General features: G+C 67.2%; 62 protein-coding genes and 1 pseudogene (2 of these 63 only partly in view). 32 read left to right on the top strand and 31 right to left on the bottom strand.

The features are described 5' to 3' along the window. Positions 1–546 carry the 3' portion of a leucine--tRNA ligase gene (gene leuS / locus AWB89_RS24055; RefSeq protein ID WP_085177162.1) on the top strand. Its footprint begins 2,349 nt before the window's first position, so only the last 546 of its 2,895 coding nucleotides appear in the window; the start codon falls outside the window, past its left edge; its stop codon occupies positions 544–546. Position 547: 1 nt separating this feature from the next. Here the strand turns inward: leuS and AWB89_RS24050 are convergent, their stop codons facing one another. The 14 genes and pseudogenes from AWB89_RS24050 to AWB89_RS27140 form a co-directional block, all read right to left on the bottom strand. Next, a complete protein-coding gene (locus AWB89_RS24050) occupies positions 548–1,219 on the bottom strand; it encodes an SDR family oxidoreductase (protein WP_085104485.1) in 672 nt (223 codons plus the stop codon). 47 nt (positions 1,220–1,266) lie between these two features. Next, positions 1,267–1,764 carry a MarR family winged helix-turn-helix transcriptional regulator gene (locus AWB89_RS24045; protein ID WP_085104483.1) on the bottom strand — a complete coding sequence of 166 codons (498 nt, stop codon included), beginning with the start codon at positions 1,762–1,764 and terminating at the stop codon, positions 1,267–1,269. Between the two features lie 75 nt (positions 1,765–1,839). Beyond that, positions 1,840–2,589, bottom strand: a complete 750-nt coding sequence (locus AWB89_RS24040; RefSeq protein WP_085104481.1) for an amino acid ABC transporter ATP-binding protein — start codon at positions 2,587–2,589, stop codon at positions 1,840–1,842. Further along, positions 2,586–4,388 carry an ABC transporter substrate-binding protein/permease gene (locus tag AWB89_RS24035; protein ID WP_085177160.1) on the bottom strand — a complete coding sequence of 601 codons (1,803 nt, stop codon included), beginning with the start codon at positions 4,386–4,388 and terminating at the stop codon, positions 2,586–2,588. Before AWB89_RS24035 ends, AWB89_RS24040 begins: the two co-directional genes overlap by 4 nt. Positions 4,389–4,437: 49 nt before the next feature. Continuing rightward, positions 4,438–5,169: a GntR family transcriptional regulator gene (locus tag AWB89_RS24030; RefSeq protein ID WP_085104479.1), complete on the bottom strand. Its 732-nt coding sequence runs from the start codon at positions 5,167–5,169 to the stop codon at positions 4,438–4,440. A 139-nt stretch (positions 5,170–5,308) separates the two neighbouring features. Beyond that, positions 5,309–6,094 carry an LLM class F420-dependent oxidoreductase gene (locus tag AWB89_RS24025; protein ID WP_085104477.1) on the bottom strand — a complete coding sequence of 262 codons (786 nt, stop codon included), beginning with the start codon at positions 6,092–6,094 and terminating at the stop codon, positions 5,309–5,311. A 15-nt stretch (positions 6,095–6,109) separates the two neighbouring features. Further along, a complete protein-coding gene (locus tag AWB89_RS24020) occupies positions 6,110–7,015 on the bottom strand; it encodes an alpha/beta fold hydrolase (RefSeq protein WP_372515390.1) in 906 nt (301 codons plus the stop codon). Between the two features lie 27 nt (positions 7,016–7,042). Beyond that, positions 7,043–8,251 carry a DUF1214 domain-containing protein gene (locus tag AWB89_RS24015; protein WP_085177050.1) on the bottom strand — a complete coding sequence of 403 codons (1,209 nt, stop codon included), beginning with the start codon at positions 8,249–8,251 and terminating at the stop codon, positions 7,043–7,045. 2 nt (positions 8,252–8,253) lie between these two features. Beyond that, complete coding sequence (locus AWB89_RS24010; protein WP_085177048.1) at positions 8,254–9,069, bottom strand: sugar phosphate isomerase/epimerase family protein; 816 nt, start codon at positions 9,067–9,069, stop codon at positions 8,254–8,256. A 1-nt stretch (position 9,070) separates the two neighbouring features. After that, positions 9,071–10,240 (bottom strand): sulfotransferase family protein, encoded by a 1,170-nt coding sequence (locus AWB89_RS24005; RefSeq protein ID WP_085177046.1) that lies wholly within the window; start codon positions 10,238–10,240, stop codon positions 9,071–9,073. Continuing rightward, a complete protein-coding gene (locus AWB89_RS24000; protein WP_085104467.1) occupies positions 10,237–11,364 on the bottom strand; it encodes an LLM class flavin-dependent oxidoreductase in 1,128 nt (375 codons plus the stop codon). Before AWB89_RS24000 ends, AWB89_RS24005 begins: the two co-directional genes overlap by 4 nt. Positions 11,365–11,578: 214 nt before the next feature. Then, a complete protein-coding gene (locus AWB89_RS23995; protein WP_085104465.1) occupies positions 11,579–12,685 on the bottom strand; it encodes an inositol-3-phosphate synthase in 1,107 nt (368 codons plus the stop codon). A 58-nt stretch (positions 12,686–12,743) separates the two neighbouring features. Further along, the gene (locus tag AWB89_RS23990; RefSeq protein WP_085177044.1) at positions 12,744–13,286 is read right to left on the bottom strand and encodes a PadR family transcriptional regulator; all 543 of its coding nucleotides are present in this window, start codon (positions 13,284–13,286) and stop codon (positions 12,744–12,746) included. A gap of 231 nt (positions 13,287–13,517) precedes the next feature. Next, a pseudogene (locus tag AWB89_RS27140) lies at positions 13,518–13,697 on the bottom strand (DUF1707 domain-containing protein); the annotation flags it as partial. A 124-nt stretch (positions 13,698–13,821) separates the two neighbouring features. Between AWB89_RS27140 and AWB89_RS23985 the strand changes: the two are divergent. The 11 genes from AWB89_RS23985 to AWB89_RS23930 all read left to right on the top strand — a co-directional run bounded on the left by AWB89_RS23985 (position 13,822) and on the right by AWB89_RS23930 (position 26,390). Next, positions 13,822–14,244 (top strand): DUF5318 domain-containing protein, encoded by a 423-nt coding sequence (locus tag AWB89_RS23985; protein WP_085104460.1) that lies wholly within the window; start codon positions 13,822–13,824, stop codon positions 14,242–14,244. Positions 14,245–14,299: 55 nt separating this feature from the next. Then, complete coding sequence (locus tag AWB89_RS23980) at positions 14,300–16,879, top strand: transglycosylase domain-containing protein (protein WP_085177042.1); 2,580 nt, start codon at positions 14,300–14,302, stop codon at positions 16,877–16,879. Beyond that, a complete protein-coding gene (locus AWB89_RS23975; protein ID WP_085177040.1) occupies positions 16,876–18,525 on the top strand; it encodes a glycosyltransferase family 87 protein in 1,650 nt (549 codons plus the stop codon). The genes AWB89_RS23980 and AWB89_RS23975 overlap by 4 nt, the downstream gene beginning before the upstream one ends. Beyond that, positions 18,522–19,163 carry a DJ-1/PfpI family protein gene (locus AWB89_RS23970; protein ID WP_085177038.1) on the top strand — a complete coding sequence of 214 codons (642 nt, stop codon included), beginning with the start codon at positions 18,522–18,524 and terminating at the stop codon, positions 19,161–19,163. Before AWB89_RS23975 ends, AWB89_RS23970 begins: the two co-directional genes overlap by 4 nt. Positions 19,164–19,280: 117 nt before the next feature. Continuing rightward, the gene (gene rpsF, locus AWB89_RS23965; protein WP_061557737.1) at positions 19,281–19,571 is read left to right on the top strand and encodes a 30S ribosomal protein S6; all 291 of its coding nucleotides are present in this window, start codon (positions 19,281–19,283) and stop codon (positions 19,569–19,571) included. Positions 19,572–19,642: 71 nt separating this feature from the next. Continuing rightward, entirely contained in the window at positions 19,643–20,161 is a 519-nt protein-coding gene (locus AWB89_RS23960) for a single-stranded DNA-binding protein (protein ID WP_085177036.1), read from the top strand. Positions 20,162–20,203: 42 nt separating this feature from the next. Beyond that, positions 20,204–20,458, top strand: a complete 255-nt coding sequence (gene rpsR / locus AWB89_RS23955) for a 30S ribosomal protein S18 (protein ID WP_068236173.1) — start codon at positions 20,204–20,206, stop codon at positions 20,456–20,458. 30 nt (positions 20,459–20,488) lie between these two features. After that, positions 20,489–20,950, top strand: a complete 462-nt coding sequence (gene rplI, locus AWB89_RS23950; protein WP_085103451.1) for a 50S ribosomal protein L9 — start codon at positions 20,489–20,491, stop codon at positions 20,948–20,950. 505 nt (positions 20,951–21,455) lie between these two features. Further along, positions 21,456–24,542, top strand: coding sequence for a replicative DNA helicase (locus AWB89_RS23940; protein ID WP_085177034.1), 3,087 nt, complete (start codon positions 21,456–21,458; stop codon positions 24,540–24,542). Then, positions 24,539–25,396, top strand: a complete 858-nt coding sequence (locus tag AWB89_RS23935) for a serine hydrolase (protein WP_085177032.1) — start codon at positions 24,539–24,541, stop codon at positions 25,394–25,396. The genes AWB89_RS23940 and AWB89_RS23935 overlap by 4 nt, the downstream gene beginning before the upstream one ends. A 511-nt stretch (positions 25,397–25,907) precedes the next feature. Then, positions 25,908–26,390 (top strand): DUF4262 domain-containing protein, encoded by a 483-nt coding sequence (locus tag AWB89_RS23930; RefSeq protein WP_085177030.1) that lies wholly within the window; start codon positions 25,908–25,910, stop codon positions 26,388–26,390. A 154-nt stretch (positions 26,391–26,544) separates the two neighbouring features. Here the strand turns inward: AWB89_RS23930 and AWB89_RS23925 are convergent, their stop codons facing one another. Continuing rightward, a complete protein-coding gene (locus tag AWB89_RS23925; RefSeq protein WP_085177028.1) occupies positions 26,545–27,576 on the bottom strand; it encodes a fused (3R)-hydroxyacyl-ACP dehydratase subunits HadA/HadB in 1,032 nt (343 codons plus the stop codon). A 128-nt stretch (positions 27,577–27,704) separates the two neighbouring features. Between AWB89_RS23925 and AWB89_RS23920 the strand changes: the two genes are divergently transcribed. The 5 genes from AWB89_RS23920 (at position 27,705) to AWB89_RS23900 (ending at position 31,055) form a co-directional block, all read left to right on the top strand. Further along, entirely contained in the window at positions 27,705–28,073 is a 369-nt protein-coding gene (locus AWB89_RS23920) for a hypothetical protein (protein WP_241520587.1), read from the top strand. Between the two features lie 121 nt (positions 28,074–28,194). Continuing rightward, on the top strand, positions 28,195–28,500 hold the full coding sequence (locus AWB89_RS23915) for a hypothetical protein (protein WP_142282619.1): 306 nt from the start codon (positions 28,195–28,197) through the stop codon (positions 28,498–28,500). 46 nt (positions 28,501–28,546) lie between these two features. Continuing rightward, positions 28,547–29,284: a DUF899 domain-containing protein gene (locus AWB89_RS23910; protein ID WP_085177022.1), complete on the top strand. Its 738-nt coding sequence runs from the start codon at positions 28,547–28,549 to the stop codon at positions 29,282–29,284. Beyond that, positions 29,268–30,242, top strand: coding sequence for a sigma-70 family RNA polymerase sigma factor (locus AWB89_RS23905; RefSeq protein ID WP_085177020.1), 975 nt, complete (start codon positions 29,268–29,270; stop codon positions 30,240–30,242). Before AWB89_RS23910 ends, AWB89_RS23905 begins: the two co-directional genes overlap by 17 nt. A gap of 72 nt (positions 30,243–30,314) precedes the next feature. Next, the gene (locus AWB89_RS23900) at positions 30,315–31,055 is read left to right on the top strand and encodes a protealysin inhibitor emfourin (RefSeq protein ID WP_142282618.1); all 741 of its coding nucleotides are present in this window, start codon (positions 30,315–30,317) and stop codon (positions 31,053–31,055) included. Positions 31,056–31,058: 3 nt separating this feature from the next. Here the strand turns inward: AWB89_RS23900 and AWB89_RS23895 are convergent, their stop codons facing one another. Next, on the bottom strand, positions 31,059–31,958 hold the full coding sequence (locus AWB89_RS23895) for a GGDEF domain-containing protein (RefSeq protein ID WP_241520586.1): 900 nt from the start codon (positions 31,956–31,958) through the stop codon (positions 31,059–31,061). A gap of 374 nt (positions 31,959–32,332) precedes the next feature. Between AWB89_RS23895 and AWB89_RS23890 the strand changes: the two genes are divergently transcribed. Beyond that, positions 32,333–32,806: a GtrA family protein gene (locus AWB89_RS23890; RefSeq protein WP_085177015.1), complete on the top strand. Its 474-nt coding sequence runs from the start codon at positions 32,333–32,335 to the stop codon at positions 32,804–32,806. A gap of 14 nt (positions 32,807–32,820) precedes the next feature. Here AWB89_RS23890 and AWB89_RS23885 read toward each other — a convergent pair whose 3' ends face one another. The 7 genes from AWB89_RS23885 to AWB89_RS27595 form a co-directional block, all read right to left on the bottom strand. After that, a complete protein-coding gene (locus AWB89_RS23885) occupies positions 32,821–34,335 on the bottom strand; it encodes a multicopper oxidase family protein (protein ID WP_241520585.1) in 1,515 nt (504 codons plus the stop codon). Between the two features lie 20 nt (positions 34,336–34,355). After that, positions 34,356–34,778, bottom strand: a complete 423-nt coding sequence (locus AWB89_RS23880) for a hypothetical protein (protein WP_174627869.1) — start codon at positions 34,776–34,778, stop codon at positions 34,356–34,358. A gap of 9 nt (positions 34,779–34,787) precedes the next feature. After that, positions 34,788–35,156, bottom strand: coding sequence for a DoxX family protein (locus AWB89_RS23875; protein WP_085177011.1), 369 nt, complete (start codon positions 35,154–35,156; stop codon positions 34,788–34,790). A gap of 136 nt (positions 35,157–35,292) precedes the next feature. Continuing rightward, positions 35,293–35,766, bottom strand: coding sequence for a MarR family winged helix-turn-helix transcriptional regulator (locus tag AWB89_RS23870; RefSeq protein WP_085097833.1), 474 nt, complete (start codon positions 35,764–35,766; stop codon positions 35,293–35,295). A gap of 65 nt (positions 35,767–35,831) precedes the next feature. Continuing rightward, on the bottom strand, positions 35,832–36,470 hold the full coding sequence (locus AWB89_RS23865) for an NAD(P)-dependent oxidoreductase (RefSeq protein WP_085177009.1): 639 nt from the start codon (positions 36,468–36,470) through the stop codon (positions 35,832–35,834). Between the two features lie 104 nt (positions 36,471–36,574). After that, the gene (locus tag AWB89_RS23860) at positions 36,575–38,017 is read right to left on the bottom strand and encodes a phospholipase D-like domain-containing protein (protein WP_085097840.1); all 1,443 of its coding nucleotides are present in this window, start codon (positions 38,015–38,017) and stop codon (positions 36,575–36,577) included. 9 nt (positions 38,018–38,026) lie between these two features. Continuing rightward, positions 38,027–38,194, bottom strand: coding sequence for a hypothetical protein (locus AWB89_RS27595; protein ID WP_169716616.1), 168 nt, complete (start codon positions 38,192–38,194; stop codon positions 38,027–38,029). A 596-nt stretch (positions 38,195–38,790) separates the two neighbouring features. Between AWB89_RS27595 and AWB89_RS23855 the strand changes: the two genes are divergently transcribed. From AWB89_RS23855 to AWB89_RS23845, 3 genes are all read left to right on the top strand, one after another. Continuing rightward, positions 38,791–39,858, top strand: coding sequence for a GGDEF domain-containing protein (locus tag AWB89_RS23855; protein ID WP_085097844.1), 1,068 nt, complete (start codon positions 38,791–38,793; stop codon positions 39,856–39,858). A 69-nt stretch (positions 39,859–39,927) separates the two neighbouring features. Continuing rightward, on the top strand, positions 39,928–40,668 hold the full coding sequence (trhA, locus tag AWB89_RS23850) for a PAQR family membrane homeostasis protein TrhA (protein WP_085097847.1): 741 nt from the start codon (positions 39,928–39,930) through the stop codon (positions 40,666–40,668). Between the two features lie 36 nt (positions 40,669–40,704). After that, a complete protein-coding gene (locus tag AWB89_RS23845; RefSeq protein WP_085177007.1) occupies positions 40,705–41,223 on the top strand; it encodes a phenolic acid decarboxylase in 519 nt (172 codons plus the stop codon). An 11-nt stretch (positions 41,224–41,234) separates the two neighbouring features. Here AWB89_RS23845 and AWB89_RS23840 read toward each other — a convergent pair whose 3' ends face one another. Then, on the bottom strand, positions 41,235–42,092 hold the full coding sequence (locus AWB89_RS23840; RefSeq protein WP_085177005.1) for an LLM class F420-dependent oxidoreductase: 858 nt from the start codon (positions 42,090–42,092) through the stop codon (positions 41,235–41,237). Positions 42,093–42,338: 246 nt separating this feature from the next. Between AWB89_RS23840 and AWB89_RS23835 the strand changes: the two genes are divergently transcribed. From AWB89_RS23835 to AWB89_RS23800, 8 genes are all read left to right on the top strand, one after another. After that, positions 42,339–43,304, top strand: a complete 966-nt coding sequence (locus AWB89_RS23835; protein WP_085177003.1) for a metal-dependent hydrolase — start codon at positions 42,339–42,341, stop codon at positions 43,302–43,304. Next, the gene (locus tag AWB89_RS23830) at positions 43,301–43,489 is read left to right on the top strand and encodes a ferredoxin (protein WP_066935522.1); all 189 of its coding nucleotides are present in this window, start codon (positions 43,301–43,303) and stop codon (positions 43,487–43,489) included. The genes AWB89_RS23835 and AWB89_RS23830 overlap by 4 nt, the downstream gene beginning before the upstream one ends. Before the next feature lie 4 nt (positions 43,490–43,493). Further along, the gene (locus AWB89_RS23825; RefSeq protein WP_085097862.1) at positions 43,494–44,705 is read left to right on the top strand and encodes an NAD(P)/FAD-dependent oxidoreductase; all 1,212 of its coding nucleotides are present in this window, start codon (positions 43,494–43,496) and stop codon (positions 44,703–44,705) included. A gap of 37 nt (positions 44,706–44,742) precedes the next feature. Beyond that, positions 44,743–45,720: a 2-hydroxyacid dehydrogenase gene (locus AWB89_RS23820; protein ID WP_085097866.1), complete on the top strand. Its 978-nt coding sequence runs from the start codon at positions 44,743–44,745 to the stop codon at positions 45,718–45,720. Positions 45,721–45,799: 79 nt separating this feature from the next. Continuing rightward, positions 45,800–46,870 (top strand): GGDEF domain-containing protein, encoded by a 1,071-nt coding sequence (locus AWB89_RS23815; protein ID WP_085097870.1) that lies wholly within the window; start codon positions 45,800–45,802, stop codon positions 46,868–46,870. Between the two features lie 53 nt (positions 46,871–46,923). Beyond that, entirely contained in the window at positions 46,924–47,346 is a 423-nt protein-coding gene (locus tag AWB89_RS23810; RefSeq protein WP_085177001.1) for a nitroreductase family deazaflavin-dependent oxidoreductase, read from the top strand. 95 nt (positions 47,347–47,441) lie between these two features. Further along, the gene (locus AWB89_RS23805) at positions 47,442–48,260 is read left to right on the top strand and encodes a formate/nitrite transporter family protein (protein WP_085097876.1); all 819 of its coding nucleotides are present in this window, start codon (positions 47,442–47,444) and stop codon (positions 48,258–48,260) included. 118 nt (positions 48,261–48,378) lie between these two features. Further along, a complete protein-coding gene (locus AWB89_RS23800; protein WP_241519355.1) occupies positions 48,379–48,834 on the top strand; it encodes an ATP-binding protein in 456 nt (151 codons plus the stop codon). 3 nt (positions 48,835–48,837) lie between these two features. On the opposite strand, the gene AWB89_RS23795 is transcribed toward AWB89_RS23800, so the two are convergent. Together AWB89_RS23795 and AWB89_RS23790 are read right to left on the bottom strand one after the other, a co-directional pair. Beyond that, on the bottom strand, positions 48,838–49,029 hold the full coding sequence (locus AWB89_RS23795; protein ID WP_241520584.1) for a hypothetical protein: 192 nt from the start codon (positions 49,027–49,029) through the stop codon (positions 48,838–48,840). A gap of 148 nt (positions 49,030–49,177) precedes the next feature. Beyond that, positions 49,178–50,536: a WS/DGAT/MGAT family O-acyltransferase gene (locus AWB89_RS23790; protein WP_085176995.1), complete on the bottom strand. Its 1,359-nt coding sequence runs from the start codon at positions 50,534–50,536 to the stop codon at positions 49,178–49,180. A 243-nt stretch (positions 50,537–50,779) separates the two neighbouring features. Between AWB89_RS23790 and AWB89_RS23785 the strand changes: the two genes are divergently transcribed. Together AWB89_RS23785 and AWB89_RS23780 are read left to right on the top strand one after the other, a co-directional pair. Next, positions 50,780–51,703 carry a cyclopropane mycolic acid synthase family methyltransferase gene (locus tag AWB89_RS23785; protein WP_085176993.1) on the top strand — a complete coding sequence of 308 codons (924 nt, stop codon included), beginning with the start codon at positions 50,780–50,782 and terminating at the stop codon, positions 51,701–51,703. A 70-nt stretch (positions 51,704–51,773) separates the two neighbouring features. Next, a complete protein-coding gene (locus AWB89_RS23780) occupies positions 51,774–52,277 on the top strand; it encodes a hypothetical protein (RefSeq protein ID WP_085176991.1) in 504 nt (167 codons plus the stop codon). A gap of 7 nt (positions 52,278–52,284) precedes the next feature. Here the strand turns inward: AWB89_RS23780 and AWB89_RS23775 are convergent, their stop codons facing one another. The 5 genes from AWB89_RS23775 to AWB89_RS23755 form a co-directional block, all read right to left on the bottom strand. Further along, on the bottom strand, positions 52,285–53,178 hold the full coding sequence (locus AWB89_RS23775) for an SCO6745 family protein (RefSeq protein WP_085176989.1): 894 nt from the start codon (positions 53,176–53,178) through the stop codon (positions 52,285–52,287). 8 nt (positions 53,179–53,186) lie between these two features. Continuing rightward, the gene (locus tag AWB89_RS23770) at positions 53,187–53,711 is read right to left on the bottom strand and encodes a nuclear transport factor 2 family protein (RefSeq protein WP_085176987.1); all 525 of its coding nucleotides are present in this window, start codon (positions 53,709–53,711) and stop codon (positions 53,187–53,189) included. Between the two features lie 3 nt (positions 53,712–53,714). Beyond that, complete coding sequence (locus tag AWB89_RS23765) at positions 53,715–54,290, bottom strand: hemerythrin domain-containing protein (RefSeq protein ID WP_085176985.1); 576 nt, start codon at positions 54,288–54,290, stop codon at positions 53,715–53,717. A gap of 101 nt (positions 54,291–54,391) precedes the next feature. Next, entirely contained in the window at positions 54,392–54,643 is a 252-nt protein-coding gene (locus AWB89_RS23760; RefSeq protein ID WP_085097898.1) for a hypothetical protein, read from the bottom strand. Positions 54,644–54,715: 72 nt separating this feature from the next. Further along, on the bottom strand, positions 54,716–54,931 hold the full coding sequence (locus AWB89_RS23755) for an acyl carrier protein (protein WP_085097901.1): 216 nt from the start codon (positions 54,929–54,931) through the stop codon (positions 54,716–54,718). Between the two features lie 232 nt (positions 54,932–55,163). Between AWB89_RS23755 and AWB89_RS23750 the strand changes: the two genes are divergently transcribed. Then, positions 55,164–55,558 carry the beginning of an aminotransferase class I/II-fold pyridoxal phosphate-dependent enzyme gene (locus AWB89_RS23750; RefSeq protein WP_085176983.1) on the top strand. Its footprint extends 2,521 nt past the window's final position, so the window shows 395 of its 2,916 coding nt (coding positions 1–395); the start codon lies at positions 55,164–55,166; its stop codon lies beyond the right edge, outside the window.

The following is a 55,558-nucleotide window of genomic DNA, read 5'->3' as shown; positions in this document are numbered from 1 at the left end:
CTGCAGCGGGTGTGGCGGCTGGTGATCGACGAGCAGACCGGTGCTACGCGGGTCGCCGAGGACGCGGGACCGCTGGACACCGGCACGCTGCGCGCGCTGCACCGCACCATCGCTGGGGTCTCCGAAGACTATGCGGCACTGCGCAATAACACCGCCGCGGCCAAGCTGATCGAGTACACCAACCACCTCACCAAGGAGCACCGCGAGGCGGCGCCGCGCGCGGCGGTCGAGCCGTTGGTGCTCATGCTGGCACCGCTGGCCCCGCACCTCGCCGAGGAGCTGTGGTCGCGGCTGGGCCACAGCACCCCGCTGGCGCACGGGCCATTCCCGGAGGCGGACCCCGCCTACCTCGTCGAGGACACCGTGGAGTACCCCGTGCAGGTGAACGGGAAGGTGCGCAGCCGAGTGGTGGTGGCCGCCAACGCCGATGACGACGCGCTGAAAGCGGCCGCCATGGCCGACGAGAAGGTCCAGGCGTTCCTGGCGGGCGCCACCCCGCGCAAGGTGATCGTGGTCCCCGGCCGGCTGGTCAACCTGGTCGTCTAGCTCATCGCTTGGCCGGCCGAAGCACCACCTCGTGCACGTGGCCGTCGGGCGGCGTCGCGATCGCGTTGGCAACCGTCGCCGCGACCGTCTCCGGCCGCAGGAAGTCGGCCGGATCGTACTGTCCGCCTTCGAACGCGACGAGCTCGCGTTGCATCTCGGTGTCGGTACGGCCGGGGTAGATCGTGGTCACGCGCAGGTCCGGCTCGTCTTCGCGCAACGAGTCCGCGAAGGCCCGCACCGCGAACTTGCTCGCCGAATAGGAGGCCATGCTCGGCGAAACCGCGCGTCCCGCACCGGAATTGATGAACACCACCTGACCCCTGGCCCGTCGCAGCGCCGGCAGCAACGCCAGCGTCAGTTCCACCACCCCGAACACGTTGACCGCAAAGGTGGCGCGCCACTCGTCCACGTTGGATTCGGCGACATGCCCGGGGATGGACACCCCCGCGTTGTGCACCAATACGTCGAGTTCGTCGACGATCTCGCAGCTGGCCTCGATCTCGTCGGTGTTGGTCAAGTCCAGCGGAAAAGTGGTGGCGCCGAGCCGCTCCGCGACGGCGTCAAGCCGATCGGACGGCCTGCTTGCCAGCAGCAGGGTATGCGTTTCCGAGAGTGCGGCCGCGATGGCGGATCCGATACCGCCGCTCGCGCCGGTGATGAGTGCGGTGGGCATGACCTCAGTGTACGGACGCTACCAATTTCCCTGCGGCCCAGGCGGTTTCACGCCTGTTTGCGTGCCGGCGACTCTCCCGCCTGTCCCGATTCCCCGGACGCCAGGCGTTCCAGTGGCGCCAGCGCCTTCATCAGCGTGTTCAGGTCTGACTCGGGGAGCTGACTGAGCATCGCGGCCAGCGCGGCGTGCCGGTTGGCCAGGGATTCGGCGTGCACGGCCCGTCCGCGGGGCGTGATGTCGACCAGCACGGCACGTAGGTCGGACGGATCGCGCGAGCGTTTCACCAGCCCGATCTTCTCCAGCCGGCGGATCGCCACGGTCGTGGTCGGGGTCCGCACCCGTTCGTGCGCGGCCAGGTCGGTCATCCGAATGGGGCCCTGATCGAGCAGGGTGATCAGAATGGACAGCTGCGCCAGGGTCAGCTCGCCGGCGACGACGCCGCTCGGGTCCCCGCGGCGAAGGATCGAAAACAGCTTGGACAGCGCACGGTGCAACCCTTCGGCAAGCTCTTTTACCTCGGGCGCGGTGGATTCGCTGTCCGCCATAAGTCGGCAGTCTAACCCGATATGGGTCGCGGACAAGGTAGCTATACCGGACTAACTCCGACTAGTTGCGAGCCGTCATAGCACTTGGGAAAGGAATCGCTGCAGCCGCTCCGTTTTTGCGGCTTCGAATATCTGCTCCGGCGGCCCGGATTCCACGTCCTTGCCGCGATCCATGAAAACGACGGTGTCGGATGCGGACCGCGCGAAACCCATTTCGTGCGTCACGACCACCATGGTCATGCCGTCGGCGCCGAGGTCGGCGATCAGTTGCAGAATCCCCTTGACCATTTCGGGATCCAGCGCCGAGGTCGCCTCGTCGAAGAACATCACCTGGGGGGCCATCGCCAGCGCGCGGGCGATGGCGACCCGCTGTTGTTGGCCGCCGGACAGCGTGCCGGGGCGGGCATCGGCCTTGTGCTTCAGGCCAACTCGGTCCAGCTGGGTCAGCGCCAGCTCGCGGGCGGTGTCGGCGGGCAGCCGGTGCAGCTTGGAGGGCGCCAACGCAACGTTTTTCAGCACACTGAGATGGGGGAAGAGATTGAAATGCTGGAACACCATGCCGATGCGCTGCCGCAGCTTGTTGGGATCGTCGCGCAACACCGACCGACCGTCCAACAGGATGTCGCCGCTATCCGGCTCGTGGAGACGATTCAGGGTGCGCAGCAGCGTCGATTTGCCGGAGCCGGACGGTCCGATGATGGCGACCGTGCTGCCGGCGGGGGCCTCGATGCTCACGCCGCGCAGCACCTGGTTTCCGCCGAGCGTTTGATGAATGTCCTTGGCCACCAGCGATACTGACGGGCGCCTCAAGGCGTCGGCGCTCACGTGATCTCCTGGCCGAACTTCGTCGCGAGCAAGGCGTGCTCGTCCGGGTCCGCGGCGCCGCGGCCGCGCCGAAGCCGGGTGTCGATGTAGTTGACCAGATGGGTGAGCGGAATCGTCAGAATCAGGTAGAAGAGGCCCGCGGCCACCAACGGCGACAGGCTGCCGGTCTGCGCGTTGAGGTCGCGACCCACCTGAAACAGCTCCCGCTGTTGGGCGACCAGGCCCAGGAAATACACCAGCGCGGAGGCCTTCAACAGCCCGATGGCCTGATTGACGAGCGCCGGCAGCACCCGCCGGATCCCCTGCGGCACCACCACCAGACGCATCGCGGCGGTGTAGCTGAAGCCGAGCGCGCGGGAGGCTTCGAGCTGGCCGGCATCGACGCTCTGGATGCCCGACCGGAGGATCTCGCCGATGTAGGCGGCGGCCATCAGACCGAGGGCGGCGATGCCCAACGGATAGGGATTCTTGTTGGTCAGCCCGCCCACCAACGGCCCGATGCCCATTCCGATGAGCAGGATGATCACCACTTCAGGCAGCCCGCGGAAGACGTCGGTGTACATCCGCGCCGGCCAGCGCAGCCAGCGCGAACGGGATAGCCCGGCCATGGCCAGCACCATGCCCAGCGCCAGGCCGATGACGAGGGCGCTGTTGGTCAGGATCAGCGTGTTGGGCAGCCCCGTCGTGAGCAGGATGGGGATGGCCTGTCGGTAGAGGTCCCAGTCGAAGAAGGACTCGCGCAACTGCGCCAGGGTCGACATCGGCGCGCCGGGGCCCGCCGCCTCACGGTGGTGGCGCGCGGCGATCGCGGCGAAGTCCGGCAGGTGCGGGGTGGGGGCGGCTTTGGATCCGGGTTTCCAGCCGGGCGGCAGGGGCCGCGGCACCCATTGGGAGTAAAGGTTCGCCCAGGTGCCGTCGGCGATGACGGCGTCGAGCCCGGAATTGAGCGCATCGACCAGCGGCTGGTTGTCTTTGGCGACCGCGTAGGCCACGAAATTGCCTGGGCTGAAAGTGTTCGCGACCACCACCGCCGGGTCGCCGGGGCGGATCACGGTCGACGCCAGGGTCCCGGGCGCCACCCAGGCGTCGATCTGTCGCGTCTTGAGGGCGGCGTAAAGCGTGGCGAAGCCGGGATACTTCACCGGCTGCAGGTGCAACGTGTCGACGACGTACGACTCCTCAACGGTGCCCTGGACCACGCCGATGCGCTGGCCGGCGGCGAGATCGCTGAACTTGTGGATCGCCGAGCCGGGGGGCACCACCAGCGAGTAGAAGCCGAAGTCGTAGCCGTTGGTAAACGACACCGTGTGGCGCCGCGCCTCGGTGGCTTTCACCGATGCCGAGCCGACGTCGAAGCGCCGGGACGCCACCTGGGCGAGCAGCGCGGAGAAATCCGTGCTGACGAAGCGGACTTGGAGGCCAAGCTTGCCGGCGATCGCGCGCAAGAGCTGGTTGTCGAAGCCGCTGAATTCCCCCGTCGGGTTGATGCAGATGTTCGGCGGGGCGTCCGACAGGGTGCCGACCGTCAGAACGCCCGGCGTGCCGAGGCCCAATGCGCCGACGTTGATGGAGTCGAGCGGTTCGACGGAGGCCGTGGTGTCCACGTCGTCGTGACCCGCGGTGGGAGTCTCGGTCAGATCCTTGGGCAGGACCCGTGCGCTCTCCAGGCCCGCGGGCGCGCACTGATTCCAGTCGGCGGCCGCGGGGGCAGCCAGTGTGAGGCCGCAGACCATCAACATCGTTGTGGCCAGTGCGAAGAGCTTTCGGCGCTTGGTACGCCGGTCCAGGCGCGAACTCATCACGGCTACCGTATCGGCAGTCCGGCGACCCGGCGCGTCGAAGCGGCTTTTACAGCGCGATCGACGGCTCGCCGACGGGGGTTTCGGCGCCGGTGAAAACCTGCGGAACCACCTGGCCGATGTCGTCGGGCGCGGCGAACACCCTGCGCCGAAACAGTTCGGCCAGCATGGTCTGGGCCATCAGGTAGGAGCGACCGACGCACGCGGCCCGGGCGGCTTCGGGATCGCGCCGGTGCATTGCCGAGGTCTCGTCCTCGTAGAACGGCAGCATGTCCTCGCGGCTGCTTTGGTAGGTCGTCCAGAACGCGCGGGGAATGAGGTTTCGCGAGGCGCGGATCGTGGCGGCCAGCCGGGGTCCGGCGTACTCGTCGTTGACGGTGCGACGGTATTCCGCGGCGATCTCGTAGAACGCCCGGGAGTCCTTGGCGGCGCGCAGCGATCGCATGAGCGCGTCGAGTTGACCCAGGATCCGCGGGGTGGGATTGGTGGCCGCGCGTGCCGACACGATCCCCTTGAGCACGCCGTCGAGCTCATGGTGCTCGAGCACGGTGGCCTCGTCGAAACGCTCGACGAACGCGCCGCGGTGATAGCGGGTGGACACGATTCCGTCGTGTTCGAGTTGCACCAGCGCCTCTTGGATCGGGACGCGGCTGACCCCCAGGGCGAGCGCGATCTCGTTACGGTCGACGCGGTCGCCGCTGCGCAGCTTTCCGGTCAGAAGAAGGTGCAGGATATGCGAGACCACCAGGTCTTTTTCTTTGACCCCGTATTTCTTTGGCATCCGTTTCTTGAGTGCCTTTCAAACCGTCCAACCGCTTCGGCCATCTAGCGCAGAGAGTTTCTCATGTCTTGGCGCATGCGTTCAGGTGTTTGGCGGATGAATTGGGGGCAAACGGGCAATCAAATTGCGTCGGCGGCGCTCAGCGTCCGTCGCGCCACTTGCACAGCGCCTCGGCGGCGGCCAGGTCGTAATCCGGACCATCGCAGCCCACGGTCAGCAGCGTGACGCCGAGGTTCACGAGGTTTTCGGCATTGGCGATCAGACCGCCGCCGTCATTGACCGCGGCCGAGCGCTCGATGTCGGCCGGGTCGCGACCGACGTCGGCGCAGTGCCGCTCCAGGACCTCCGACTTCGCCGGGAACTCGTCGGCGGAGGTGAAGCTGTGCCAGAGATCGGCATGCTCCGCGACCAGCCGCAGGGTCTTGCGTTCGCCCCCGCCGCCGATGAGGACCGGGATGTCGCGGGTCGGAGCCGGGTTCAGCTTGGCCAGCCGCGCCTTGATCCGCGGCATCGCGGCCGCCAGATCGTCCAGCCGGCTGCCGGCCGTCCCGAATTCGTAGCCGTATTCGTCGTAATCCTTTTGCTTCCATCCCGAACCGATCCCGAGGACTAGCCGGCCGCCGGAGATGTGGTCGACGGTGCGCGCCATGTCGGCCAGCAGTTCCGGGTTGCGGTAGGAGTTGCACGTCACCAGCGCACCGATCTGGATGCGCGACGTTTGTTCGGCCCAGGCCCCGAGCATGGTCCAGCATTCGAAATGGGGGCCGTCGGGATCGCCGTACAGCGGAAAGAAGTGATCCCAGTTGAAGGCGATGTCGACGCCCATGTCTTCGCAGCGGCGAACGGCGTCGCGGATCTGGGGATAGTGCGGGGCGTGCTGCGGCTGCAATTGCACGCCGATACGAATGGGGCGGTCAGGACTCATAGGACCACCGTAGGCTCAGCGCGAGTCGAGCACTCCGCGCAGGAGGTCGATCAGCGCGCGCGGCTGGTCGCTTTGCACCGAGTGGCCGGAATTCTCGACGACGTGCGCTGTGCGGAAATTTGTTGCGCGCCTGCCGAGTTCGGCCGCGTCGTCGTCGGTGACGAAGCCCGACGAGCCGCCGCGGATCAGGGTGATGGGCGCGGACAGGTTGTCGACGTCGTCCCACAGGCCGTCGAAGTCGGGGAATTTGCGGATGGCGTCGTAGCGCCACGTCCACTTGCCGTTGTCGAGCCGACGGGAATTGTGGAAGACACCGCGCCGCAGCGCCTTCACCTCGCGGTGCGGTGCGGCCGCGGTGGTCAGGTCGAGCATGGCCTGGAAGCTGTCAAACTCCCGCTCGCCGTGCATCAACGCCACCGTGCCCTGCTGCTCCTTGGTCATCTCGGAGTGCCGTTGCAGCGCCGACGGGGTCACGTCGATGAGGACGAGCTCGTTGACCAGCTCCGGGGCGATCGCCCCCAGCCGGATGGCGGTCAACCCGCCCAGCGACATGCCGACGACGAGGTCGGCGCTCGGGGCGTGCTCACGCAGCGCGGGTAGCAGGGCGTCGGCGTTCAGCTGGGGCGAGTAGTCGCCGTCCTCGCGCCATGCCGAATGTCCGTGCCCGGGAAGGTCGACGGCCAGCGCCGGCTCCCCGAGGCCGACGATGACGGTGTCCCAGGTGTGCGCGTTTTGCCCGCCGCCGTGCAAAAAGACGACACGCGGCGCGGTGGCGCCCCAGCGCAGCGCGCTGATCCTGGTGTCCGCCGGGCCCGACTCGACCCGCTCGACGTGGGGCGGCGGCCCCGCGACGCCGGCTTGTTCGGCGTTCTCGGACAGCAGCGAGAATTCGGACAGCCCGGCCAGTTCGTCTTCGGGGATCGCGCTCACGGGTCTGACACTATCGGCCTACAGGATGTAGCGACGGCGGATGCCGTGGAACCGCTCCCACATGGCGGCGGTGCGCTCCGCCTCGGTGACCGTGGCGGTGTCCGCGGGCAGCGCGCTCATCAGCTGGTCGTATTTGACCGTCCGGGTGTCCAGCACCGCGGGCTCGCCTTCGAGCATGTGCCGGTAGGTGAGGTTGCCGCGTTCGAAGCCTTGGGTGTCGAGCCAGTTGTGCACTTTCGGGTCGCGGTGCGCCATGACCAGTCGAATCCTGCCGTCGCGGTCGACCTTGGTGCGGCTGGGCGTGTAGCTGACCGGGCGGTACAGGTAGTCCATGCTGTTGAAGAACACCCCCATGTTGGTGAGCATCCACAGTCCGTCGTGCGCGTCGAATTCGATGATCAGCGCCTCGTCGGGGGCGAGCTCCCAGTACATGTTGGCGGCGGCGCGGCCGCGCTTGCGGTCGGCGTCCGTCGCTCCGACGTCGGGGAAGGCGTTCGGGTTGTTGGCGTCGACGCCGCCGTAGGTGAAGGGGAAGTCCGGCCACTCCGCCATGAGGCCGGCGACGAAGTCGCCCGCCCAGCCCATCGCCTCGATCATCGCGTCGGGCGCGGGCAAGGGCTTGGGCGATGCCATGTCGATCCGCTCGATGCGCAGTTGCGCCGGCAGCTCATCCCAGCGATCAAACCCCTGGCGGATGAACAGTTTTCGCGAGCCGGGCGTGGTGGGCAGCCAGTTGGGCCCGCGCTCGGGCCCGCCGATGTGGAGCTCGAATTCCCCGCTGTCGGCGACGCTGAGTTGGTGGCCGAACAGGTTGGCCTCCGGTGTGTCGCCGAAGGGCTCGTGCAGCACGCCCGGCCCGGGTACGCGCGGGCCCTGGACGGTGACGTTGAAGAACCGCGACGTGCCGCGGTTTCCGGTGAGCCGGTAGGCCGACCGGCCGTCGATCCAGGCCTGCTGGTAGGTGAAGTCGGCGCAGTCCCCCCCGAGTTTGCGGGTCGGCCCGCAGAAGGTGTGCAGCGCCGGGTAGCGGGTGTCGTGGGTCTCGAGAGCCAAATCGAAGGCCTGGCCCAGGTTCTGGGTCAAAAAGCGGAACGCGTCGACGCGGTGGGCGCCCGAGGCGGGGTTGGCGTCCTTGAAGACCTGTTCGCCCGCGCGCTGCAGGCGCGCGCAGAACTCGTTCCACGCCGATTGCAGTGCCGCGTCGTCGGGGCCGTCGCCGAAGGCCATCCTCACGCACCCAGTCTGTCGAGCATCGCGCCGACGACGTCGCATGCGCGCCGGGCGGATTCCAGGCGGCCCTCCCGGTCGATGCGGGGGCCGATCAGTTCCAGGTCGAAACCGTGCTCGTAGCCGCCGGCGATCGCCTGGCCGACGAATCGTTCGAGGGGAATCGCACCGTCGCCGGGAACCGCACGGCCCGGCAGCGCGCGATCACCGAGCACGTAGTCGCTCAATTGGATGAGCGCCGTCCGGGGCAGCGCCCGCTGCACCATCTCGTCGAAATCGCCCTCGGCCCAACAGTGAAACACATCGATGCACACGCTGAGGTCGGCCATCTCGGCCAGCGCGACGGCGTCGCGCAAGGTGTGGGCGAGATGGATGTCGGCGTACAGGCTGGAGGCGTTTTCGATGGCCAGCGCCACGCCGGCGGCCTTGGCGTGCGCGGCGCACGGGGCGACCATGGCGCAGAACCGTTCGGCGGCCGCGCCCCAGGACAGGCCGGCGCGGCCGCCGGTGAGCAGGTAGACGGTGCGCGCATGCACGCGGGCCGCGGCGTCGATGACGCGGCACAAACCGTCCTGCGCTGCCTGCGCATCGTTGGTCAGACTGCCTCCCGCAAACAGGTGATAGACCGCATCGACCGCATAGCCTTTGCGTTGCAACAGCATTGGAAAGCTCGAGTCGAACAGTTCGGTATCCAGGACGCTCAACCGGGACACGCCCAGCGCCGCCCAACACGTTTCCAGGCCGGCCAGCGGCGTGCCGTAGAAGGTGACGTCGTGCACCGACAGGCGGGGGTGGGCTTGGGTGACGGGATCGTCCATGTCACGCCCGGTTTTCGATCGCGACGCCGAATCGCTCACGGAATGGCCGGAATTCGGCGTGCAGCGCGTCGAGGTCCTCGCCGATGTCGACCAGCAGTTGGGTGGAGTAGCTGAATTTGCCGTGGCGGTCCCCGCGGTTGTCGGCAAGGTACGCGCGCATCGCCGATGCGGCTTCGCTCGTCAGCTCGCGACCGCAGAACGTGTAGTAGCGGCCCACTGCGGCGACGGGGTCGGCGATGAAGTCGGTGTAGCGGAGGTGCAGGATGCGCGGGTCGTCGACCAGGGGGTTGCTCATCGTGTTGGCGATGCTGGCGCGGGTCAGCTCCAGGTGCATCTTCGCCTCGGCGTGCAGGTCGACCGGGCCGACGATGCCTTCGGCGATGTCGGCCATCATCATGGTGCGTGACGCGGCCACCTGGACGGGATCGCGGTGTAGCCAGACCATGCGCGCGTCGGGATAGGTGTCGAAGAGTTCCTTCAGGCGGAACCCGTGAAACCCCTTGAGCACCCAGTACTTACGCGGCCGGCGGTATTGCAGCTGTTGCAGCATGGCCTTGTGCAGCCGATATTGCGCCGCGGCGTCGGTCGCCAGGCCGCCGACCAACGACTGCATCGGCACGCGCCACCACGCCGTCGGGGTCATCACCCGGAAATCGAACGCCCAGGTGCGTTCGTCCTCGGGCAGGCCGTCGCCGAGCATGTCGTTGTAGGGGTGGCTGTGCAGCCACTTGGGCAGCTTGGCGTTGATCTCACGCCAGTCGGCGTCGGCCCGCGTGCGCCGCGCGTCATCGGGACCGGCGAGGCCAGGCGGCGGCGACGGATACATCACTTCCCAGAACCGCAGCGCCCGCGCGCCGGGATCGACGGACATCAACGCGTGCAACAGCGTTGTGCCCGAACGCGGTTCGCCGGTGACGAACATCGGCGCCTCGACGACTTCGTCGCCGATCGGGTAGCGGTTGCGATCCTCGATGAATTCCAGGCGCGAGGTCAGCAGCCATCGACACACCTGCGCCGCTTCCCATTTGCCGTCGGCGTCCATGCCGAGGCTGTTCAAATGGTCGACGGCGATCGCGAATCGCTCCGGCAGCGTGGGGTCACCGTAGTCGCGCAATCCCGTCTCGGCCTCGGCGGCGGCGAGCATCTCGGCCGCGTTCAAGGGTGCGGTCACGACATGTCCCCGCACAGCCGCACGAGTTCGTCCTCGGCCGCCCGCACGTTCGCGGCGGAACTCGCCGCGTAGGTCTGACCGGCCATGGCTCCATAGTCGAGGATCTTGGGCACGCGCAGACCCGCATCCACATAAGACTTGATGATTTTCGCGACCTCTTTCGGCGTTCCGTGCGGTACAACGGCAAGGACCATCTCGGGCCGCACGCCGTCCAGGAATTCGATGATCCGTTCGCGGGTGAGCACGGCCGGGTCGATGTCCTGAAATCCGCGCCAGGTTTCTCCCATGGGGTGCTCGAAGCCGAAGCCGCGCAACGTCGTTGCCGACACCTGCAGCAGAAACGCCTTGACCAGCGGCGCCCGCAATATCTCGGCGAGGGCGTCCTCGTCCCGCCCGATCAGACAGACCTGGATGAAGCAAGGTGTGATCGCGTGCGGGTCGCGGCCGGCCCGGTCGGCGGACGCCCGGACCGCGGACAGCATCTCGGCGTACTGCTCCGGCGTCCAGGCACCGGCGGGCCACCACCCGTCGGCATGGCGGCCGGCGATCTCGAGCATCCGCGGGCCGCTGCCGCCGATCCAGATCGGTGGTAGCCGGCCCTCGTAGGGTTCGGTGTCCAGCCGGGCGTGCCGCAGTGAGTAGAACTGGCCGTGGAAATCGACGGGGCCGTCGCTTTCCCAGAGCAGGCGGATCACCGTCAGCGCCTCCTCGAATCGGCTGACGGGCCGCGCGAAGTCGAAGCCGTAGGGCAACGTGTTCTCGCTCTCGCCGCTGCCCAGGCCGAGGATGAAGCGTCCCTTGGCGAGGTGATCGATGGTCAGCGCGGTCTGGGCCAGCAGGGAAGGGTGCCGGCGCACGGTGTCCACCACGGCGCTGACGAGGGGCACCCGCTCGGTCAGCACCGCGGCCGCGGCGGCCACCGCCAGGCCATCGAGGTGGCGGTGTGGCGACGGAGAGGCGTCGGCCAGGTCGGTGAACTCGGGCGTCCAGATCGAGTCGGGCCAGAAGCTGACCATGTGGTCGGGCAACCAGATCGAGTGGTACCGCCCGCTGTCCAATTCGCTGAGGCGGGACAGATCGAGCGGGAGCGTGGTGCGCAGGAACGCGGCGGGGTGAACTCTCATCGAGCAATGATGCTAAGCACCCGCACAGCGTTGTGTCGACGGATTGGGTGTGCGGTCTCGGCTGCGCGTGTGCGTCCCGGGTGGAGTTTCCGCGGAATCTCAACCCCCCACGCACACGCGAAGCCCGCTACGCACACGCGAATGCCGGGCAAGACGACTGTGGGGTGAGGTCGCCTGACGCGTCCCTCACCCCACAGCCGGTGAAACCGGAGAGTTACCCCTCGATGATGAACTCTTCGAGCTGGGTCCGCGCGACGTCGTCGGGCAGCTGCTGCGGCGGGCTCTTCATCAGATACGCCGAGGCCGGAACCACCGGCCCGCCGATCCCGCGGTCCTTGGCGATCTTGGCGGCACGCACCGCGTCGATGATGACGCCGGCCGAGTTGGGCGAGTCCCACACCTCGAGCTTGTACTCCAGGTTCAGCGGCACGTCACCGAACGCGCGGCCCTCCAGGCGGACGTAGGCCCACTTGCGGTCGTCGAGCCAGCCGACGTGGTCGGACGGGCCGATGTGCACGTCCTTGGTCTTGAACTCGCGCTGCAGGTTGGAGGTGACGGCCTGGGTCTTGGAGATCTTCTTCGACTCCAGCCGCTCACGCTCGAGCATGTTGAGGAAGTCCATGTTGCCGCCCACGTTGAGCTGCATGGTGCGGTCCAGCTGCACGCCGCGGTCCTCGAACAGCTTGGCCATCACGCGGTGGGTGATGGTGGCGCCGACCTGGCTCTTGATGTCGTCGCCGACGATCGGGACGCCGGCGTCGGCGAACTTCTTGGCCCACACCGGGTCCGAGGCGATGAAGACCGGCAGCGCGTTGACGAACGCCACGCCGGCGTCGATCGCGCACTGGGCGTAGAACTTGTCGGCCTCCTCCGAGCCCACCGGCAGGTAGGACACCAGCACGTCGACGTTGTTCTCCTTGAGGACCTTGACCACGTCCACCGGCTCGGCGTCGGACACCTCGATGGTGTCGGCGTAGTACTTGCCGATGCCGTCCAGCGTGGGACCGCGTTGCACCGTCACATTCGTGGGCGGCACGTCGGCGATCTTGATGGTGTTGTTCTCGGACGCGAAGATCGCCTCCGACAGGTCGAACCCGACCTTCTTGGCGTCGACGTCGAACGCGGCGACGAACTTGACGTCGCGCACGTGGTACTGGCCGAACTTCACATGCATCAGTCCGGGCACGGTGCTGTTCTCGTCGGCGTCGAGGTAGTACTGCACGCCCTGAACCAGCGAAGACGCGCAGTTCCCGACGCCGACAATCGCGACTCGTACGTCCGTCTGCGCCTCCGGCGCCCCCAACGGCTTGTGGTCACTCATAGGGCGTTCTCCTCACTCCATAACCTTGTGTCTCAGCTGATCGGATTCGTACAGGGTTTTACGTCTGCTCGGAGAGGCCGGGCATCGCCCGCTCCGCAGCAATGAGCTCGTTGAGCCACTTCACCTCGCGCTCGCTGGACTCGAGGCCCAGTTGGTGAAGCTGGCGGGTGTATCGGTCGAACGAGCTACTGGCCCGCGCCACTGCTTCGCGCAAGCCCTCCCGCCGCTCTTCAACCTGGCGACGGCGACCTTCCAGGATGCGCATGCGCGCCTCTGCGGGCGTCCGGTTGAAGAACGCCAGGTGCACCCCGAAGCCGTCGTCGGTGTAGTTGTGCGGGCCGGTGTCGGCCACCAGCTCGGCGAAGCGCCGACGGCCCTCCTCGGTGAGCTGGTAGACCCGCCGCGCCCGCCGCACCGGGGTGCCGGCCGGGGCCGCGTTCTCGGCGATCAGCCCCTCGGCCTGCATGCGCCGCAGAGCCGGGTACAGCGAACCGTACGAGAACGCCCGAAACGCGCCGAGCAGGCCGGTCAGCCGCTTCCGCAACTCATAGCCGTGCATGGGCGATTCGATCAGAAGGCCCAGGATGGCGAGCTCAAGCATCGATTCACCCCCTTTTGCGATGGCTAGTGACTTGAGGACTTAACGGTCCGACGCCTCGCGTCATCGTATCGCCTCGATATATTCGCCACAACACTACCTGGTGTTAGTGCGCTATTAGTCACAGCGTTGCGTCCGGGACAAGTCCCGGTACCAGGCGCTACGAGGGCGGATTCACGCGCTTGATGGTGCCGGCACCGCCGAAGACGATGTACCCGCCACCGTAGTGACCGCCACACACGCCGACAGCGACCCCGGGGTCGCCGCGCTCACCCGCTCCCGGTGCTCTTGCTCGGAAAGCTCGCCGTCGTTGGGTGCGATGTCGAGAATCGCGCAGGCGCCCTGCCGGCCGCTGTCTTTGGCCCGGGTCGTCGTCGCTTGAGCGGCAAGCGGAGGCCCCGGCAATTTCGCCACGCCGATGATCGTAGAAGCGCGGCCCTGGTTCGGCGCTGGACGCGACGGCCGATCGCCGCGGCTCGGCCCGGCAACGGCCGCGGTTGCGTGTCGGTGCGCCGGGCGGCCACGTACTCTGGTCAGCGTGCGACTGCAGCGACAAGTGGTGGACTTCGCGCTTCGGCGGCGCTCCCTGCTCGCCGAGGTGTACTCGGGCCGCACCGGTGTGTCCGAGGTCTGTGACGCCAACCCATATTTGCTGCGCGCCGCCAAGTTTCACGGCAAACAGAGCCAGGTCATGTGCCCGATCTGCCGGAAGGAACAGCTGACCCTGGTCTCGTGGGTATTCGGCGACCACCTGGGTGCGGTGTCGGGCTCGGCTCGCACCGCCGAGGAGTTGGTGATGTTGGCGACCCGCTTCGAGGAGTTCTCCGTGCATGTGGTCGAGGTGTGCCGGACCTGCAGCTGGAACCATCTGGTGAAGTCGTATGTGATGGGCGCGGTCCGCCCACCCAAGGGCACCCGCACGCGGACGGCGCGCAACGGCGCCCGAACGGCCATTGAGTAACGAAGGGCGCCACGACCAGTCGCCCAGTGACCTGAACGAATCAGCGACTGAGCGCGTGGGCAAGCACGCGAGCACCGACCGGCCCGGCGATCCCGACCGGCCGGGGCCGGATCGACGCGACGCGCCGCAAGGGCCCGGCCGCCGCCGTCCGGTTCCCCCCGACGACCGGTTGACCACGATCCTGCCGCCCGTCGTCGACGACCGCTCACCGCGCCGGCCCGACCCCATCCAGGAGGTCAAGGCGGCACTGGACACTCCCGCGACGGCGCCGCCGCAGCGTGACCCGCTCGACGAGGTCAAGGCCGCGCTGGAGGGGCGGGGCGCGTCGGCTGCGCGACGGGACGCGCCGATGCACGGCCGTCGCCCACCGGAGGGTCCGCCACCGCCGCCGCCACCGCCCGCTGGGTTAGGCGGCCCCGGGGGCCGGGCGCCCCGGCCCGGGATCGACTGGAGCTGGGTCGACCAGATCAACTGGCTCTGGGTGCGCCGCGCGGCCTACCTCACGTTGGCGGCGCTGGTGCTGTTGCCGATCGTCACCTTCGCGATGGCGTATTTCATCGTCGACGTCCCCAAGCCCGGCAACATCCGCACGAACCAGGTATCGACGATCCTGGCCAGCGACGGCTCGGAGATCGCGAAGATTGTTCCGCCCGAAGGCAATCGGGTCGATGTCAACATCAGCCAGGTGCCCGTGCACGTCCGCCAGGCCGTGATCGCCGCGGAGGACCGCAACTTCTATTCGAACCCGGGCATCTCCTTCAGCGGCTTCGCCCGGGCGGTGAACAACGACCTGTTCGGCGGCGGCGACCTGCAGGGCGGCTCGACGATCACCCAGCAGTATGTGAAGAACGCGCTCGTCGGTTCGGCCCAACACGGGTTCAGCGGCCTGATGCGCAAGGCCAAGGAATTGGTGATCGCGACCAAGATGTCGGGGGAGTGGTCGAAAGACGATGTCCTGCAGGCCTATCTGAACATCATCTACTTCGGCCGGGGCGCGTATGGGATTTCGGCCGCATCCAAGGCCTACTTCGACAAGCCGGTCGAGCAACTCACCGTCTCCGAGGGCGCGCTGTTGGCGGCGCTCATCCGGCGGCCGTCCTCGCTCGACCCGGCCGTGGACCCCAAGGGCGCCGCGGAGCGGTGGAACTGGGTGCTCGACGGGATGGTCGAGACCAAGGCGCTGTCGCCGAGTGACCGTGCTGCGCAGGTGTTCCCGACCACCCTGCCGCCCGAGCAGGCTCGCGCGCAATACCAGACAACCGGCCCCAACGGGCTGATCGAGCGCCAGGTGACCAAGGAGCTGATGGAGCTCTTCAACATCGACGAGCAGACGCTGAACACCCAGGGGCTGCAGGTCACCACGACGATCGATCCGAAGGCCCAGCAGGCCGCCGAGAAGTCGGTATCGAAATACCTCGACGGGCAGGACCCCGATATGCGGTCTGCCGTCGTCTCGATCGATCCGCACAACGGCGCGATACGCGCGTACTACGGCGGCTCGGACGCCAACGGTTTCGACTTCGCCCAGGCCGGGCTGCAGACCGGGTCGTCGTTCAAGGTGTTCGCTTTGGTCGCGGCGCTGCAACAGGGCATCGGCCTGGGCTACCAGGTGGACAGCTCACCGCTCACCGTCGACGGCATCAAGATCACCAACGTCGACGGCGAGAGCTGTGGGACGTGCAACATCGCCGAGGCGCTGAAGCTTTCGCTCAACACCGCCTACTACCGGCTGATGCTCAAGCTCAAGGGCGGACCGCAGGCCGTCGCGGACGCCGCGCACCAGGCCGGCGTCGCGAAGAGCTTCCCCGGCGTCGCGCACACGTTGTCCGAGGACGGCAAGGGCGGACCGCCGAACAACGGAATCGTGCTGGGGCAGTATCAAACCCGGCCGATAGACATGGCCTCGGCCTACGCCACGCTGGCCGCATCGGGCGTCTATCACCGGCCGCATCTGGTGCAGAAGGTCGTCAATGCCGAGGGCCAGGTGCTCTTCGACGCCGGCAACTCCGACAACGGCGGCGAGAACCGCATCGACAAGGGCGTCGCGGACAACGTCACCGCCGCGATGCAGCCGATCGCCGCCTACTCACGCGGCCACAGCCTGGCCGGCGGGCGCGCCTCGGCGGCCAAGACGGGGACCGTGCAGTTGGGCGACACCCAGGCCAACAAGGATGCCTGGATGGTCGGATACACGCCGTCGCTGTCGACGGCGGTGTGGGTGGGCACCGTCCAAGACAACGTGCCGCTCGTAACCGCTTCGGGCGCCGAGGTTTACGGCTCCGGACTGCCGTCGGACATTTGGAAGTCGACCATGGATGGCGCCCTGAAGGGCACGTCCAACGAGAGCTTCCCCAAGCCGAGCGAGATCGGTGGCTATGCGGGCGTGCCCGCGGCGCCACCCCCGCCGGCGCCGCCGCAGGTGAGCGTCATCCAGCCGACGATCGAGGTGGCACCGGGCATCACCATCCCGGTCGGCCCACCCACGACGATCACGAACGCGCCGCCGCCGCCCGTCGGCAACCAGCCGGGCGGCAACCAGCCGGGCGGCGAACAGCCGGGCTACCCCCCGCCGGGTGGGCCGCAATTCCCCGGCGTCCCACCGGGCGGCCCGCAAGCGCCCCCGCCGCCGCCGTGACCGGCGCTGGGCAGCAAAGCGCCACCATCTCACCCCAGCCGTTGGCGGGTGATCTGCGCAGCGTCGACAACCGCGACTGCCCAAGCCGCACCGACTTTCTGGGCGCGGCGCTCGCCGAGGCCGCTGGCGGCCCCGTGGGCCGCCACGCGCTGATCGGCCGGTCCCGCCTGATGACCCCGGTGCGGGTGATGTTCCTGATCGCGCTGGTCTTCCTCGCGCTGGGCTGGTCGACCAAGGCCGCCTGCCTGCAGAGCACCGGCACCGGGACGGGTGATCAACGGGTCGCCAACTGGGAGAACCAACGCGCCTACTACGAGCTGTGCTACTCCGACACGGTGCCCCTCTACGGCGCGGAGTTGTTGAGCCAGGGCAAGTTTCCGTACAAGTCGAGTTGGATCGAAACCGACGCCAGTGGCGCCCCCCAGACCCGCTACGACGGGCAGCCCGCGGTGCGGTACATGGAATATCCGGTGCTGACCGGCGTCTACCAGTACGTGTCGATGGCGGTGGCCAAGACCTACACCGCGCTCAGCAAGGTGGCCCCGCTGCCGGTGGTCGCCGAGGTGGTGATGTTCTTCAACATCGCGGCGTTCGGGTTGGCCTTGGCCTGGCTGGGCACCGTCTGGGCGACCGCGGGCTTGTCGGGCCGGCGCATCTGGGACGCCGCCCTGGTGGCCGCCTCGCCGCTGCTGATCTTTCAGATCTTCACCAACTTCGACGCCCTGGCAACGGCTTTCGCGATGGGCGGTCTGCTGGCCTGGGCCCGGCGCAAACCGGTGCTCGCCGGCGTGTTGATCGGGTTGGGCGCCGCCGCCAAGCTGTATCCGCTGCTGTTTTTGGGTCCCATGTTGGTACTCGGCCTCCGCACCGGCCGCCTCGGCGCCTTCGCGCGCACCGCGGGGACGGCCGCCGCGACCTGGGTGGTGGTGAATCTCCCTGTCATGGTGCTCTTTCCACGCGGCTGGTCCGAATTCTTCCGGCTCAACACCCGCCGCGGCGACGACATGGACTCGGTGTACAACGTGGTGAAATCGTTCACGGGCTGGCGGGGTTTCGATCCCAAGCTGGGCTTCTGGCAGCCGCCGACCGTGTTGAACACGGTGGTCGCGGTGACGTTCATCGGGTGCTGCGCGGCGATCGCGTACGTCGCACTGACCGCTCCGCGGCGCCCGCGGCTGACGCAGTTGGCGTTCCTGGTGGTCGCCGCCTTCCTGCTGACGAATAAGGTCTGGAGCCCCCAGTTTTCGCTCTGGCTGGTGCCGCTCGCGGTCCTGGCGTTGCCGCATCGCCGAATCCTGCTGGCCTGGATGACGATTGACGCGCTGGTGTGGGTGCCGAGGATGTACTTCCTGTACGGCAACCCCAACCGCGGCCTGCCGGAGCAGTTCTTCACCACGACGGTGTTGCTGCGCGACATCGCGGTCGTGGCGCTGTGCGCGCTGGTGGTGCGGCAGATCTATCGCCCGGAGGAGGACCTGGTGCGGTGGGGCGGGCGCGTGGACGATCCGGCGGGTGGCCCGTTCGATCGCGCCTCCGACGCACCACCCCGCTGGCTGCCTCGGCGGCCGCGGCCGCCCGGGCGGCGGCGCGCGGACGCGCCGGTGCCCGTGGCCGACCCCGAAGCAGCGGCGGTGGGCCAGCCATGACCCTGGTCGCGATCCCGCTGTTCGATCGGTTCACCGCCCTCGACGCGGTGGGCCCCTACGAAGTGCTGCAACGGATTCCGTCGATCGACGTCGTGTTCGTGGGCCAGCGGCGGGGCGAGGTGCGCACCGAGAACGGGATGCTCGGCGTCGCCTGCGACGCCACCTTCGACGAGGTCAGCGCCCCCGACGTGGTGGTGGTCCCCGGCGGCATCGGAACCCGCCGGCTGATCCACGACGACGTGATCCGCGGGTGGCTGCGCTCGGTGCATCCGAACACCACGTTCACCACATCGGTGTGCACGGGCGCGCTGTTGCTGGCGGCCGCCGGCCTGCTCGATGGGTTGACCGCGGCGACCCACTGGCGGGCCGCGGACCTGCTCAACGAGCTGGGTGCGCGCTATGTCCCGACGCGCGTCGTCGAGCACCTACCCCAGCGCCTCGTCACCGCCGCGGGTGTGTCCAGCGGCATCGACATGGCCCTGCGGCTGGTCGAGCTCCTGGTCGACCGCGAGGCCGCGCTGGCCGCCCAGTTGCTCATCGAATACGACCCGCGGCCGCCGTTCGACGCGGGCTCCCTTGCCAAGGCGGACGAGGCCACCGTGGAGAGGGCGAACGAGTACCTCCGAGCCCGGCAGTAGAGCGGATTTCCTGGGCCGGCCCCGGGTCCGGTACCCTGGTGCGGTTGCCGACGCAGGCGACCCTCCTGCCGCGGATCGACCGTGGCCGCTGAGACCAGAGGAGGTGGTGAGGTTTCCATGCGTCCATACGAAATCATGGTCATTCTTGACCCCACGCTCGACGAACGCACCGTGGCCCCGTCCCTGGAGACGTTCCTCAACGTCGTCCGCAAGGACGGCGGAAGCGTCGACAAGGTCGACATCTGGGGTAAGCGCCGGTTGGCCTACGAGATCGCCAAGCACGCCGAGGGCATCTACGTGGTCGTCGACCTGAAGGCCGAGCCGGCGACGGTATCCGAGCTCGACCGCCAGCTGAGCCTCAACGAGTCGGTGCTGCGCACCAAGGTGATGCGCACCGACAAGCACTGAGTTCCGAGTGTCGTCGGACCTGCGTAGGCTCAGCCGGAACGTATCTGTGAAGGCGGACCGAGGAGGAAATTGTGGCTGGTGACACCACCATCACCGTTGTCGGCAACCTGACTGCGGACCCCGAACTGCGGTTCACTCCCTCGGGTGCCGCCGTGGCGAACTTCACCGTGGCCTCAACGCCGCGGATCTACGACCGGCAGAGCGGTGAATGGAAGGACGGCGAGGCGCTGTTCCTGCGGTGCAACATCTGGCGGGAGGCCGCCGAGAACGTCGCGGAAAGCCTCACTCGCGGCTCCCGGGTGATCGTCACCGGGCGGCTCAAGCAGCGTTCCTTCGAAACGCGTGAGGGCGAGAAGCGCACCGTGGTCGAGGTCGAGGTCGACGAGATCGGCCCCTCGCTTCGGTACGCCACCGCCAAGGTCAACAAGGCCAGCCGCAGCGGCGGCGGGGGTGGCGGCTTCGGCGGGGGCGGGGGCTCTCGCCCGGCGCCGGCCCCGGCGCAGCCGGCCAGCGCACCGGCCGACGACCCGTGGGGCAGCGCCCCGGCATCGGGGTCATTCGGTGGCGGCGACGACGAGCCCCCGTTCTAACCCCAAACTTCAGACCAGTAGTAAACGGAAAGAAAGACAGACATGGCCAAGTCCAACAAGCGGCGCCCGGCTCCGGAAAAGCCGGTCAAGGCGCGCAAGTGCGTCTTCTGCGCGAAGAAAGAGCAAGCCATCGACTACAAGGACACCGCGTTGCTGCGCACTTACATCAGTGAGCGCGGCAAGATCCGGGCGCGTCGCGTCACCGGTAACTGCGTGCAGCACCAGCGTGACATCGCGACCGCGGTGAAGAACGCCCGCGAGGTGGCCCTGCTGCCCTTCACCTCTTCGGCGCGTTAGTCGCCGAAAGACGAACGGAAAGTACTAACGATGAAGCTGATTCTGACGGCCGACGTCGACCACCTCGGCACGGTCGGTGACGCGGTCGAAGTCAAGGACGGGTACGGCCGCAACTTCCTGCTGCCGCGCGGCCTGGCGATCCTCGCCTCCCGCGGCGCGCAGAAGCAGGCGGACGAGATCCGCCGGGCGCGCGAGACCAAGATGGTGCGCGACCTCGAGCACGCCAATGAGATCAAGTCCGCGATCGACGCGCTGGGCCCGGTCACGCTGCCGGTGAACGCGGCGGGGGACTCGGGCAAGCTGTTCGGCTCGGTGACCGCCGGCGACATCGTGGCGGCCATCAAGAAGGCCGGGGGGCCCAACCTCGACAAGCGGACCGTCCGGTTGCCCAAGGCCCACATCAAGGCCGTCGGCCAACATCGCGTCTCGGTGCACCTGCACCCGGAGGTCGACGTCGAGGTTTCCGTCGACGTCGTGGCGTCAGCTAACTAAGTAGCGTTTGCTCTCTCCAGGCGGCGGCCGCAGCTCGGCCGTCGCCTGGTTTTGCGCGCCTGACGCGCGCTTCCTCCTGACTTAGAAGTCAGGCCGGGCCCCTGGCCTGGCGAACTAATTCCAGGCCCTTGCCCCCCGTGGCCATTAACCACCTCGTAACGCGGCGAAAATGTGGCCGAAAGCCAACACGCCCGACGCAGTAACCTGCGCCGACACGCCGTAGAGATTCTTGTCCACACGAAACGGGGCGGGTTGTACGACCCTTATCAGCAGAGATATCAAAGTGCCTCGAATTAATCCACAGGTTCTCCACACCCCGCTCAACACAGGTGTCGAAGGATATGCACACACGATGCACAGCGTTATGAACAACGGCCCCTTTAAGTACTGGCCAGCAACGTTTACCGTCGTCCCGGCGCGGTCAGTGTCGGCGCCTTGACTTAAGCTCAGAACGTCGGTTATCGAATGTATGTTCGGGTACTCGTGATAGGGGAGGTGGGAGTGCATGGCGGTCGTCGATGACGTGACCTCTGGCATGGATTCGACCCCGCCGAGCGAGGAGTTCGGCCGGCAGCCCCCACAGGATCTCGCCGCGGAGCAGTCAGTGCTGGGCGGAATGTTGTTGAGCAAGGACGCCATCGCCGACGTGCTGGAACGGCTGCGGCCCGGCGACTTCTACCGCCCCGCGCACCAGAACATCTACGACGCCATCCTCGATCTCTACGGCCGCGGCGAGCCGGCCGACGCCGTGACCGTGGCCGCCGAACTGGACCGCCGCAGCCTGCTGCGGCGCATCGGCGGCGCGCCGTATCTGCACACCCTGATCTCCACGGTGCCCACGGCCGCCAACGCGGGCTACTACGCGGGCATCGTCGCGGAGAAGGCGCTGCTGCGCCGCCTGGTGGAGGCCGGGACGCGCGTGGTGCAGTACGGCTATGCCGGCGCCGAGGGCGCCGACGTGGCCGAGATCGTCGACCGCGCCCAGGCCGAAATCTACGACGTCGCCGATCGCCGGCTGTCCGAGGACTTCGTCCCCCTCGAGGACCTGCTGCAGCCGACGATGGACGAGATCGACGCCATCGCCTCGAGCGGTGGTATCTCGCGTGGCGTGCCGACCGGCTTCACCGAGCTCGACGAGGTGACCAACGGCCTACATCCCGGGCAGATGATCATCGTCGCGGCCCGACCTGGAGTGGGCAAGGCGCTCGCGCTGGATACTCCGCTGCCCACCCCGGCCGGCTGGACGACGATGGGCGACGTCGCGGTCGGCGACGAGCTGCTCGACGCCGACGGGCGCCCGACCAGAGTGGTGGCCGCGACCGGGGTCATGTTGGGCCACCCGTGCTACGAGATCGAATTCTCGGACGGGACGGTCGTTGTGGCCGACGCCGAGCACCAATGGCCTACCACTCGCGGCATCCGCACGTCGTCTCAATTGCGGTGCGGTTGGGACACCATCGCCGCGGCCGGATCCTCGATGCGTTCGGCCGAGCGGGGGGTCACCACCGCACTGCTTGCCCCGGTCCTGCAGATCGAATCGGTTCGACGCGTGGACAGCGTTGCCGTGCGCTGCGTCGAGGTGGACAATCCAGCGCGTCTGTACCTGGCAGGTCCGGGAATGGTGCCGACCCATAACTCCACGCTGGGGCTGGACTTCATGCGCTCATGCTCGATCAAGCACCGCATGGCCAGCGTCATTTTCTCGCTGGAGATGAGCAAGTCCGAGATCGTGATGCGACTCCTCTCGGCGGAGGCCAAGATCAAGCTCGCCGACATGCGCTCGGGGCGGATGAACGACGACGACTGGACACGGTTGGCGCGGCGGATGAGCGAAATCAGCGAGGCGCCGCTGTATATCGACGACTCGCCCAACCTGACCATGATGGAGATCCGCGCGAAGGCCCGCCGGCTGAAGCAGAAGGCCGACCTCAAGCTCGTCGTGGTCGACTACCTCCAGCTGATGACGTCGGGCAAGAAGCACGAGTCGCGGCAGGTGGAAGTCTCCGAATTCTCAAGGCATCTCAAGCTTTTGGCCAAGGAGCTGGAGGTTCCGGTGGTCGCGATCAGCCAGCTCAACCGGGGCCCCGAGCAGCGCACCGACAAGAAGCCAATGCTGGCCGACCTTCGCGAATCGGGATGCCTCACGGCGGCGACGCGGATCTTGCGCGCCGACACCGGCGCCGAAGTCACGTTCGGTGAGCTCTTGCGTACCGGCGAGCGGCCCATGGTGTGGTCGCTGGACGAGCGGCTGCGGATGGTCGCGCGGCCGATGACCAACGTGTTCCCGAGCGGCCGCAAGGAGGTGTTCCGGCTGCGGCTGGCCTCGGGCCGCGAGGTCGAGGCGACCGGCAACCATCCCTTTATGAAGCTCGACGGCTGGACGCCGTTGGAGGAGCTCAAGATCGGTGATCGCATCGCGGCTCCCCGGCGCGTTCCCGAGCCCGTCGACACGCAGCGGATGGACGAGTCCGAGGTCATTCTGCTCGCCCACATGATCGGCGACGGGTCGTGCGTGAAGCGCCAGCCGGTCCGCTATGCGTCGATCGACGAGGCCAACCTCGCCGCGGTGACGATCTCGGCCGCGCACTTCGGCGTGACCGCGGCGCGCGATGAGTATCCGGCGGCGCGCGTGACCACGCTGCGGTTGCCTGCCCCGGATCGGCTCGCGCGCGGCCGGCGCAACCCGATCGCCGCCTGGCTCGACGGTCTCGGTCTATTCGGCAAGCGCAGCTACGAGAAGTTCGTACCAGAGGCCGTCTTCCGAGCACCCAACGACCAGGTGGCATTGTTCCTGCGTCACCTGTGGGCCACCGACGGATCGGTGCGGTGGGACGCGAAAGCCGGCCAGGGGCGGATCTATTACGCCTCAACCAGCCGGCGCCTCATCGACGATGTGGCCCAATTGCTGCTGCGGATAGGCGTCTTCTCGCGAATCAAGCTCGCGCGGAAGCTTGGCTACCGAGACTCATGGCACCTGTGCATCTATGGTGCGGAGAACCAGCTACGGTTCCTTCGTCATGTCGGCGTACACGGAGTGAAAGCAGTAGCGGCACAAGAGGTCATGTCGCGTCTCGAGGGCGTCGTGCGCAATCCAAACCTGGACACCGTGCCGAAAGAGATCTGGTCGCGGGTCCGAGAGGTTCTCTCCGACAAGGAGATGACTCATCGCCAGTTCGCTTCGGCTATGGGCATCCAGTTCTGTGGCTCGACCCTGTGGAAGCGCTCACCGAGTAGGGCGCGACTGCATCGTGCCGCCGCGCTCCTCGGCGATGCCGAGATTCACGACCTGGCCACCAACCACGTCTACTGGGACACGGTCGTCGAAATCACCAGCCTCGGCGACCAAGACGTTTACGACGGAACGGTTAGCGGCACACACAATTTCGTCGCGAACGGCATCAGCGTTCACAATTCTTTGGAACAAGATGCGGACATGGTCATTTTGCTGAACCGGCCCGATGCGTTCGAGCGTGACGATCCGCGCGGCGGGGAGGCGGATTTCATTCTCGCCAAACACCGTAACGGCCCGACCAAGACGGTGACTGTCGCACACCAGTTGCATCTGTCGCGGTTCGCCAACATGGCACGGTGACGGACGACAACGCGTCTCAAGGGCTAGGGCTGCTCCAGCGATCGGTCGACGATGTCACGGGCACCAGCCCCGGCATCGATTGGTCGGTGTGCATTCGAGACGCCGCAGGCCACGAATTGGCTGGCCGCGATGCCGAGCGTCCGATGAAGACTGCGAGCATCGGCAAGCTGCTGCTGCTCGTCGAGGTGGCACGGCAATGCGGAGCGGGCGATCTTAGTGGCATCACCTTGCTAGGCCGGGATCCAGAGCTCTTGGTCGCCGATTCGGGAATCTGGCAGCACCTCGACGTCGAGAGATTGTCCATCCAGGATCTCTGCGTTCTGATTGCCTGCGTCAGCGACAACCTGGCGACGAATGTCTTGCTGAAGCGCGTGGGCTTGGGCAGGCTTCGTGCTCTTGCCGAATCCCTCGGCTTCGTCCATACGGCGCTGCTCGACTACGTCAGAGATCACCGCGGCCCCGCTGATCCCCCGACACTGTCTACAGGCTCAGCATCCGAGTTGTCGAGTTTTATGGGTCAGCTGGCCCGCAAAGAGCTGATATCGCCAGCGGTTTCAGAACAGGTAAACGCCTGGCTGGCAACATCGGTAGACCTGTCCATGGTCGCGACCGCGTTCGGGCTCGATCCGCTGGCCCACGCGCCTTCGGATCGAAAGTTCTTTGTTCGTAACAAAACTGGCGCCGACGCGGGGGTCCGGGCAGATGTGGGCACGATCGGGCGAAGCGCCGCCCGGTTCGACTACGCGGTGATCGCCAACTGGGATGCGTCAAACCCCGACCTGCGAGACGCGGCGCTGTCGGGAATGCACGCGATCGGCATGACGATGAGGACCATGATCGAAAGTGCTTCGTGAAAATGGTCCGAATGAGGCCGCGTTTCAATGAACGCCCGGGCGGGCGAAGCCGACCTGCGGTCCTACGTCAACTAACCCGAGTGCCGTCCGGTCAGCGCATGCGGATGGTGTGGTATCGGCTGCCTATCGACGCACCGATGGCCAAGGCGCGGTAGGCATTGTGCACGGCACTGACCCGATGACGTTCAGGCACGGTTGGCGCGCCTGCCCTTCGTGCCACACGGGATCATGTCGTTCGATGACGCCGAAGTCGTCCCCATATGGGCCAATCCCGCGGAACTGGACCCCGCTAGGATCCGGCCTTTCTGCTCAAGGTGGTCGACCGTCGGGCATACCCCTTCGGGGGAGCTGACTTGAATCGCCTGCGTGAGCGGAAATCTCGCCTGCCAGGTGCATCCTCACTGCTGCACTCACACCTGAGCCGATGCCCTGGTCTCGGCGGTGCTGCGTCCGAGAACTTGTCGGAGGGTGCGCGCATGCTGGTGCGCAACTACTACGAAAGGGAGCTGCGATGTGCTGGCAATGCGACAATCCCGACGGCACAACCGAGGAATACCTGGACGTGCTGCGTGGAACGATCCTCGACCACGGTTGGGCGGTTCAGTACGTCGAGAGCGAGAACAGGCCGTTCGCTTACACGGTCGGGTTACACGGTCGAGGGCTACCCGAATTGATGGTCACGGGTCTGCGCGCCGACACGGCCTGTCGCGTGCTGAATTCCATTGGCCACATGATCGTCGACGACGGCACGGTGCTAGCACCGGCGATGCATATCGACTACAAAGACAGGTTTCTCATCGAGGTCGTCGAGGTCGAGCACCCCGATGTCCATTTGAAGTTCGCTATCGCGCTCTTCGGCCCTCGGGTTCGTGCCCTGCAGTTGGTGTGGGCTGACGACAAGGGCCGTTGGCCGTGGGATGCGGGGTGGGGGCACGGCCGTCGTCGGCAACCGGTGCTCGGCGTCCGTGCGGAGTGCCCGGGCTCTGCCGCCTAAACCCTTCCGGCTTCCTGCACCGTGCCGTTCTTGGCCACATCTCGACCGGGGAGGTAGCCATCGTCGCCAGCAGGTATGCCCTCTGGAACCGCACCGCACCGACCACGATTCACCGGCGGCACCACGATCGGCCACTTTTTCCATGGCCGTCAGCTCAGCTGAAGCGGATGTTCAACGTGGCCAGGCCGAAGATCTTTCGGCCACCGGCCTTCGCGCCGACAATGAGGACACCGGTGCGGGTGTCCGGGTCCAGCGACTTGATCCGGCCGCTGTACTCGATGTCTGCGCCCTCGGCGGCCGACACGACCGCCGGCTGGGACAGCCGCACCGTGTAGCGGGTGACGGCACCGGGATCGCCCGACCATGCGGAGGCGAATCCGGCGCCCAACCCCATGGTCAGCATTCCGTGGGCGATCACGTCGGGCAGCCCCGCCAGCTTGGCGATGCCCTCGTCCCAGTGGATCGGGTTCGCGTCGCCGGCCACGCCCGCGTAGTTCACCAGGTCGCCTCGGGACAGTCGGGCGTGGCGCACCGGTAGCTCGTCGCCGACCTGAACGTCCTCGAAGGACGGCGTCCCCGGTGTGCGGGTTGCGCCTCCTTCGGCGATCCGAACCTCACCCGCGGGCCGCACCGTCTTCTCATACCCCGCCCCCGATTCGGCGATGGCGACGAGGTCCACGTCGTGCATCATGATTTTCGGCGCGGCGGACTTGATCGCCGGATCGACATCTTCGGCCGTGACGCCGACGACGGTGGTGTGCAGGGTGTGCACCCGCTCGCCGTCGGTATCGGTGAAGGTGTTGGTGACGGTGATGAAATCCCTGCCGGCGGTCCTTCGCACCGACGACAGCTCGACGTCGATGTGCAGTTCGTCGCCCGCCACGATCGGACGGTGCTGCTCGAAGACTTCCTCCGTCTGCAGGTAGGTGTCGTAGCCGACGACCACCGACTCGAACATCCGGCGATTGCACATCATCCCCGGGACCGACGTGAACGTCAGCGGCGCCACCAGGCCCGAGTAGCCCAGCTCAGCGGCCGCATCGACGTCCCAGTGCGCGGGGTGATAGTCCTGCACCGCGCGGGCGTATTCGCGCACCTTCTCGCGTCCGACGACGTAGGTGCCGTCCATCCGGTAGTAGTGGCCGACCCGCGATTCGAGCGCCGACGCTTCTGTAGCTGCGGTCATCAGTTTGCTCAACTTTTCTATCGGCTTGTTTCGATGTGGCCGACCCAAGCACACTAACGTGCGCAAACCGGGGGGAAACACGCCGTGTCGGACCGCCGGCGTCGGTGCTGCTCTTTACACTTCGGCTTGTGCCGAGCTGGGAGCAACCATCGACGATCGCGCCGTGCGGTCATTGTGGTGAAGAAACGGTGTGGCTGAAGACGGCCTACGGCGGGTGGGGCTTGTTCGATGCGGAAATGGCGCCGACGACGGAAAGCCATGAGGGCAATCGCTTCGCGATCGATCGTCGGACGCGCCTTGTCGTCGACCTCGATTGCACCCGCGAAAAGCGCTGGCCCTCAAGTTGTTTACGGCTGCATAAATTTTCCTGCCCCGAGACCTACGACGAGGCCCGGTTTTACCCGCGTAGGCCTCGTCAGCAAGCCCAGGTCGAGCTGGACGATTTCTGGGATCGTCTGATGCGCGTGGGAACAGCACCGCAACGAAAGACGAGCTGACAGGCCCAGGGCCCCACGCCGCCGTGGGCGGCTGAAACTCACCGCTGACGCCGCGGCCGGGGCAGACTGCGCGATGAATTTGGCCCGGCTTGGACCTCTGTAGTGGTTGGAGGTGATCGCTGTGCGGAGAGCTGCTGTGGTGCAGTACTTCACAACCAACGAGGGTGCGCAACGAAACCGCGAGCTGATCGAGGACGTACTGATCGAGCTGGCCGCCCGGGACGCCGGGGGCATGGAGTATCAGGTGCTGGTGTTCGACGACGGCATCGGATTTATGCATGTCGTCGCGTTCGATGGGACCGCCGACCCGTTCGCCGACTGCGCGGCCTATCGCGAATTTCATCGTCGGCTCGCCGAGCGCCTGGCCACCAAGCCGGTCGTCAGGCACGCGATGCTGATCGGCTCGTATCACGGCCGGCAGCGATGACTTTCGACGGTCGCGCTCCTCAGTACTGCCGAGGAGAGGAGTCGAAATGAAAATCACCCATACCGCGTCGCGCGAGGAGTGGCTGACGGCACGTCTGGATCTGCTGGCCAAGGAGAAGGCCGCCAGCCGACAGCTCGCCGCGCTCGCCGAGCAGCGGCGCGCCCTTCCCGCGGTGGCCATCGACCAGGACTACATGTTCGAAGGGCCCGACGGCAGGGTGACGCTGAGCGAGCTGTTCGAGGGCCGCAGCCAGTTGATCGTTTACCACTTCATGTGGCTGCACGACCTCGATGAGGGCTGTCCGAGCTGCTCGTTCGCCGTGGACAACATGCCGGATCCCGTGCACCTGAACGAGGGTGCGGACACGACGCTGGCCCTGGTGTCCCGAGTGCCGTATCCGACGATCAGCCAGTTCAAGGCGCGAATGGGATGGCGCCTGCCTTGGTACTCGTCGCACGGGAGCGACTTCAACTACGACTTCCACGTCAGCAACGATGAGTCGATCAGACCCGTCGAATACAACTACAAGGACAAGGCCGCGCTGCTGCGCGAAGGGCTGGCCTACGTCGCGGCGGACGGCACCGACGGGCAAGGGGTGAGCGTCTTCGTTCGGGATGGGGACAGGGTGTTCCACACCTATTCGGCCTACGGTGTCGGCGCCGATGTCATGCTGAGCACCTACCGGTTCCTCGATCTAACCCCGCTGGGCCGGCAGCGCTACATCAACGAATGGCCATGGCACGACACCTACGGGGCACCGGATCGTCATGAGCACCACCATTGACCGTGGGGGAGAGGACTTCGCGCGGCTCGCCGAGCCGTTTCGTCGGGAGCTGATCGCCTACGGGTACCGCATGCTCGGCTCGGTCGACGACGCCGAGGAAGTCGTGCAGGACGTCTACCTGGACGCATGGCGAGCGTACGACCGGTTCGAAGGCCGCTCGTCGCTGCGCACCTGGCTGTATGCCATTGCCACGCGCGCGTTCGTCAAGGCGGTCGAGCGCCGCAAGCGCCGCCCCCTGCCGTCGGACCTGCACGCTCCGGCGGCCGACCCCACCACGCACCCTGTCGCGGCTGATTCGGAGGTGACTTGGCTGCAGCCCGCGCCGGATTCGTTGTTGACCGCCACGACCACCGATCCCGGCACGGTGGTGGCCGCACGCGAATCCATGCGACTGGCTTTCGTGGCCGCCCTACAACTTCTTCCCCCGCGGCAGCGGGTGGTGCTGATCTTGCGGGACGTATTGTGCTGGTCTGCAGCCGAAGTCGCGACGCTGCTCGACCTGAGCGTGCCCGCGGTCAACAGCGCCCTACAGCGCGCCCGCGCGCGTGTCCCCGCGAACAGCGACTCGCTGGTCCAGCCGTCGGAGCCGAGGCAACGCGAACTGCTCGACCGGTATGTCGCCGCATTTCAGAACGCCGACGTTGACGGGTTGGTCGCGGTATTAACCGAGGACGCGATCTTCGAGATGCCGCCGTTCCTCACGTGGTTTTGGGGCGCCGGGGCGATCGGCGGCTTCCTTGGTGCGCGCATGCGCGCGTTCGGGAGCACTCCGGTCATCCGCACCACCGCCAACGGCCAGCCGGCGGTGGCTCTCTATCCGGCGACCGCCGATGGACAGCACCGCCTGCATGCCCTGCACGTCCTCACTCTCGTGCCGCAGGGCGTCGGTCGCGTCGTGTCGTTCCAGGATGTCGACGGACTGCGGCACCTGGATCTTCCGCGTCTACTGCCGACCTGAATTACGGCGGCAAGTTAAGTAGTCGACTACTCATGCGGCCCGACGTGGCGGCTGAGAGGCTGTTGGCGTCCGGTGGCGGTCTTCGAGCAAAGGGCGGCGATGGAAGTCACGATCGAGCGGTGCGGCGGTTGGGTAGGCCGAGCTGAGAGGCTCGGGCCCGTCGACATGGCGGCTGTGCCGCACGGCTCTGCGCGACGGATGGGTGCTGTCGCCGCCGAAATGAACTTCTACGGCTTGCCGGCCACCATCACCAAGCCCGGTGGCGCCGACCTCGTCGAGTACAAGACGACCATTACCGACGGCGGTCGCACACATACCGTCTACTCGAACGACCTGTCGGACGCGGCGTATCAACGAAAGCTCGCGGATCTGATCGGGCTGCTCGAACTGTCGGGAGCCAAGTTCGCGGTGATTGAGCCGGCGAGCAGCTCGAAGGCGGCAATGGAAGCCTTGCGATACGACCTCACCGGAGGGGGCATAACGCTCGCGTACTTCACGTTCGGTGACCTCAAGAATGAGCGGGTTTTGTGGTATTCCGACTCGCATCGGTCACTGGACTTCTACCACAACACCGTCCGCACCGGTGACGTCCCCGACCTCGACGGCCGCTGTGTCATGGTCAATCTCAAAGGCGAGGGGCGCAAGGCGGTCACCGCGACTCTGCTGGTCCCCAGCATCCGCTTCACCGGCGCCGACACCGCATGGTCGACACCGGTTGACGCGGCGATGATCATCGTAAGTCCGGCCGCGAGCGGCCGGGGCAAGAGCTACCGCGCCATCAATCTCGTGGGCGAGGCCCGCAACCACGACTAGGTTTCAGCGGCCGGGCGGCACCGGAATGTCGGCGTGCCGAACCTGGTTCCCCCCAGCGCGTTTCGCCTCGTACATCGCGCGGTCCGCGGCCTCCACGAGATGTTCGACGAGTTGCCGGTCGAGGGCCGCGTCTTCCGACGACAGCCGTATGCTGCTCACGCCCAAGCTGGCCGTCACACCCCATGGCGTAGCGGCGATTGCCAGCCGCATCGCCTCGGCGGTCTGCAGGGCATCGGGGGCGCCGATGGTCTCGGCCACCAGAAATTCCTCCCCGCCGACCCGGGCGATCACCGTTGTGCCCGCGCTGATGCGACGCAGGTTGTCGGCGACGGCCACCAGGATGCGGTCCCCGGTGGCGTGACCGTAGGTGTCGTTGATGCGCTTGAAGCTATCGAGATCGACCATCAGGACACTCAGACAGCGGGCGTCGGTATTCGTCGACAACAACCTGGACGCCGACCGATAAAAACCCCGCCGGTTGCGCAGGCCGGTGAGCGGATCGGTCGAGGACTTCAGCGCGTCGACCGACAGCCAGTGCACGAGTATCTGTCCGCAAAACGGCACGGCCAGAATGCCCGCACTCAGCACCAGCAACTTGGCCGCCGCCATCGATACGTCACCGGCCGCGGCGATCCGGGCGGCACACACCGCCGCGGCAGCCAACGCGGTGTCCAACGTGAAAACCAGGAGACGTGCGGAATGAAAGAACGCGACGTAACCCGCCAGGCCGCCGAACGCCGCGCACCCCAGCATCCCGCTGCGCGGATCGCTCTCGATGAGGCATGTCGCGGCGAGGCCGAGCGTCCCGACCATTGAAAACACTTGGGATTGAACGCGTGTCGGCCAACTCAGCGCCCACACCGACGCCATTCCGAGCAGACTGACGATGAACACCAGCGCCACGGCACGCTGCGCGGGCGTTCGCGGTCCCGACGGGCTGCCGAGCATCAGCAACGTCGCGACGGCCAGCGTCGCCAGGATGGCAACTAGTAGGAATCGGACGAACGGCTTCAACCCGCGCGCCGCGAGATAGTCCGACAGCCAGTCGTAGTGGTCGGGTTGACGCCACCACACGCCGATCCAATGCATTTCGACGGCCCTGGCCCCTCCTCGACGGCACACTTCAACGGCGCAGACGACCAAACCTTCGTCGTATGCTACTTAGCACCGCGGAAACGAGGGCCTCTTTACATTTTCAGCGCGGGTCGGCCTGAAGTTCCGCGGAGAGTTGGCCCACTGATCACACGGTGGATACCTGGCCGTGGGACGGTAGCCGGGTGCGAGCCGAATTGCGTACCAGCCGATCACGGCCGGTCGACCGATTCCATCGGTTCTGCGAGGCGGTCGTCGATCGGCTTCCGTGGGGGCTCGGATCGGTCATTGCGCCGACGTTCCTGGGCTTCTGCCTCATCAACGGTGTCACCTTCGGCCTCGACCTCGCGATGCTCACGGGTTTGCGCAGCGGCCTGGGCCTTCCGGTTCCGGTCGCGGTCACCATCGCGTACGCGTCGGCGTTCGCGCTGAGCTACCTACTCAACCGCACCTTCAACTTTCGGTCCCATGCCCCGGTCGGACCGCAGGTTGTGGTCTACGCCGCGGTCGTTGTCGTCAACTACTTGGCGTTCATCCTCGGGGTGTCCAGCGTGTTGACGGCCCTTGGCGTGCAATACCAGTTGTCGCGCCTGGTGGCCGGCGTGTGTGAGGCCGTGTACATGTACAGCGCGATGAGGTGGGTGGTCTTCCGGCGCTGAATGCGCCGGATCCATCAGACGGTGACGAAGTCGGCCATCATGGCCATGTCTTCGTGCTCGAGGTTGTGGCAGTGCACGAGATAGGTGCCGCGATAGTCATCGAATCGCACGACTACCTCGACCGCCTCGGACGGCGCGACGTCCACCGTGTCTTTCCATCCGCCATCGTATGGGCCGGGCGGCTTGTTGTTGCGCGACAGGACCTGAAAGTGGTTGAGGTGCACGTGGACCGGGTGCCGAATGTCGGTGATGAAGCGCCAGATCTCCACGTCGCCGAGCCGCGGCGTCGCGAGCGGAACACCCGGCTGATAGGGCTTGTTGTTGATCGTCCACAGGCCGTCGCGGCCCTGCCCGAACAGGAACGTGCGCGTTGCGGAAGCGTCGCGGCGGTCCAGCAGCGCGAAGCTGTCGCTGAGGCGCGCGGGCACCGCCGAGTCGTCGGATCGATCCGTGCCGACGACGTCGAAGCGCAAAACCTGCGCCGCGGACTGCGTTCCGAGCGTGTTCACCAGGCGCACCCGGGTGCCGGGCCGATACCGGGAAAAGTCGACGACGACATCGAAGCGTTCCGCGGGGGCGATCTCGACGGCGTCGTGGCTCACTGGGCTCGGGAGAAGCCCACCGTCGCTTCCGATTTGGATGAACGCCGATCCGCCGGCCGGCTGAGGATCGAGCTGCAGCCGGTAGCGACGGGCGTTGGACGCGTTGAGGATTCGGAATCGATACCGTGCCGGGTCCGTGTGCAGCACCGGCCAGGGCGCACCGTTGACCAACACGACGTCCCCCAGGACGCCGTTCATGTAGGGCGCGGCCACCGCGCCGCCGCCCGCGGCGGGGTACTGGAACGAGCCATCGGCGGCAAACGACCGATCGGTGATCATCAGGGGGATATCACGCGGGCCCCGGGGCAGCGGCAGGCCGTCCTCCTCGTCGTCGTGAACGAGGTGGAACCCCGCGAGCCCTCGCCAGACGGCCGGCCCCGTGTAGCCCATACGATGGTCGTGATACCACAGCGTCGCCGCCCGCTGTCGCATCGGATAGACGTACTCCCGTTGTCCGGCAACGACGTTGCGCCCCATGTCCGCTGCCATGCCGTCGTGGGTCGTGTCCGCCGACTGCGGCGTGATCAGGTCGAGGGGGTACCCGTCGCTATCGGGTGGCGTGTGCCCCCCGTGCAGGTGCACGACGACCGGCACGGGTAGCGCGTTGTCGTGGCGGACCACGGTTCGCCGGCCCGAGCGCGACACGATCGTGGGACCCGGAAACGTGCCCCCGTAGGTCCAGGCGCGCGTGGCGAGACCGGGCAGGATGGCGAGGTCTGCCACTTTCTGTGTGATCGCGTAGTAGTCGGCGGTCGCGTCGCTGGCGACCGGTGCCAGCTGCTTCGGTACGGGCAGGGACACCTGGTAGGGCGGGGGCAGCGGCACCCGGCTGGGCAGCAGCCTGCCCGGCTCGGCCGGCCCCAGCGCCGTCTGCACCGCCGGCCATCCGGCACCGAGGATGCCGACGCCCGCCGTGGCCAGGCCCATGCGTAGCATGGTGCGCCGTTTCACGATGCCACCGCGACGTCGTCAATGGGCGCGCGCGCCGGCAGCGGCGTACGCCACACCATCGCCGTGAGCTGAACGATTCCGGCGACGAGCAGCACACCGAGCGGCACGTGCACCGCCGCGGAATGCAGTTCGCCGGTGGCGAATTCGGCGACCAGCAACAAGGTTTGCACCACGCTGGCGAAGAAGGGTGCGCGAGGGCCGCCGGCCCGCCAGACCCACGCCAGAATTGCGATCTGGGCAGCCGAGGAAATGGTGATCGCCCTGGCGCCGATCGCATGCCACATCAGCGCGTCGTACTGCCCGCCCAGGAAATCGCCGGCCAAAACCGCCTGTGTCACGGCCAGCAGGGCCAACAGCGCGGTGCTGCCGCGGGCCAACAGCAGCGGCAAACGGGTGGCGGTGCTCGCTGTGTTACGCATGCCAGTTACTCAGAGGACCGTCGGGTGGGCCGCGATGGCCACAGTCAGTGCGGCGCAGTTGAGCGCCAGCAGGAATCCGCCGAACATCATCTGGCCCGTGATGTCGTGGGCGAGTACGTGGGTGTACACGGCGCACACGAAGAAGACGACCAGCCCTGCGGCAGCGGCGATCCCGATGGCCGGCACCCACAGCCCGACGATGAGTCCCGCGGTGCCCAGGGTCTTCAAGGTGCCGATGGGAAACCTCAGCCAAGACACCGGCACACCGGCGCTGGCCATCCCGGGCAGGATCGGCGCGAAGTGGACCAGCGCCGCGATACCGGAGAATCCGTCGAACGCGATCGCGATGTAGGTAACGACGAGATATGCAGTGTGCACGGCGGCTCCAATCACGGATAATGATTATCACGATATATGACAATCATAGGTCGTGCCAAGAGCCGAGGCCCGTGCAGTCGGAAGCAAATCGCCGGCGGCGGCGATGTTTCGAGTGTCGATCGGAAGCCGCGGGCGATCACGCCAGCTGCGGGTGCACTCCCGGGATGAGCCCCGCTCCGGCGGCGACGCGTTGCAGCAGCCGGCGCAGGGTGGCGCTCTCTTTCGCAGACAGCGGCGCGGTGATTTGGTCCTCGATGCTGCGGCCCTGCTCGTGCAGCGCCGGCAGCAGGCGACGGGCCTTGGCCGTCAGGGTGACCGCGACCGCGCGCCGGTCATCCGGATGTGGCAACCGCTTGGCCAATCCTTGTTGTTCGAGGTTGTCGATCACGGTGACCATGGCGTTGCGGTGGATGCCGAGGCGTTCGGAGAGCTGGCGTTGCGACTGGCCGTCGTCGCTGGCCAGTGCCACCAATACCGCGTAGGTGCGCGGGTCGGCCCCGATCGGCGCCAGGCGGCGCTGGAAGTCGCTGCTGATATAGGAGCCCAGCTGCGCCAGCAGAAACGGGATGCGTTCGTCGAGTTCGGCGATACCGGCGCGCTGCTCACTCATCGGCCCAGGTTACCGCGCCGAGGATTATCACAAGAACGGATAGTCGCGTCGTGGGCCGGTTTTCGTCAGTACGCGACGCCGACCGCGTGGCGGAATGTCTGCGGTGCGGGCAGGGCCTCGAGCATGGCGTGCGCGACGTCGGCCCGAGAAATCGAGGAACCTCGGGCGACGTTGGCGCCTAAGGCGGTTCGATAGCGGCCGGCGATGGGTTTGTCGACCAGCCGCGGCGGGCGCACGACCGTCCAATCGATGTCGCTGGCCTGCAACAGGGCTTCCATCTCCGCAAGGTCGGTGTACACGTTCCGGAAAATGGATTTCACGACCGGCAGCAGCACCCAGCGATTCACCAGGCCCTCGCCCTCGGCCATCGGGCCGACGGGGGCAGCGCTGACGCCGACAAAACGACGCGTCGAGCAGGCGTCCATGGCGGTCACGATGGCGCGGGTGCTGGACGAGACGACGGGCCCGTCTTTTCGTCCGTGCGGACCCAATGCCGAAAGCACCGCGTCGCTTCCGCGGATCACGGGAATCAGCGCGCCGGGGTCGTCGAGCGCGGCGATGGTGGCGACGCGGAGCCCGGGGCCCGTCAAAGGGAGGCGCCGGGCATCGCGAACGACGGCGGTCACCGCGTAACCGCGTTGGAGGCCTTGCTTGACGAGCTCCCTGCCGACACCGCCGGTAGCTCCGAACACCGTAATCCGCATCGCCGACCGCCTCCTCGAAGACCATGACCCGACCGCCGTCTGTACCCGGTACAGGATTGTCACGATACATGATAATCATGAACAGGTATATAGGACGTCCGCCGTCATTGCGACAGTCTTGCCACCAACCGCCGCATGCTGCGGGTCAGCGATCGCGGGACGTGATTGGGATCCATCAAGTCGTTCTCGGCCAGCGGGCTGTCCTCACCGTCGATGGTCCGGGTGGTGAACCGCCGCAGAGTCTTGCCCTGCCCGCGCAGCGTCTCGACGGCCCGCAGGACGGACTCACCCTCCCGCACGCTGCGCTCGAACTGGTCGACCGACACGCCCAGGTGTTCGGACACCAGTTGGTCCCGCACTGATCTGATCACCCGCCGAATGGGTTGGTGTGCTTGGTCTTCCGGGTCCGCCTCGATGGCGAGGTCACACTCGCTGTCGAAGCCCAACGACCGGTTGTTGAAGTTCGACGAACCGATGCGCAACAGCCGATCGTCGACGATCAGAACCTTCGAGTGGACGTAGATGGGTGCGCCACCGTCGGTCTCTGGCCAGTAGACGCCCAACCGACGGTGGGCGTCGGCGGCCCAGAGCTCCTGGATCAGCCGGTGGCGCGCACCGTCCATCGTTTCCCGCTCGAGGCGGTTCAGCCCCCTGCGGGGGAGGACGATGACGACCTCCGGACCATCGTGTTCTCTGAGCCGGTCGGCCAGCGCCTCGACCACCTGACGGGACGCCAGATACTGGTTCTCCAAATAGATGGTGTGGCGCGCCGCGGCGATCGCCGCGAGGTTGAGCGCCTCGACCTCGCGAACCTCGTCACGATCGTTCAACGTGGGCAGTGTGCGCGCGATGCCGACGTCGACCCGGCGCAAGATCGGCTCCAGGCCGGACGGCCATACGGCGTGGGCGCCGCCGATCGGTTCCAGCGACTGGCCGGTCGCGCTGCGCCACCTATCCCGGGCGACTTCGGCGAGCGCGGTCGCCGCGGCGCCGTCCACCGCGGTCGCAACCTCGTGGCGCGGACCGTACCTGCGGCCAAGCGCTCGCCGAAACCGGTTGTGGTGCTTGTGTTCCGGGGTGTCCCAGCGATCCAGCGTGAGGTCGATGCCCCCGCAGAACGCCACGACGTCGTCGACGATGACGAGCTTCTGGTGATGGACGGAGCCGGTCGGCCTGGCCCCGTCGATGGCCAAGCGCAACCGCTTGCTGCTGAGCCGGTTCACCACCGACACCGGGGTGATGCCGTACCAGATGCCGTCGAACACCGGCAGCAGGCGCAGGTTGGACTTCAGCACGTGAATCTGAAGATCCGGCCTTCGCCAGAGCAGCCAATAAAGGAAGGCCCCCAACTGGTTCGGGCCGGCCAGTTTCTTCCCGCCCCTTTCGAATGTCGTCCTGGTGTCGAAGTCCCAGCCGACCAGCATGATGCGGTGCTTGGCGCGCAGCATCGCCGCCTTGACGTACCGGAAATAGTCGGCGGCGTCGACGATCAAACCCAGCTGATCGGCGCACTCGACACGCCAGCATGTCTTGCCGGTGATCAGCACGGAACGGCTCTATCGGGTGCTCTCGTCGGGGAGGTCGTCCCGGGACTGGTGCAAGCCGGGTCCTTCCGGGTCGTCGTCTTGGTGTTCCAGTTTTTCCTGCAGTTCGCGTTGCTGTGCGGTCGCCTTTCGCGCGTCTTCGGGCGCCGGCGGTGGGTCGATGTTGGCTTGCTGATCCACGCGACATCTCCTCCAAGGCTTCGACCGATCCTTCTAGGCAGGATCTCCCGAATCTGCCGATTCGAAACAGGATTGCGGCGGACCAGGCGGTTGGGGGCGGCTTACAGCCCCGAGGACGGCGGCCGCGGCTCGCCGGGTCGCGGCGGCCTCCCGGCGGGCGAGTTGCGCTCGCTTGCGAAGTTGCCGGGCGTATTGAGTGTTGTCGCGCGGGCGAGGCGGACCGGCGATGCCCGAAGTTTCGCGCGCGATGCGTGTCCGATAGGCCTTCTGCCGGCATGCCCCCGAGCAATAGCACGCGTCGGAGCGACCGTAGAACGCGGTCCCGCATTCGTAGCATCGCAATTTGGTCGCCGCCACGTCGTGAACGTTACGGCTAACCGTAACGTTCTGCCAACAGTTGAGCACTTATCCGGCACCCGAAACACAACGCTCACAACGGAGTAGCATTCGCACTCGCAGGTGCCGCCGGTGGCCCACGAGGTATGTGACAAAGGGTCGAGGCGGGTCACGAAAGGTGTTGATCCGGTGGCCGGTGAACGCGGAGCGTCAACAGGCGAACCGGGCAGCGCGCGCGGACCTTCGAGGTTCGCCGGCTGATGTCACGGCTGAGGGCCTGGTGGAGTCAGCCCGACCAGTACGAGTGGATCAGCGCGTTCCTGGGCCAACACGGGATGCTGCGCCCGGCACGAACGATTATGGCGATCGTCGCTGGATCGTCGGCGTTGGTGCCGCTGACCGTGTTGCCGAGCCAAACCGGTCCCAGTCCCGTCGAAGTGATCACCGGGGTTGTCGCCTCGGCGTTCACGGTCGGCGTGACCGTGTTGTGGCTGAGGCGCTGGCCGACGCGTCGACAGTCCCAGGCCGGCGTGGCGGTAGGAGCGTTGTTCGTCGGCGGGTGGAGCATGGTGCAGCCCACCGCGGCGCTGGCCGCTCTCGCGTGTACGGCCATGGCCGTCCCCGGTGGCTACATCGCGTTCTTCCACGGTCCCAGGCTCATGCTCTTCAACAGCGTGGTGGCCGCCACGGTCGCCACAACGGCGGTGCTGCGGCTGGCTCACGAGGCCAATATGGCCACGGCGGCCTCCGCTCTCTGGATCAACGTGTTCCTCAACATGTCTGTGCCCCTGGGAATTTGGGGCATGGTGCGGGCCATGGGCACGTACGCGCGGCGCTCCGAAGAGGACGGGCTCACCGGATTGCTGAATCGGCGCGCATTCACCGACGCGGTGCGTCACCGGTTGCAGAGTCCGCCGCCGGCCCACACCCACCTCGCGGTGGTCATGGTCGACCTGGACAATTTCAAGAGCATCAACGACACCCACGGTCACGCGGCCGGCGACCGTGCGCTGCAGGCAGTGGCGCAGCTGCTGCGTGAGCACGCCCCCGCGGACGCGGTCATCTGCCGGGCGGGTGGCGAGGAATTCCTGGCGGCGCTGACCACGGGGACGCCGGATGTGCGGCCGCTCACGGAGCGATTCTGCAGAGCCCTCGTGGGACTCTGCCCGAGAATCACCGCCAGCATCGGCATCGCCAGCGCCGAGCTGCGCCTACTCACCGAGCCTTACGTGGCAAGCCTCGTGGGCGAGCTCGTCCAGATCGCTGACGACGCGATGTATGCGGCCAAACGCCGCGGGGGCAACCAGGTCTACGAGGGAGTGGCCTAGCCACGGCAACTCCCGGATACACGCCATTCACAGATGCGACAGAGCGCTTCCACAGGCTGTGGCGAAACGATGTGGGCAGGCTCTGAATCGCCTGGAATCGCGGCACCTAACGCGAATCGCGGGAGTGGGGGAGGGACGTTGAGCGCACCGGCCGCCACCGTCGACGGGGTTCTGGCCAAGCCACGCATGCGGGGCTGGATCCATCAATACTGCGCCGTCGCCGCCGTCGTAGCCGGCGCGCCCCTGGTCGTGGTGTCGTGGGCGGAAGCCTCCAAGCGGGCCGGACACTCGACGCTGACATACGCCCTCGCGATCGTGGCGATGTTTGCCGTCAGCGCGGTTTATCACCGGGTGCACTGGGAGTCGGCGGTCTTCCGGAAGTGGATGAGGCGGCTGGACCACTCGATGATCTTCGTGCTGATCGCCGGCACCTATACCCCTTTCGCCAGGCTGGCGATGCCCCGGGGGACCGGGCACGTCGTGCTCGCGATCGTCTGGGGTGGCGCGCTCGCCGGAATCGCGCTGACCCTGTTCTGGCCGACGGCGCCGCGCTGGGCGGGCGTGGCGCTCTACCTGCTGCTCGGCTGGGTGGCGGTCTGGTACACCGGCTTGATCCTGCACAACGCCGGCACCGCCGCGACGGTGTTGCTGGCCGTCGGCGGCGCGCTGTACAGCATCGGCGCGGTGTTTTACGGCCTGCGCTGGCCCGACCCCTGGCCGACGACCTTCGGCTACCACGAGTTCTTCCACGCGTGCACGGCGCTCGCGGCCGTCTGCCAATACGTCGCCATCTGGTTCGCCGTCTTCTAGGACCGATTCACTCGCCGATAGGCTGGCGAGATGGCAATGACCAGCGTCACCAACCCGATTCCGCCGCAGGATCTTTCGGGAATCGTCGGACACCGCCTCATCTACACATACGCCAACGGCTGGCAGTACGAGATGTACGTCAAGAACGCCACCACCATCGACTACCGCATCCACTCCGGGCATGTCGGCGGCCGATGGGTCAAGGGCCAGCGGGTCCACCTCGTTCAGCTCGACGAAGACAGTTTCAAAGTCTCCTGGACCGAGCCGACCGGCACCTGCGTTGCCGTCAACATCCTGCCGGCCAAGCGCCGCCTGCACGGCGTGATCTTCTTCCCGCAGTGGATCCGCCTGCACGGTGAGCGCACCGTGTGCTTCCAAAACGAGCACCTCGACGAGATGCGCGCCTACCGTGACGAGGGGCCCACATACCCCATCTACGAAGTCCCCGAGTTCGCCTACATCACCCTGTTCGAGTACGTGGGTGTCGACGACGAGACCGTCATCGACACCGCGCCGCACGATCTGCCGCCCGGGTGGTCCGACCGCACCGGCTGACGAACCGAGGCCTACTTGAGGTCGGCGGCGACACGCTCCAACGCGGCGAGGTGGTCGTCGACGGTCGCCAGACCGGCGCTCATGGTGTTCACCGAGAGGTGCGTGGCCCCGGCGGCCCGCCAGGCGGCGATGTCGGCGGCCGCCTTGTCGGGGTCGCCGGTCCAGCTGACCCGGCCCTCCATCCCGAGGCCGCCGGCGTCGCGGCCCGCGGCCGTCGCCGCGCGCTCCACCTGCGCACGCGCGTAGTCGAGGCCGGGGCCGGGCTCCATCATGGGGAACCAGCCGTCGCCGAGCCGTCCCGCGCGTTCGTAGGCGCGGTCCGACGCGGCACCGAACCACACCGGGATCGGGCGCTGGATCGGCATGGGCGCCAGGCCGGCGCCGGTCACCGTGTGGTACTTGCCTTCGAAGGTGACGGAGCGTTCGGTCCACAGCTTGCGCATCACCTCGACCTGCTCCTCGGAACGCCTGCCCCGGTTGCCGAACTCCTCGCCGAGCGCCTCGTACTCGACGGCGTTCCAGCCCAACCCGATGCCGAGGCGGAAACGCCCGTCGGTGAGCAGATCGACCTCGGCCGCCTGCTTGGCCACCAAGACCGACTGGCGCTGCGGCAGGATGATGACGCCGGTGACGAGCTCGAGCGAGGTGACCGCGGCCAAGTAGCCGAACATCACGAACGGCTCGTGGAAAGTCGTGTCGATGTCGTAGGGGCCCTGCCAACCCCGGTGCACCGCCGGGTCGGCGCCGACGACGTGGTCGTAGGCCAGGATGTGAGTGAAGCCCAATTCCTCGACGCGCTGCCCGTAGGCACGCACGGCTGCGGGATCTCCACCAAGCTCGGTCTGCGGGAACACGACACCAATGCGCATTGCGCGTTCAACCGAATCCCGCCTCAATTGCTTCCACGCTGCGCGTCCGATCCGGTAAACACGCGTTCACAGCCAACTGCCAGGGAACCCGGTACCGCCGGTACGCATGAGCCGGCGAGGGTGTGGGTACCCGGCCGGTTGGACGGTCGCGAACTCGGCGGCCTGCGTTCCGCCTTGGATCGACCGCTCCCGCAATTCGAAAAGGGAGGCCGACGGCCGACGGCCCGTCGGCGGGAGGAGCATCTGATGCCAGAAGTCCAACTTCATCGGGAGGGGCATCCGAAGTACCGCCGGATGGTCCGCTTCGACTGGTCGGAAACCCCGCTGCACTGGGTCCCCGGCGACCCGTTCTCGACCCACATGATCAACGTCCTGCACCTGCTGCTGCCCGAGGGGGAGCGGCATTTCATCAAGGCGGTCCTCGAGGCTTCGTCGCTGGTCGATGACCCCGAGTTGGAAGCGGCGATCAAGCCGTTCATCCAGCAGGAGTCCTGGCACGCGTGGGCGCACCAGATCGTGCTCGACCACCTGGCCGAGCAGGGCATCGACACCAAGCCGTACACCGATCGGCTCGGAAGGCTGTTGTCGATAACGCTGGGCGACGCCCCCAGGTGGTTTCCGCCGGCCATGAAGCGGTGGTGGCTGTATCGCCGGCTGGCCGATGTGGCCGCGTTGGAGCACTACACCGCAATGTTGGGCCAGTGGGTGCTGTCGAACCGGGGCCTCGACTATGCGAAGGCCGACCCCATGATGCTCGACCTGTTGCGCTGGCACGGCGCCGAGGAGGTCGAGCACCGCTCGCTGGTGTACGACGTCTTCCAACACGTCAGCGGCAACTACTGGATCAGGGCGTTCTCGATGTTCTTCACGACGCCGCTGTTCATCGCCTGGTGGGTCGCGGGCGCCCGCTACCTGATGGCCCAAGACCCGACCATCGACCAAAAGTGGCGCTGGCGGGACTGGCTCTGGGCGGCCCGCGAGTACCGGTTGCCCGGCCCGTGGAAGCTCATGGTGACGACGCCGGTCCGGTATCTGCGGCCGAGCCACCATCCGAATGACGAGGCGTCCACCCAGATGGCGGTCGACTACCTGAACTACTCGCCGGTGGCGAAGGCCGCCCGCGAGCGAGCGGGGTCCAAAGAAAAGTCACCGGATCAGACCCGTGGCATCGAGACGTCAAGCAACGGCGCACGAAAGGTCGAGGTTCGATGAAGGTTTCGGTTGATCTTGACACCTGCGATGGCAACGGCGTGTGCATGAGCATCTGCCACGAGGTGTTCGACGTACGAGAAGACGGGCTGCACGTGCTCCAGGAGGAGCCATCCGAGGAGTTGCGCCAGCAGTTGATCGGCGCCGAGGTGTCCTGCCCCACCCAGGCGATCACGGTGAAGGAGTGAGCCGATGCCGAGCCGTCAACTAAGGCAGGTTGTCGTCGTCGGCGCCGGCGTGGCGGGCACGCGCGCGGCCGAGGCGCTGCGCCAGGATGGCTATGACGGAGACCTGACCATCGTGGGCGCCGAACGGCACGCCCCGTACCACCGGCCGCCGCTCTCCAAGAAGCTGCTCACCGGCCAGGTGCACCGCGCCGGCGTCGACCTCGCGCCGCAATTCGAGCTGGAGGCTCGGGTGTTGCGCGGTGCGTCGGCGATCAAGCTGGACTTGTCCTCGCGCACCGTCCACCTGCGCGACGAAAACCAGGATCTGGCACTGCAATTCGATGGGCTGGTGATCGCCAGCGGCGCGACGCCGCGCCAATGGCCGGGTCCGGTCCCGGAGGGGGTGCTGACGCTCCGCACCGTCGACGACTGCCTGGCCATCCGGGAACGGCTGGGGTCGCGGCCGCGAGTCGTCGTGGTCGGCGGCGGATTCATCGGCGCCGAGGTGGCGGCCAGCTGCCGATCGATCGGGCTGGAGGTCGTGCTGATCGAGAAGGCAAACAGCCCGCTGCTGGCGGCCTTGGGCAAGGAGCTGGCGCCGCGCTGGGCCGAGTTGCACCGACAGCACGGCGTGGACGTGCGGGTCGGGGTAGGCGTCGACTCGATCGTCGGCAACGGCCGCGTTGAGGCGGTTCAGCTGACCGACGGTTCGCGGGTCCCGGCCGACGTCGTCATCGTCGGCCTGGGTGTCACTCCGGTGACCGACTGGCTCGACGGATCGGGGCTGCGCGTGGACGACGGGGTGGTCTGCGACGGCACGGGCGCGGCGGAGGGCGACACCGGAGGCGCCGCCGTCGTCGCCGCCGGTGACGTCGCGCGCTGGTGGCACCCGCTCTACGAGCGGCACCTGCGCACCGAACACTGGGATGACGCCGGGCGTCAGGGTGAGGCCGCGGCCAGGACGCTGCTGGCGGGCCCCGACCGCGCCGAGCCCCACGACGAGTTGCCTTACTTCTGGTCCGATCAGTATGACGTCAAGGTCCAAATGCTCGGGGTGCCAACGGATTACGATGCGGTCGAGATCGTCGAGGGCGATGCCGACGCCTGGGAGTTCCTCGCCGCCTACGGCCGCGGGGGCCGCACCATCGCGGCGCTGAGCACGATCCCGAACCGGGTGTACGCCTACCGCGACGCCATCGCCAACCGCGGCGAGTTCCCACCCCGGCCGCCGGAGTAGCCAAGCGCGGGCGCTGTGCCGCCGTCATGATGGACGCGTGACGGTGAACAAGACCAACGCGGTGCTGCGGGTCGGTAGGTTCGAGCCCACTTTTGCCGAGGAGCTGGCCCTGCGCTACGACGTCCCAGCGCTTCCCGGGGATGGGGAGCGTGCGCGGTTCTTGGACGAACACGCGAGCGACGTCCGCGTGGTGGTGACCTCCGGGCCGCCCGGCGTCGACGCCGGCATCATCGGGGCACTCCCCAACCTGGAGGCGATCGTTAACTACGGGGCCGGCGTGGATGCGATCGACCTGGCCGCCGCCAAACACCGCGGGATCGGCGTGAGCAACACCCCCGACGTGCTGTCGGACTCCGTGGCCGATACGGCACTGGGCCTGATCCTCATGACGCTGCGCCGTTTTGGCGCCGCCGACCGCTACGTGCGGGAGGGCCGGTGGGCGCGGGGCGGCCGCTTTCCCTACGGCAGGGACGTGAGCGGCCTGCAGGTGGGGATCCTCGGCTTGGGTCGGATCGGCTCGGCCATCGCGACCCGGCTGCTCGGCTTCGACTGTGCCATCGCGTATCACAACCGCCACCCGGTCGAGGGATGTCCGTACCGTTACGCGGAGTCGGCGGCGGAGCTTGCCCAGTCCGTCGATGTGCTGGTGGTCGCCACGACGGGTGATCGCGGGACCCGCAGGCTAGTCGACCGCACGGTCCTCGAGGCGTTGGGTCCCGAGGGCTACCTGATCAACATCGCGCGCGGCAGCGTCGTCGACCAGGAAGCGCTGGTCGAGTTGCTGCAGGGCGGCGCGCTGGCAGGAGCGGGGCTGGATGTCTTCGCCGACGAACCCTACGTGCCCGCCGAGCTGTTGAGCCTGGACAACGTGGTGTTGTTCCCGCACATCGGCAGTGCGACGGCGCGAACCCGCAGGGCGATGGCGTTGCTCGCGATCCGCAACCTGGACAGTTATCTCGACACCGGGGAACTGGTGACGCCGGTATTGCGCCCACGCCGACGAGACCGTCAATAGGCCGTCGAGTTTGCACTTCAGCGGGGTTGGTCTTTAATTCTTCACGTGACAAATAAGACTCCGGCAAGACGGCGGCCTCGTGAAGCAAACCGATCAGTATGACTGGGTCACCGCCTACCTGAAGGGCCGTGGCCTGCAAGTCGTCTGGCAGAGAGCGACTTTCGCGTTCACTGCATCGCAGGCGGCGCTGCCGCTGCTGATGCTGTGGAGCCCCACCGGACCGCACACCGCGATCGCCCGGGCGGGTTCCGTCGTCGTATCGGTGCTCGGATTCGCCGGCGCAACCCTGTGGCTGGTGCACTGGCCCACGCGACGACAGTCGATCCTTTTCTCGCTCGGCGCGACGGCAGCCATCGCCGCGATGTGTCTGGCGTTGTCCAACCCGTACACGGGGTTGATGGGATGCACCATGTTCGCGATGCTCGGGGGTTTCATCGCGTACTTCCACGCCGGCCATTACGTGCTGGCGAATTTCACCGTCGCAACGGTCTGCGCGGTGACGCTGGCCTACCGATTCATCCTCGCCACGGGAGACGCCGCGCTGATCGGCGCCGGTCTCATCACCGTCATGGCACTCAACATCGGGGTGCCGTTCGGAATCCAGTCCGTGGTGCATACGCTGCGCACGGATCTTCGGACGTCCGACCGGGATTCCCTCACCGGCCTGCGCAACCGGCGCTCTTTCTACGACGCGGTCCACGAGTTGCTGACACTGCACGGCCGGGCGTCGGACAAATATCTGGTCATCGCGGTGATCGACTTGGACGACTTCAAGAAGGTCAACGACACGCAGGGCCACGCCGTGGGCGACCAGGCCTTGGTCGCGGTCGGCACCGCGCTCGAAGAGAACTGCAGCCCGTCTGCGGTGATCGGTCGGGTGGGCGGCGAGGAGTTCGTGATCGTCGACACCGACACCAGCCCCAACCCGAGGCGGATGGCCGAGCGGCTACGCCAGGCGATCGCCGCGGTTCCCTTCCCGATCACCGCCAGCATCGGCACGTCCGGCGTCGCGCTCGACAGCTCCGAAGCCGACACCCAACTCATCGATGACCTCATCAGCACCTCGGACGCCGCCATGTACGAGGCCAAGCGCGCCGGCGGGAACCAGGTTTGCCACTATCCGGCGTTGGTGCGCCGCGCCGCCGGATAGCCGGTGACGCCGGCCCGGGAATGGATAGGCGGCACGGCGGCGTTGGCAAGGCCATGACTGACGGGATTGAGCTGAGCCCCACCGACTGGGTGCGCGAACAGACCGAACGAATCCTGAAACAAGGCACGACCGAAGGCGTCGAGATCCTCGACCGGCCGGTCATCTTGGTGACCACGACCGGAGCGAAGTCCGGGAAACGGCGGTACGTGCCGCTGATGCGCGTCGAGAAGGACGGCCGCTACGCCATGGTGGCCTCCAAGGGCGGCGCTCCCGACCATCCCGCGTGGTACTTCAACGTCAAGGCCAACCCCGCGGTGACCGTGCAGGACGGCGACAAGGTGGTCTCCCTCACCGCTCGCGAGCTGGACGGCGCCGAGCGCGAGCAGTGGTGGCGGCTGGCCGTCGAAGCCTTTCCGCCCTACGGCGAGTATCAGACGAAGACGGCCAGGCAGATCCCGGTCTTCGTGCTCGAATAACCGCCGCGTCACCGCATCTATAACCAACGTCACACCCCTGGGCAGGCGTGGGCCGTCGATCAGCGGGTATCCACGGCTGGCCGTGAGGACCCAGGATGAGTGAGACGATTCAACGCCGGCTCGGCGAATACGACAGCCCAATCGAGGACCGGCTCGAGGACGCCTTCAGCAGAATGCTGAGCGAGGGCACCCAACGGATGCACCGCACCTGGCGCGGCGTCCTGGTCACCGGGTTCTTCGGCGGCACCGACGTTGCGCTGGGTGTGCTCGCGTACCTGTCCGTGCTCAGCGCCACCCACCAGCCGCTGCTGGCGGGTTTGGCGTTCTCGATCGGCTTCCTGGCGCTGCTGCTCGGCCACAGCGAGTTGTTCACGGAGGGCTTCCTGGTGCCCGTGGTCACCGTCGCCGCCAAGCGAGCCAGCATCCGGCAGCTGCTCCGGTTGTGGGGCGGCACGCTGCTGGCCAACCTCGTCGGCGGTTGGGGGATCATGTGGCTGCTCATGACCGCATTCCCCCGGCTGCACGAGCAGACGATCGAATCGGGCGCCCATTTCGCCACGGCGCCGCTGTCCCCCCAAACCCTGGCGCTCTCCGTCCTCGGTGGCATGGCGATCACGCTGATGACGAGGATGCAACAGGGCACCGAGTCGGTGCCCGGCAAGATCGCCGCCGCCATCGCCGTGGCGTTCCTCCTGGCCGGCCTGCAGCTGTTCCACTCGATCCTCGACTCGCTGCTGATTTTCGGCGCCCTCATCACCGGTCGCGCGCCGTTCGGGTACCTCGACTGGCTGGGGTGGTTCACCTACACCGCGGCCGGCAATGTCGTGGGCGGATTGGGTCTGGTCACGCTGCTGCGGTTGCTGCGCAGCAAGGACCGGTTGCAGGAGGAGCGCGCAGCCGTGGATGCCGCATGAACGGGCCGTCCGTCGCGAATCACGATGTTGCGATCGCGATCTCAGCTGAGCACAATCTGTGGCCTAAGCGATATGCGGACGGGTTATCGATCGCAGGACAACTGGGTATGCATCTTCCATGACCGCCGATTCGCTGATGGCCACCCCGGCGCTGTTCGCCCGCGCCGGCGCCGCCGACGCCGTAACGGCGGCCGAATGGCGTCGCGCGCTGCGAGTTTGGCTGCGCGAGGCCACCGACGTGTCCCCGGATGTGCTCGACAACATCCTGTTGGGCGCCGGCGAAGCGCTCGCGAATTGCGTTGAGCACGCGTACCGCACGCATCGCGACGCCGGCACCATGGAGCTACAGGCCGGCTACGATCCCGCCGCGCGATCCGTCAGCGTGCGCGTCAAGGACCGCGGGACCTGGCATCGGCCGTCGCCGAAGAAGCCCAACGATCCCCGAGCGTCGCGCGGCATCATGTTGATGCACGCGTTGGCCGATCACTGCACCATCAACGCGCGCCCCGGTGGTACCACGGTGTGCCTGAACTACGCCGTCGATCCAATCCCTTTGGCGGACACCACCGTTTGACGCTCACCGGCGGGGCTGCGGCAGCCCGGGCACCCAGGCGGACAAACCCTCCCGGATTCCCTGAGTTATCTCGTTGCTTCGCTGCGCGCTGCCGACTGGGGCCGTCTCCGGGCAGTCGCAGCGCAGCGTGCCGAACGGGTTCGGGTCGGCGCCCACCGCGTCCGGGTCGGCTTGCGCCGGCGCGGCACCAGCCACGCAGCAACCGGTAGCAATCGCCAAGCCGCCCAGCATTTTCGCGAATGACATCTGTGCGGTCCTCCGGTCGGCGCCCGATTCTGCTTGCACCTGGAATGACGCAACCGAAAGTCGTTTCGTTCCGCGTCGTCTCACGTGCGCGGACGCCTCATGCCCCGAAGGCGCGCTCCAGATCCTTCAGCGACGTCTCCAAATGCCCGAGCAGCCGTTGCAGGTGCGGGACGCTGCGACGGCAGCCGACCAGACCGAAGTCGAGGTTGTCGGCGTTGTTGGTGACGGTGATGTTGACCGCCTGCCCGTCGAGCGGTATCGACAGCGGGTAGTTCCCATCCAACCGGGCGCCACGCCAATACAGCGGCTCCGCCGGCCCGGTCGAGACGTTCGAGATGACGATGTTGAACGGCGGCGACGCCGTCGAGAGATAACCCGGAATCAGCCCGAAGAACAGCCCACCGATGTTGAACGCCGACAAGGCCAGCTGTTGCACCGCGGGCAGCTGCTGAAACACCTCTTTGGTGTCGCGGATCGACGAGCTGATGGTCTCCAGCCGCTGCGCCGGGTCGTCGAGGTCGGTCGCCAGGTTGCACAGGAAGGTGCCGACCATGTTGCCGCCGCGGTCATCGTCGTCCTTGCGGAGGTTGACCGGAACCATCGCCGTCAGCGGGGCGTCCGGCAGGGCGTTCTGCTCGATCAGGTAGGCGCGCAGCGCCCCGGCGGACATGGCGAGCACGACGTCGTTGACGGTGACACCGGCGGCCGACTTGACCGCCTTGATGCGGTCCAGCGACCAGGACTGGGCGGCCACCCGTCGGGCACCGCCGATCCGGACGTTGAACATGCTGCGCGGCGCCCGGAACGGGAGGGTCAGCTGCTGTTCGAGCAGCGCGGCCCGCGCGAGCCGCACCGTCGACGGGGCCAACGCCAACGCGGACCCCGCGGTGCGGCCGGCCCGTTCGAGCAGCGACGGCCGCTTCCCGCGCCCCGAACGTTGCCGCGGCGGCAGGTCCCACGGAACGCGCACCTCGTCGTCGTCGGGATCGGAGGTGAAGGCTCGTTGCACCAGCCGCAGCGCCGACACTCCGTCCATCAGGGAGTGGTGGTACTTCGTGTAGACCGCGTACCGCCCGTCCTGCAGTCCCTCGACGAGGTGGGCCTCCCAGAGTGGGCGGTGGCGGTCGAGCAGGCTGCCGTGCAGCCGCGATGCCAGCTCGAGCAGGTCGCGGACCCGTCCCGGCTCGGGCAGGGCCGAGCGGCGGAGGTGGTAGTCGAGCTCGACGTCCTTGTCGAAGGACCATGCGATGTTGGTGAGGCCGCCGAAGAACGCCGGGTGCTTACGGAAAGTCGGTTGAACATCGGTGCACTCGAGCATCGCCTGGTAGGACTCGCGGACGAAATGCGGCCCGGCGTCCTCGGGTGGCTCGAAGAGCTGAAGCGAGCCCACATGCATCGGGTGCTCGCGTGACTCGCCGATGAGAAACAGCGCATCGGTCGGCGATATCGGTTCCATGGTCGGCCTTTCGATTCAGTCACATTCCGTCGGTCCGCACCGTCCACCCGACACGGCTCCTCACTTCAATTAGCCACGGCGGGCGTCGCCCACACCTGGAAAATGCGTCGCCGCCGGTTTCCGCATGCGAAACCGACGATTCGTGGCGCGGTATCCGGACGGATAGACTGATGGCCCAGTAACTCGCGCGGTTGAGATCACACGCCGCTGAGACCAGCAAAAGTCCACGTCAGGGGTTGTGCCGTGCCCGAGAAAAAGAGCCAAGCCGCCGGCTTGGAGCCGCACTTCGAGGACGTGCAGGCGCACTACGACCTGTCCGACGAGTTCTTCGAGCTTTTCCTGGACCCGACGCGGACCTACAGCTGCGCCTACTTCGAACGCGACGACATGACGCTCGAAGAGGCACAGCTCGCCAAGGTGGACCTCTCGCTGGGCAAGCTCGGTCTGCAACCGGGCATGACGCTGCTCGACATCGGGTGCGGCTGGGGCACGACGATCGTCCGCGCGCTCGAACGCTACGACGTCAACGTCGTCGGGCTGACGCTGAGCCGCAACCAGCAGGCGCACGTGCAACAACGGCTCGACCGGCATCCCAGCGCGCGAACCAAGCGTGTGCTGCTGCGGGGCTGGGAGCAGTTCGACGACAAAGTGGATCGCATCGTGTCGATCGGCGCCTTCGAGCACTTCGGGCGCGACCGCTACTCCGACTTCTTCAAGATGGCCTACGAGGCGCTGCCCGCCGACGGCGTGATGCTGCTGCACACCATCATCAAGCCCAGCGACGAGGAGTTCGCCGAACGCGGCCTGCCCATCACCATGACCAAGCTGCGGTTCATGAAATTCATCATGGACGAGATCTTCCCGGGCGGGGACCTGCCCAACGCCACGGCCGTCGAGCAGCACGCCGAGAACGCCGGGTTCACCGTCAAGCGGGTTCAGCAATTGCGCCTGCACTACGCCCGCACGCTGGACACCTGGGCGGCCGCGCTCGAAGCGCGCCGCGACGACGCCGTCGCGATCCAGTCCCAAGAGGTGTACGACCGGTACATGAAGTACCTCACCGGATGCGCCGAACTGTTCCGCGAGGGTTACACCGACGTCGCGCAATTCACCCTCGCCAAGGGCTTACGGCCCCCGCGCGGTTTATCAGCACAGCGCTGCGGGTAACACCACGAGCAACAACCTGATTCGGTAGCCGCCGACGCTTGTCGGCGCAAAACCGAAGGAAGGATTGACCGTGGGCGCCAAGCACCGCTTGACCGAGCCGTCCGAGCAAACCCCGTGGGCGCATGAAAAGCCGCCGCGCAAGATGTGGGGCGTGGCCGGCGTGTGCGAGATCATCACCGGTGCGGTGGTGTGCGCAGCGTGCCTGACCGCGCTGGTGACCAACACGGCCGAGCCCGAAAAGCCAACGATAGAAGCGACCTTGGGGCCGGCCCCCGTTTCGCAGCCGGTGCGCCAGGAGGGAACCGTGATCGCGGTGTCCGCCGACTCGGTGACCGCGCGCAGCGCCGACGGGTACACCCAGACCTATCTCGTCACGCCGAACACCGCCTTCATCACCAACGGCGCCCGATCCGCAGCCGCCGCTGCACATTTCGCGGTCAACGACCACGTGGACATCATCGGGACGATCAGGAACGGTAGGGCACTGGCTACCGCCGTGGCCGACCGCGACGTGACCAACGGCAACGGATCACCGATGGATCACGTTGCGGCACAACCGGTCAGCGCCCGATAGCTGCGCGCTAGCCGCCGGCCAGATGCGCGCTGCCGTCGTCTAAGTCGTCGCGGCGCAGGCTCATCGGGGTAGCGGCGGGGATATCGCCGCCGGCAACCACCGACCGGGTGACCGGGGTCAGCGCCTGGAACAACGTCTCCACGTCGTCGTCGCTGAGCGCGTCGAGCGCCGACAGGGCGAGCGTGTCGGTGCTCGTTTCGATGTGGTCCTTCAATCGGCGGCCGGCCGCCGTCAGCGAGCCGTCGTCGTCGAGCAGACCGCGCTCGGCCAGCCGTTGCTCGTGATGCCGCCACGCCGCCTCGTCGTAGTCGCGGGTGCGGGCGATGTAGTCGCGCTGGACCCGGCCCGCCGCGGCATGCAAGACGTTCGATTCCCGGCCCGAGATGCCGGCCGCGGCCAGCACCGCGACGTGCCCGTCGCCGCGCTGTTCGCGCAACAGCGTGGCCGCGTGCCACAGGGAGGCGAGCGGGTCCTCCGGCCAGGGCAACGCCAGATTCGCGGCGAACAGCGGCCGCCCGTCGAGCGGCGCCTCGCGCGCCGCGCGGCCCGCCAATTCCGCTGCCACGGCGACATTTTCGTCCGCCTCGACGCCGTAGCGGCGCAGCGCGGCGACGGCCGATTCCTGCCGGGCGCGCAGCGCGGCCTCCGGACCGGCGATCTCCCACGCCGTCGGGAGTGCCTTGGCGACCCGCTCCGGCGCGAAGTTATAGAAGGCCGCGGTCACGACCTCGCGCGGCACCACGCCGAGCGGCGCCGATCGTGCGGCGAAGTAGCCCATCCAGAAGCCCCGGTAACCCAGCCCGTCCAAGGCCGCCCGCGCCTCCGGCGCGAAGTACGTCACCGCGTGCACCGGCTCGAATCGATCGAAGAAGCGTCGCGCCAATCCCGGTTCTCTGCGCACCGTCGCAGTTAACCACCCGGCGCGGGCCCGAGGACTCCGACCCGCCCGGCGGCCGCTTCGCGGCGCAGGGCGGTGGTGGTCAGGTCGAACCTCACCGCGGGGATCGTCTCGTTGACGAACGGGTTGCCGGTCCACCAGGCGATGCGGCACGTCCGCCGGGTGATTCGCCAGCCGGCGGGCGTGCGCCGCCACGAGTCGTCATACCAGCCCATCCCGTCCCAATAGGGGCCGGCGTCGGCGGCCTTGCGCACCAGCCGCCAGCCGCCGTTGCAGAAGCTGTGCGCGACGTCGCCCTCGGCGCGGACCACATGCGTCGAGATGGTGTGCTGGGTGGCATCGAACGGCTCGTGATAGGCGGCGAAGTCCGCCTTGAACCGCGCGAGATCCTTCCACTGCGACGAGGCCCCGTAGTCCGCCACCACATCGGTGGTGAAGATCGAGTCGAACAACTGCCAGCGCTGGCTGTCCACGGCGAACCCGTAGAGGTTGAGCAGCTGCGTGATCGCCACGACGTCGGTATCGGTGCTCGCCACGGCTCATTGGCCTTTCAGGCTGCCGATCCGAAGCGAGAAGTCCGCGCGGCGTAAGGCGGACTTGCCCTCGACGTCCTCGACGTAGCGCTCGGGGTCGCGGTCGACGATCGGCAACCCCTCGGTGGTGGGATGCTCGGCCATGAACTCGCTGTATTGCCGCCCGAGCGCCTCGCGAAGGCCGATCGGGGCGCTGCGCCGGAAGTCCGGCAACCCGTCGCGTTCCTCCTCGCCCATGTGGTCGTCATTGGCCGACCGGGTGCGTGCGACAGCCGCCCACCACTCCTCGGTGCCGACCTGTGTCGCGTCGGCGTCGCGCACTCCGTCGCGGATGTCGTTGTGATCACCGATCGCATCGAGCGTCTCGCCTTCGGGATCGTCGGTCCCGCGCTTCAGCAGCTGCGGGTAGAAGATCTTCTCCTCGATATAGGCGTGTACGTCGAGCTTGTCGGCGAGCGGACGCCAGACGCCCTCGAGTGCGGCGTCGCTGACAGGTTCCTGCCCGCGCAGCGAGTCCAGCCTGGCGAACTGTTGGCGAAACCAGTCGTGGTCGGCGCGGATCAAGGTGGTGATGTCAGCCATTCGAACTCCCGCGTTTCCGAGCGCTACCCGGCCGCTGCGGATCCGCGGCCGCGGTCTCCATGCTGGCAGAACCAGTCAACCCGCGACAGCGTGACGCCGGCTCAACTCTCCGAGCGGGGCGTGGGGCTCTGCGCCGATTCCCATTTCGACGCCAGCGACCTCGTGACGGTGGTGCCGGGCGCCAGGTCGAGCTGGAAGGTCTCACCGCCGCCCTCAAGCGTGACGACGTATCGGCCGTCGGTGAAGTCCTTGAAGACCACCTTGTACGGCTGCTCGCCGGCGCCGCGGTCGACGGTGATGATGTCGCCGGCGGCGACGTCGTCGATTCGGTCGGTTGCGGAAACTTCAGTCATGCCATCGACGGTAGCCGATGGCGGGGGCCTTGGCCGCGGCCCCGCCCGCGCCCGGCAGCCAATCTCGTTGTGCTACTTGGTCAGCTGGACGAGCAGCTCGTGGCACCGCTGCGCGCGCTTGGAATCCTCGGCCATCACGTCTTCGAAGAACGACGCGACGTCGTCGAGCCCGGCGTTTTTCGCGTCCCGCACATACTGCCCGTAGTCGTGCCCGGCCTTCAGCGAGTGGTATTGCACCGAGACGAGGTCATAGGTCACATCGTCGAAGCCGGTTTCACCTGTCGCCATGGTTATCCTCCTTCGGTCGCCTGAACAATGCGTCTTCAGCGGCCTACCCGTGGCCGGCGCCGCTAAACCGATGCAGGCCGCGCCGGCCGCCCCCCGTTACCGCCGTCTGGCCGGCCTGTCACCCGACGGACGCGCAGTGTTTGCCCGCGGGCAACCGGCGGGCGGATTGGGTCTGCAAGCCTTGACCGACGCTCCGCGACCAGGAGTCGCCGCGAACCAAGGAAGGGCGGCCATGACGGAACACTTGCGCGCTTACAACAGCCTGTGGCAGGTCCGCAGCGACTCATGGTGCCGGCTGGAGGAGGCCGCCGATCGGCTGACCCGCCCGACCACCGAGGGTGAGCTGAAGGCGAAGTGCATCAACACCTGTCAGGAGCTGCTCACCCGCCTGAGCGCCCTCGAGCCCTACTGGGCCTATCCCGGATCACCCCAATTCGCGCGCGTCCAAAGGCTTTTCGCCGCGGGCAGCTACGACAAGTTCGCGCAGGCGCTGGTCCAGATCAACCGCGCGCTGACCACGGAGTCGTACCGCTCGGGCGACGTCGAGAACGCCGGATCCGACGACCTGGACATGTTCCCGTCCGATCCGCGCCAGCTCGCCGAGCATCAACCGGCCACCCAGCGTGA

Origin of the sequence: Mycobacterium paraense (genome assembly GCF_002101815.1) — a bacterium.
Classification (GTDB): Bacteria; Actinomycetota; Actinomycetes; order Mycobacteriales; family Mycobacteriaceae; genus Mycobacterium; species Mycobacterium paraense.
This window is presented reverse-complemented; position numbering and strand designations above follow the sequence as displayed.

Bases quoted from the DNA above. Each gene is read 5' to 3' on its own strand.
- AWB89_RS23885 (WP_241520585.1), bottom strand. From the start codon at position 34,335: ATGGGCCTGGCCACGGCGGGCGTCGGCATCCTCGGTGCCGGATGGCCG.
- AWB89_RS23830 (WP_066935522.1), top strand. From the start codon at position 43,301: ATGAAGGTTTCGGTTGATCTTGACACCTGCGATGGCAACGGCGTGTGC.
- AWB89_RS23840 (WP_085177005.1), bottom strand. From the start codon at position 42,092: ATGCGCATTGGTGTCGTGTTCCCGCAGACCGAGCTTGGTGGAGATCCC.
- AWB89_RS23990 (WP_085177044.1), bottom strand. From the start codon at position 13,286: ATGCTTGAGCTCGCCATCCTGGGCCTTCTGATCGAATCGCCCATGCAC.
- AWB89_RS23755 (WP_085097901.1), bottom strand. From the start codon at position 54,931: ATGGCGACAGGTGAAACCGGCTTCGACGATGTGACCTATGACCTCGTC.
- AWB89_RS23995 (WP_085104465.1), bottom strand. From the start codon at position 12,685: ATGAGTGACCACAAGCCGTTGGGGGCGCCGGAGGCGCAGACGGACGTA.
- trhA (WP_085097847.1), top strand. From the start codon at position 39,928: ATGTGGGCAGGCTCTGAATCGCCTGGAATCGCGGCACCTAACGCGAAT.
- AWB89_RS24015 (WP_085177050.1), bottom strand. From the start codon at position 8,251: ATGGCCTTCGGCGACGGCCCCGACGACGCGGCACTGCAATCGGCGTGG.
- AWB89_RS23805 (WP_085097876.1), top strand. From the start codon at position 47,442: ATGAGTGAGACGATTCAACGCCGGCTCGGCGAATACGACAGCCCAATC.
- AWB89_RS24025 (WP_085104477.1), bottom strand. From the start codon at position 6,094: ATGAGTCCTGACCGCCCCATTCGTATCGGCGTGCAATTGCAGCCGCAG.
- AWB89_RS23925 (WP_085177028.1), bottom strand. From the start codon at position 27,576: ATGACCGCAGCTACAGAAGCGTCGGCGCTCGAATCGCGGGTCGGCCAC.
- AWB89_RS23800 (WP_241519355.1), top strand. From the start codon at position 48,379: ATGACCGCCGATTCGCTGATGGCCACCCCGGCGCTGTTCGCCCGCGCC.
- AWB89_RS23825 (WP_085097862.1), top strand. From the start codon at position 43,494: ATGCCGAGCCGTCAACTAAGGCAGGTTGTCGTCGTCGGCGCCGGCGTG.
- AWB89_RS23855 (WP_085097844.1), top strand. From the start codon at position 38,791: ATGTCACGGCTGAGGGCCTGGTGGAGTCAGCCCGACCAGTACGAGTGG.
- AWB89_RS23810 (WP_085177001.1), top strand. From the start codon at position 46,924: ATGACTGACGGGATTGAGCTGAGCCCCACCGACTGGGTGCGCGAACAG.
- AWB89_RS23760 (WP_085097898.1), bottom strand. From the start codon at position 54,643: ATGACTGAAGTTTCCGCAACCGACCGAATCGACGACGTCGCCGCCGGC.
- AWB89_RS23910 (WP_085177022.1), top strand. From the start codon at position 28,547: ATGAAAATCACCCATACCGCGTCGCGCGAGGAGTGGCTGACGGCACGT.
- AWB89_RS23905 (WP_085177020.1), top strand. From the start codon at position 29,268: ATGAGCACCACCATTGACCGTGGGGGAGAGGACTTCGCGCGGCTCGCC.
- rpsF (WP_061557737.1), top strand. From the start codon at position 19,281: ATGCGTCCATACGAAATCATGGTCATTCTTGACCCCACGCTCGACGAA.
- rpsR (WP_068236173.1), top strand. From the start codon at position 20,204: ATGGCCAAGTCCAACAAGCGGCGCCCGGCTCCGGAAAAGCCGGTCAAG.
- AWB89_RS24010 (WP_085177048.1), bottom strand. From the start codon at position 9,069: ATGGACGATCCCGTCACCCAAGCCCACCCCCGCCTGTCGGTGCACGAC.
- AWB89_RS23970 (WP_085177038.1), top strand. From the start codon at position 18,522: ATGACCCTGGTCGCGATCCCGCTGTTCGATCGGTTCACCGCCCTCGAC.
- AWB89_RS23790 (WP_085176995.1), bottom strand. From the start codon at position 50,536: ATGGAACCGATATCGCCGACCGATGCGCTGTTTCTCATCGGCGAGTCA.
- rplI (WP_085103451.1), top strand. From the start codon at position 20,489: ATGAAGCTGATTCTGACGGCCGACGTCGACCACCTCGGCACGGTCGGT.
- AWB89_RS23835 (WP_085177003.1), top strand. From the start codon at position 42,339: ATGCCAGAAGTCCAACTTCATCGGGAGGGGCATCCGAAGTACCGCCGG.
- AWB89_RS24045 (WP_085104483.1), bottom strand. From the start codon at position 1,764: ATGGCGGACAGCGAATCCACCGCGCCCGAGGTAAAAGAGCTTGCCGAA.
- AWB89_RS23880 (WP_174627869.1), bottom strand. From the start codon at position 34,778: ATGCGTAACACAGCGAGCACCGCCACCCGTTTGCCGCTGCTGTTGGCC.
- AWB89_RS24050 (WP_085104485.1), bottom strand. From the start codon at position 1,219: ATGCCCACCGCACTCATCACCGGCGCGAGCGGCGGTATCGGATCCGCC.
- AWB89_RS24000 (WP_085104467.1), bottom strand. From the start codon at position 11,364: ATGAGAGTTCACCCCGCCGCGTTCCTGCGCACCACGCTCCCGCTCGAT.
- AWB89_RS23870 (WP_085097833.1), bottom strand. From the start codon at position 35,766: ATGAGTGAGCAGCGCGCCGGTATCGCCGAACTCGACGAACGCATCCCG.
- AWB89_RS23765 (WP_085176985.1), bottom strand. From the start codon at position 54,290: ATGGCTGACATCACCACCTTGATCCGCGCCGACCACGACTGGTTTCGC.
- AWB89_RS23865 (WP_085177009.1), bottom strand. From the start codon at position 36,470: ATGCGGATTACGGTGTTCGGAGCTACCGGCGGTGTCGGCAGGGAGCTC.
- AWB89_RS24030 (WP_085104479.1), bottom strand. From the start codon at position 5,169: ATGCCAAAGAAATACGGGGTCAAAGAAAAAGACCTGGTGGTCTCGCAT.
- AWB89_RS24035 (WP_085177160.1), bottom strand. From the start codon at position 4,388: ATGAGTTCGCGCCTGGACCGGCGTACCAAGCGCCGAAAGCTCTTCGCA.
- AWB89_RS23930 (WP_085177030.1), top strand. From the start codon at position 25,908: ATGTGCTGGCAATGCGACAATCCCGACGGCACAACCGAGGAATACCTG.
- AWB89_RS23940 (WP_085177034.1), top strand. From the start codon at position 21,456: ATGGCGGTCGTCGATGACGTGACCTCTGGCATGGATTCGACCCCGCCG.
- AWB89_RS23845 (WP_085177007.1), top strand. From the start codon at position 40,705: ATGACCAGCGTCACCAACCCGATTCCGCCGCAGGATCTTTCGGGAATC.